General features: G+C 61.1%; 48 protein-coding genes (2 of these 48 only partly in view). 36 read left to right on the top strand and 12 right to left on the bottom strand.

The window, feature by feature from the left end; all coding sequences use genetic code 11:
- Nucleotides 1–635: the 3' end of a 2-isopropylmalate synthase gene (locus tag P5689_RS11930; protein ID WP_285533315.1), read on the top strand. The gene continues 937 nt to the left of window position 1, outside the view; 635 of the gene's 1,572 nt are visible here — the last part of the coding sequence; its start codon lies off the left edge, out of view; its stop codon occupies nt 633–635.
- Between the two features lie 193 nt (nt 636–828).
- Here the strand turns inward: P5689_RS11930 and P5689_RS11935 are convergent, their stop codons facing one another.
- The gene (locus P5689_RS11935; RefSeq protein WP_083510696.1) at nt 829–1,290 is read right to left on the bottom strand and encodes a hypothetical protein; all 462 of its coding nucleotides are present in this window, start codon (nt 1,288–1,290) and stop codon (nt 829–831) included.
- Between the two features lie 24 nt (nt 1,291–1,314).
- Nucleotides 1,315–1,584 carry a hypothetical protein gene (locus tag P5689_RS11940; RefSeq protein ID WP_031240782.1) on the bottom strand — a complete coding sequence of 90 codons (270 nt, stop codon included), beginning with the start codon at nt 1,582–1,584 and terminating at the stop codon, nt 1,315–1,317.
- Nucleotides 1,585–1,981: 397 nt separating this feature from the next.
- Between P5689_RS11940 and P5689_RS11945 the strand changes: the two genes are divergently transcribed.
- From P5689_RS11945 to P5689_RS11970, 6 genes are all read left to right on the top strand, one after another.
- Nucleotides 1,982–3,028 (top strand): rod shape-determining protein, encoded by a 1,047-nt coding sequence (locus P5689_RS11945; protein ID WP_023978674.1) that lies wholly within the window; start codon nt 1,982–1,984, stop codon nt 3,026–3,028.
- A 21-nt stretch (nt 3,029–3,049) separates the two neighbouring features.
- Nucleotides 3,050–3,994 carry a rod shape-determining protein MreC gene (gene mreC / locus P5689_RS11950; RefSeq protein ID WP_285533316.1) on the top strand — a complete coding sequence of 315 codons (945 nt, stop codon included), beginning with the start codon at nt 3,050–3,052 and terminating at the stop codon, nt 3,992–3,994.
- A gap of 4 nt (nt 3,995–3,998) precedes the next feature.
- On the top strand, nt 3,999–4,565 hold the full coding sequence (locus P5689_RS11955; protein WP_285533317.1) for a hypothetical protein: 567 nt from the start codon (nt 3,999–4,001) through the stop codon (nt 4,563–4,565).
- A gap of 108 nt (nt 4,566–4,673) precedes the next feature.
- Complete coding sequence (gene mrdA / locus P5689_RS11960) at nt 4,674–6,584, top strand: penicillin-binding protein 2 (protein WP_408868546.1); 1,911 nt, start codon at nt 4,674–4,676, stop codon at nt 6,582–6,584.
- The gene (gene rodA, locus P5689_RS11965) at nt 6,584–7,738 is read left to right on the top strand and encodes a rod shape-determining protein RodA (protein WP_023978670.1); all 1,155 of its coding nucleotides are present in this window, start codon (nt 6,584–6,586) and stop codon (nt 7,736–7,738) included. The genes mrdA and rodA overlap by 1 nt, the downstream gene beginning before the upstream one ends.
- Before the next feature lie 26 nt (nt 7,739–7,764).
- Nucleotides 7,765–8,190, top strand: coding sequence for a DUF3293 domain-containing protein (locus P5689_RS11970; protein ID WP_285533319.1), 426 nt, complete (start codon nt 7,765–7,767; stop codon nt 8,188–8,190).
- On the opposite strand, the gene P5689_RS11975 is transcribed toward P5689_RS11970, so the two are convergent.
- From P5689_RS11975 to P5689_RS11985, 3 genes are read right to left on the bottom strand one after another with little or no spacing between them, the layout of a single operon-like run.
- Nucleotides 8,174–9,040 (bottom strand): LysR family transcriptional regulator, encoded by an 867-nt coding sequence (locus tag P5689_RS11975; RefSeq protein ID WP_285533320.1) that lies wholly within the window; start codon nt 9,038–9,040, stop codon nt 8,174–8,176. The two genes, P5689_RS11970 and P5689_RS11975, sit on opposite strands and share 17 nt — an antisense overlap.
- The gene (locus tag P5689_RS11980; RefSeq protein WP_023978667.1) at nt 9,037–9,411 is read right to left on the bottom strand and encodes a YidH family protein; all 375 of its coding nucleotides are present in this window, start codon (nt 9,409–9,411) and stop codon (nt 9,037–9,039) included. The genes P5689_RS11975 and P5689_RS11980 overlap by 4 nt, the downstream gene beginning before the upstream one ends.
- Nucleotides 9,377–10,849: an FAD/NAD(P)-binding protein gene (locus P5689_RS11985; protein ID WP_285533321.1), complete on the bottom strand. Its 1,473-nt coding sequence runs from the start codon at nt 10,847–10,849 to the stop codon at nt 9,377–9,379. Before P5689_RS11985 ends, P5689_RS11980 begins: the two co-directional genes overlap by 35 nt.
- A 281-nt stretch (nt 10,850–11,130) precedes the next feature.
- On the opposite strand from P5689_RS11985, the gene P5689_RS11990 reads away from it, so the two are divergent.
- On the top strand, nt 11,131–11,523 hold the full coding sequence (locus P5689_RS11990; protein ID WP_285533322.1) for a hypothetical protein: 393 nt from the start codon (nt 11,131–11,133) through the stop codon (nt 11,521–11,523).
- Between the two features lie 410 nt (nt 11,524–11,933).
- On the opposite strand, the gene glyS is transcribed toward P5689_RS11990, so the two are convergent.
- Complete coding sequence (glyS, locus tag P5689_RS11995) at nt 11,934–14,003, bottom strand: glycine--tRNA ligase subunit beta (RefSeq protein ID WP_285533323.1); 2,070 nt, start codon at nt 14,001–14,003, stop codon at nt 11,934–11,936.
- The gene (locus P5689_RS12000) at nt 14,003–14,890 is read right to left on the bottom strand and encodes a glycine--tRNA ligase subunit alpha (RefSeq protein ID WP_285533324.1); all 888 of its coding nucleotides are present in this window, start codon (nt 14,888–14,890) and stop codon (nt 14,003–14,005) included. The genes glyS and P5689_RS12000 overlap by 1 nt, the downstream gene beginning before the upstream one ends.
- Before the next feature lie 174 nt (nt 14,891–15,064).
- On the opposite strand from P5689_RS12000, the gene P5689_RS12005 reads away from it, so the two are divergent.
- The 5 genes from P5689_RS12005 (at nt 15,065) to P5689_RS12025 (ending at nt 21,400) form a co-directional block, all read left to right on the top strand.
- On the top strand, nt 15,065–15,853 hold the full coding sequence (locus tag P5689_RS12005; RefSeq protein ID WP_285533325.1) for a DUF2076 domain-containing protein: 789 nt from the start codon (nt 15,065–15,067) through the stop codon (nt 15,851–15,853).
- A gap of 218 nt (nt 15,854–16,071) precedes the next feature.
- Nucleotides 16,072–16,845 carry a 5'/3'-nucleotidase SurE gene (gene surE, locus P5689_RS12010; RefSeq protein WP_285533326.1) on the top strand — a complete coding sequence of 258 codons (774 nt, stop codon included), beginning with the start codon at nt 16,072–16,074 and terminating at the stop codon, nt 16,843–16,845.
- Nucleotides 16,846–17,061: 216 nt separating this feature from the next.
- A complete protein-coding gene (locus P5689_RS12015) occupies nt 17,062–18,579 on the top strand; it encodes an FAD-dependent oxidoreductase (RefSeq protein ID WP_285533327.1) in 1,518 nt (505 codons plus the stop codon).
- A gap of 86 nt (nt 18,580–18,665) precedes the next feature.
- Entirely contained in the window at nt 18,666–20,501 is a 1,836-nt protein-coding gene (gene aspS / locus P5689_RS12020; RefSeq protein ID WP_122049274.1) for an aspartate--tRNA ligase, read from the top strand.
- A 56-nt stretch (nt 20,502–20,557) separates the two neighbouring features.
- On the top strand, nt 20,558–21,400 hold the full coding sequence (locus tag P5689_RS12025; RefSeq protein ID WP_285533328.1) for an EipB family protein: 843 nt from the start codon (nt 20,558–20,560) through the stop codon (nt 21,398–21,400).
- Between the two features lie 161 nt (nt 21,401–21,561).
- Here P5689_RS12025 and xth read toward each other — a convergent pair whose 3' ends face one another.
- Nucleotides 21,562–22,329, bottom strand: a complete 768-nt coding sequence (xth, locus tag P5689_RS12030; RefSeq protein ID WP_285533329.1) for an exodeoxyribonuclease III — start codon at nt 22,327–22,329, stop codon at nt 21,562–21,564.
- Nucleotides 22,326–22,697, bottom strand: coding sequence for an iron-sulfur cluster insertion protein ErpA (erpA, locus tag P5689_RS12035; protein WP_062165699.1), 372 nt, complete (start codon nt 22,695–22,697; stop codon nt 22,326–22,328). Before erpA ends, xth begins: the two co-directional genes overlap by 4 nt.
- Nucleotides 22,698–22,755: 58 nt before the next feature.
- Between erpA and P5689_RS12040 the strand changes: the two genes are divergently transcribed.
- The 9 genes from P5689_RS12040 (at nt 22,756) to dld (ending at nt 33,284) form a co-directional block, all read left to right on the top strand.
- The gene (locus tag P5689_RS12040) at nt 22,756–23,925 is read left to right on the top strand and encodes a deoxyguanosinetriphosphate triphosphohydrolase (protein WP_031240767.1); all 1,170 of its coding nucleotides are present in this window, start codon (nt 22,756–22,758) and stop codon (nt 23,923–23,925) included.
- A gap of 40 nt (nt 23,926–23,965) precedes the next feature.
- The gene (gene argS, locus P5689_RS12045; protein ID WP_285533330.1) at nt 23,966–25,771 is read left to right on the top strand and encodes an arginine--tRNA ligase; all 1,806 of its coding nucleotides are present in this window, start codon (nt 23,966–23,968) and stop codon (nt 25,769–25,771) included.
- Nucleotides 25,768–27,006 (top strand): SPOR domain-containing protein, encoded by a 1,239-nt coding sequence (locus tag P5689_RS12050; RefSeq protein ID WP_285533331.1) that lies wholly within the window; start codon nt 25,768–25,770, stop codon nt 27,004–27,006. Before argS ends, P5689_RS12050 begins: the two co-directional genes overlap by 4 nt.
- A gap of 38 nt (nt 27,007–27,044) precedes the next feature.
- The gene (locus tag P5689_RS12055) at nt 27,045–27,830 is read left to right on the top strand and encodes a ScpA family protein (RefSeq protein ID WP_285533885.1); all 786 of its coding nucleotides are present in this window, start codon (nt 27,045–27,047) and stop codon (nt 27,828–27,830) included.
- Entirely contained in the window at nt 27,830–28,561 is a 732-nt protein-coding gene (scpB, locus tag P5689_RS12060) for an SMC-Scp complex subunit ScpB (RefSeq protein ID WP_285533332.1), read from the top strand. The genes P5689_RS12055 and scpB overlap by 1 nt, the downstream gene beginning before the upstream one ends.
- A 50-nt stretch (nt 28,562–28,611) precedes the next feature.
- Complete coding sequence (gene tatB / locus P5689_RS12065; RefSeq protein WP_285533333.1) at nt 28,612–29,355, top strand: Sec-independent protein translocase protein TatB; 744 nt, start codon at nt 28,612–28,614, stop codon at nt 29,353–29,355.
- Nucleotides 29,337–30,131, top strand: coding sequence for a twin-arginine translocase subunit TatC (gene tatC, locus P5689_RS12070; RefSeq protein ID WP_023978650.1), 795 nt, complete (start codon nt 29,337–29,339; stop codon nt 30,129–30,131). Before tatB ends, tatC begins: the two co-directional genes overlap by 19 nt.
- Before the next feature lie 22 nt (nt 30,132–30,153).
- Complete coding sequence (gene serS, locus P5689_RS12075) at nt 30,154–31,416, top strand: serine--tRNA ligase (RefSeq protein ID WP_285533334.1); 1,263 nt, start codon at nt 30,154–30,156, stop codon at nt 31,414–31,416.
- Nucleotides 31,417–31,562: 146 nt separating this feature from the next.
- Nucleotides 31,563–33,284, top strand: coding sequence for a D-lactate dehydrogenase (dld, locus tag P5689_RS12080; protein ID WP_285533335.1), 1,722 nt, complete (start codon nt 31,563–31,565; stop codon nt 33,282–33,284).
- A gap of 648 nt (nt 33,285–33,932) precedes the next feature.
- Here dld and P5689_RS12085 read toward each other — a convergent pair.
- On the bottom strand, nt 33,933–36,482 hold the full coding sequence (locus P5689_RS12085) for a helicase-related protein (RefSeq protein ID WP_285533336.1): 2,550 nt from the start codon (nt 36,480–36,482) through the stop codon (nt 33,933–33,935).
- Nucleotides 36,483–36,699: 217 nt separating this feature from the next.
- On the opposite strand from P5689_RS12085, the gene P5689_RS12090 reads away from it, so the two are divergent.
- The 3 genes from P5689_RS12090 to gorA all read left to right on the top strand — a co-directional run bounded on the left by P5689_RS12090 (nt 36,700) and on the right by gorA (nt 40,770).
- Nucleotides 36,700–38,277: a S10 family peptidase gene (locus tag P5689_RS12090; protein ID WP_408868575.1), complete on the top strand. Its 1,578-nt coding sequence runs from the start codon at nt 36,700–36,702 to the stop codon at nt 38,275–38,277.
- Nucleotides 38,278–38,395: 118 nt separating this feature from the next.
- A complete protein-coding gene (locus tag P5689_RS12095; protein WP_023978154.1) occupies nt 38,396–39,280 on the top strand; it encodes a ferredoxin--NADP reductase in 885 nt (294 codons plus the stop codon).
- Between the two features lie 101 nt (nt 39,281–39,381).
- On the top strand, nt 39,382–40,770 hold the full coding sequence (gorA, locus tag P5689_RS12100; RefSeq protein WP_285533337.1) for a glutathione-disulfide reductase: 1,389 nt from the start codon (nt 39,382–39,384) through the stop codon (nt 40,768–40,770).
- 42 nt (nt 40,771–40,812) lie between these two features.
- Here the strand turns inward: gorA and P5689_RS12105 are convergent, their stop codons facing one another.
- Complete coding sequence (locus P5689_RS12105; RefSeq protein ID WP_285533338.1) at nt 40,813–41,643, bottom strand: alpha/beta hydrolase; 831 nt, start codon at nt 41,641–41,643, stop codon at nt 40,813–40,815.
- A gap of 654 nt (nt 41,644–42,297) precedes the next feature.
- Here P5689_RS12105 and P5689_RS12110 point away from each other — a divergent pair.
- The 3 genes from P5689_RS12110 to P5689_RS12120 all read left to right on the top strand — a co-directional run bounded on the left by P5689_RS12110 (nt 42,298) and on the right by P5689_RS12120 (nt 47,399).
- Complete coding sequence (locus P5689_RS12110) at nt 42,298–43,701, top strand: sugar porter family MFS transporter (protein ID WP_336718366.1); 1,404 nt, start codon at nt 42,298–42,300, stop codon at nt 43,699–43,701.
- A gap of 57 nt (nt 43,702–43,758) precedes the next feature.
- Nucleotides 43,759–45,993: a glycoside hydrolase family 3 C-terminal domain-containing protein gene (locus tag P5689_RS12115; protein WP_285533340.1), complete on the top strand. Its 2,235-nt coding sequence runs from the start codon at nt 43,759–43,761 to the stop codon at nt 45,991–45,993.
- Between the two features lie 65 nt (nt 45,994–46,058).
- Nucleotides 46,059–47,399: a carbohydrate porin gene (locus P5689_RS12120; protein WP_285533341.1), complete on the top strand. Its 1,341-nt coding sequence runs from the start codon at nt 46,059–46,061 to the stop codon at nt 47,397–47,399.
- A 90-nt stretch (nt 47,400–47,489) separates the two neighbouring features.
- Here the strand turns inward: P5689_RS12120 and P5689_RS12125 are convergent, their stop codons facing one another.
- A complete protein-coding gene (locus P5689_RS12125) occupies nt 47,490–47,876 on the bottom strand; it encodes a hypothetical protein (protein WP_285533342.1) in 387 nt (128 codons plus the stop codon).
- Nucleotides 47,877–48,014: 138 nt separating this feature from the next.
- On the opposite strand from P5689_RS12125, the gene alkB reads away from it, so the two are divergent.
- The 8 genes from alkB to P5689_RS12165 all read left to right on the top strand — a co-directional run.
- Complete coding sequence (alkB, locus tag P5689_RS12130) at nt 48,015–48,662, top strand: DNA oxidative demethylase AlkB (protein ID WP_336718368.1); 648 nt, start codon at nt 48,015–48,017, stop codon at nt 48,660–48,662.
- A 69-nt stretch (nt 48,663–48,731) separates the two neighbouring features.
- Nucleotides 48,732–50,126, top strand: a complete 1,395-nt coding sequence (locus P5689_RS12135; protein WP_023978144.1) for a class II 3-deoxy-7-phosphoheptulonate synthase — start codon at nt 48,732–48,734, stop codon at nt 50,124–50,126.
- Nucleotides 50,123–51,328 carry a nicotinate phosphoribosyltransferase gene (locus P5689_RS12140; RefSeq protein WP_285533343.1) on the top strand — a complete coding sequence of 402 codons (1,206 nt, stop codon included), beginning with the start codon at nt 50,123–50,125 and terminating at the stop codon, nt 51,326–51,328. Before P5689_RS12135 ends, P5689_RS12140 begins: the two co-directional genes overlap by 4 nt.
- Nucleotides 51,325–51,699, top strand: coding sequence for a hypothetical protein (locus P5689_RS12145; RefSeq protein WP_023978142.1), 375 nt, complete (start codon nt 51,325–51,327; stop codon nt 51,697–51,699). The genes P5689_RS12140 and P5689_RS12145 overlap by 4 nt, the downstream gene beginning before the upstream one ends.
- Nucleotides 51,699–52,484 (top strand): hypothetical protein, encoded by a 786-nt coding sequence (locus tag P5689_RS12150; RefSeq protein WP_285533344.1) that lies wholly within the window; start codon nt 51,699–51,701, stop codon nt 52,482–52,484. The genes P5689_RS12145 and P5689_RS12150 overlap by 1 nt, the downstream gene beginning before the upstream one ends.
- Before the next feature lie 91 nt (nt 52,485–52,575).
- Nucleotides 52,576–53,910 (top strand): glutamate--tRNA ligase, encoded by a 1,335-nt coding sequence (gltX, locus tag P5689_RS12155; RefSeq protein WP_285533345.1) that lies wholly within the window; start codon nt 52,576–52,578, stop codon nt 53,908–53,910.
- Between the two features lie 30 nt (nt 53,911–53,940).
- Nucleotides 53,941–54,903, top strand: coding sequence for an ion channel (locus tag P5689_RS12160; RefSeq protein ID WP_285533346.1), 963 nt, complete (start codon nt 53,941–53,943; stop codon nt 54,901–54,903).
- 805 nt (nt 54,904–55,708) lie between these two features.
- Nucleotides 55,709–57,671, top strand: the 5' portion of a protein-coding gene (locus tag P5689_RS12165) for a TonB-dependent receptor (protein ID WP_285533347.1). The gene runs 272 nt beyond the window's last position; the window shows 1,963 of its 2,235 coding nt (coding positions 1–1,963); the start codon lies at nt 55,709–55,711; its stop codon lies beyond the right edge, outside the window.

Raw genomic sequence — 57,671 nt, forward strand, 5'->3', positions numbered from 1 at the left:
AGGATGGCATCCTGAAGAACGCAGCGACTTACGAGATCATGACGCCGGAGAGTGTGGGCTGGAGCAAGACATCGCTCGTTCTGGGCAAGCATTCGGGGCGCGCTGCCTTCCGCGACAAGCTCAAGGCGCTGGGCTATGACCTGCCGGATGAGAAGATCCAGGATGCGTTCGAGCGCTTCAAGGTTCTGGCGGATCAGAAAAAGACCGTATTCGACGACGATATCCGCGCCCTGGTCGATGACGAAACCCGTGATCACGACCGTATCCGCTTTGTCGCGCTGGAGTTGACGGCTGGCTCGAAGCGTCCGGCCGAAGCAGCGCTTGAATTGCTCGTGGATGGTGTTGTGCGCACGGCAAAGGTCAGCGGCAACGGTCCTGTCGATGCTGCCTTCAAAGCAATTGGCGAGATCTTCCCGCATGAGGCCGAGCTGGCGCTGTTCTCTGTCGGCGCCGTGACCGAGGGCACGGATGCCCAGGCCAAGACGACTGTCCGCCTGCAAGAGGGTGGCAAGATGGTGGATGGTCAGGGCGCTGATGCCGACACGATCGTTTCCGCAGTACGTGCCTATGTTCATGCGCTGAACAAGCTGCTGGTCAAGCGTGCCCGCAGCGAGCCCGAGGCGCTTAACGCCTGATCAGAAGGCGGATCGATGTTTTCAAGCCCCGGCGGCCTCAGGCTGCCGGGGTTTTTCATGGCACCATGAGGCTGCCATGAACTTGCGCCCGCTTATGGAAGCAGTAACGGCCCGGGATAAAAGAAGACGCCCCGAAGCGGCATCGCTGCGGGGCGTCTTCCGTGTGGTGTTCAATACGGCGAAGCCGTTGTGACTAGTATCCGTAACCCTGGTTATAGGCTGGATAACCTTGCTGGGCCGGATACGCAGCCTGGGGCTGCGCGGGATAGGCCGGAGCGGCGTAGCCGTTCTGGCCATTATTGTAATAGGGCTGCTGATAGCCCTGTTGGGGCGGGGCCTGGTTGTAGTAACCACCCTGGTTGTAATACCCGCTTTGAGCGTAACCCCCTCCAGGCCGGTTCGGCGTGGTGGCCGCACCACCAGCCGCGCCGACCAGTCCGCCTGCCAGCGCGCCGATCGCTGCTCCACGTCCGCCACCCGCAAGGGCGCCGATCGCCGCACCTGCACCGCCACCGATCAGGGCACCCGAACCGGCGCGCGAGCCTGGGTCATAGGGGCTGCCGCAGGCGCTGAGCAGGGTACACAGACCCACCGTACCCAGAATAGCCAGTGGCCATTTGCGGCGTGAGGGGCGGGGCGAGGAAGCAAGTATCATGACACGCTTTCAGCGGGTAAGAGATCAGTAACCGGAACGCGGGCGATTGGGCGTGGTTGCGGCACCACCAGCAGCGCCCAGAGCGCCGCCAGCAAGAGCGCCAATGGCGGCGCCACGGCCACCACCGGCCAGCGCACCAATGGCAGCGCCACCACCAGCACCGATCAGGGCACCGGAACCAGCGCGTGCGCCGGGGTCATAAGGATTGCCGCAAGCGCTCAGGCCCAGCATGCCGAGACAGGCCGAAGCGGCCAACAGCTTGCGCGAGCTACGGAAGGAAACACGCTTGGTCATAGTTCTTGTATCCTAGGTCATTTGTCCAACACTGTCAGAACGGAGTGGTTTTTGGTGAGTTTCCTCAAGCCACTGAGTCGTGAACAGGTTATGAACAAATAAGCCGATGACTCGGGTTGGGAGCATGTTCGCATCATGGCCAAGCTGGGACGATTTGTAACGCAAGGTAACTGATGCGATAAAGCATGGCTACGGCGGTGTTTGTGGTCATTAAACTGCAATTTTCCCCAATCACCCCTTGCCCCCCACACGGGGCCCCGGTAAGCCACCCGCCAGAATATCTCGCGCCATGACTTCAGCCCGCCAGGGGCTTGCGTAGCCCCCAAGGGGATCGTGCAGGCAAGATGGAGGCAGGGCGCGACCCGCGCGCGCAAAACCTTTCAGCCAGGAGGCTTGAATGTTCTCACGTCTGCTGGGTCTCATGTCGGCAGACATGGCTATCGACCTCGGCACCGCCAACACGCTCGTTTATGTCAAGGGACGGGGTATCGTCCTGGATGAACCTTCTGTCGTCGCCATCGCCGAGGTGCGCGGCAAGAAGCAGGTTCTTGCAGTTGGTGAAGAAGCCAAGCTGATGGTCGGTCGCACGCCGGGCAATATCACGGCCATTCGCCCGCTGCGTGATGGCGTGATTGCCGATTTCGAAGTCGCGGAAGAAATGATCAAGCATTTCATCCGCAAGGTGCACAACCGTCGCGCCTTTGCCAGTCCGCAGATCATCGTCTGCGTGCCCTCGGGTTCGACTGCGGTCGAGCGTCGCGCCATTCAGGAAAGCGCCGAAAGCGCCGGTGCACGCAAGGTCATGCTGATCGAGGAGCCCATGGCTGCTGCCATCGGTGCAGGCCTGCCGGTGACGGAGCCTTCAGGCAGCATGATCGTCGATATCGGCGGTGGTACGACGGAAGTGGCTGTGATCTCTCTTGGTGGCATCGTCTATGCGCGTTCGGTGCGCGTCGGCGGCGACAAGATGGATGACGCGATCATTTCCTACATCCGCAAGACCTTCAATCTGCTCATTGGCGAGAGCTCGGCTGAGCGTCTGAAGATTGATATCGGTTCGGCCTGCCTTCCCGATGACCCGCGCGACCCGGGGCCGGTAAAGGAAGTCAAGGGGCGCGACCTCATCAACGGCGTGCCGCGTGAGGTTCTGGTGAGTCAGGCACAAGTGGCCGAGAGTCTCTCTGAACCCGTCATGCAGATTGTTGATGCCGTCACAACGGCGCTCGAGAACACGCCCCCTGAACTGGCTGCGGACATCGTGGACAAGGGTATTGTGCTGACAGGCGGCGGCGCACTGCTCTATCGTCTGGATGATGTCCTGCGCAATGCGACAGGTCTGCCGGTGACAGTGGGTGAATCGCCGCTCTCCTGTGTTGCGCTCGGTACCGGGCGCGCGCTTGAGGAGATGCGTCGCCTGCGGAATGTCCTGATCTCGATGTACTGATAGCCAGGGAGCATCCCGTCGATGCTGTCGATACAGGGACGACATGCACTCGCGAAGCTGATGCTGCCGTTTTTCTTTATTCTGGCGGTCGGGTTGATCATGCTTGGTCTGACCCGACGTCCGGCGGTTGATTCCCTGCGCATGAAGCTCGCCGACGGGCTCTCTCCGGCTTATCGCCTGATGGCGGCCCCAGGTACAGGTTTAGGGCACCTCCGCCAGTCTCTTGTCGGGCTGACCGATATCGCCGGCGAAAATGCTCGGCTACGGGCCGAAAACCAGAAACTGCGCCGTTGGTATGATGTTGCTGTAGCCCTCGCGGATGAGAATGCGCAGCTCAAGGCCAGCCTGCACTGGATTCCTGACAACGCGCCCAACTTCGTCAGCGGTCATGCCCTTCGCGATGCGGGCGGGTTGTATGGCCGTTCCATTCTGCTGGCAGTGGGTGACGATCATGGAATCGTGCCGGGTGACGTCGCGCTCGATGCCTCAGGCCTTCTGGGTCGCGTAACCGAAACCGGGTCGCATACAGTGCGTATCCTGATGATCAATGACGAGGCGAGCCGTATCCCGGTCATGCTCACGGCGTCACGCGGCAACGCCATCATGGCCGGCGATGGCTCGCTTTATCCGCGTTTGATCTATTATGCGCAGGATAACCGCCCGGTAGAGGGTGAGCGCGTGGTTACAGGCGAACAGCCCGCACCAGAAGGACGTGATCACGGGGCTTTTGCGGGCATGCCGGGTGGGCTGGTGGTCGGCACTGTGCATTACCTGCGTCCCGGTTCACCGGTCGTCGTGCCGGAGGCAGCGCTGGATCACCCTGATATCGTTCGTGTGTTCAATTACATGATCGCTGACCATAACGGTCCCGATGCCCCGGGGCGCGTCCATCTCACCCCGCCCATGCCGGTTTCGCCGGAACTGCCCTTCGTCCCGTTCCAGAAGCCCGTGCGCGGGCAGGGCTGAGACCATGGTTTCCCATCGTCTGCCCCCTGAGATCCATCCCGGCATTGCTCCCCGACAAACCCTGCGTCGGCGTATCGACGGTCTTGTACGCGCTCTCATGCCGTCGCTTTTCGTGGTCGTCTGCGCACTCATTCTCTCGGCAGGGCTTGGTCTGCCGGGCCAGAGTGAACTCTGTTTCGGCATCGCGGCGAGTACCGTGTTTTTCTGGTCCTCGCATCGCCCCCAATCCATGACGCCTTTCATGACGTTCTGTGTGGGGGTGATCTGCGAGGCGCTGAGCTTCGGGCCGCCGGGTGTGTTTCTTTTCTCGATGCTTGTGTTTCATGGCGTTGCGCATCTGTGGCGCTATGGTCTGAGCCGGATCAGCTTTCTGTTCGGCTGGGCGCTGTTAGGGGCTCTTGCCCTTGTTTTGTCGTTGTTTGGATGGATCATCGCGTGTATCGGGTCGTTGACATTGCTGTCTCCGGGGCCGAGTCTCTTTCAGGCAGCGGTGACGATTGGTATCTATCCGACACTGAGCGCGCTGTTTGCCTGGGCGCGTCGTACAGTGGCCAACCCCGAGCAAGCCTGAAGGCCGCGACTTGACCCTTACGTCCCGTTACAGCGCAGTGCCTTGTGTTGAACGTCCGACCGGCGAAGGCGATGTTGTGACCTGTCTCAGGCCCGGGATCCTTGCCGCGTGATGAGAAAGAACAGGCGGACTCCACCTTCCCGGGCACGTGCCAAACGCGAGGAGATCACCCCCTCGCGTGGTGTCTTTACGCGCAGGGCGCTTCTTGTTCTCGCAACGCAGGCCGGCGTGCTCAGCGTGCTTGGCAAGAAGCTTTACGATCTTCAGGTGCATGAAGGGGACCACCTGCGCGATCTGGCGGCGCGCAATCGCACAAGCAAACGATTGCTGGCCCCCGCGCGTGGCCAGATTGTCGATCGCTTCGGCATCCAGCTTGCTGGCAACAAGGTCAACTGGCGGGCGCTTCTCATGCCCGAGGAGACGACCGATCTGCACGCAACGATCGCCCGTTTCGGTCAGATCATCGCGCTGGACGAGCGCGACCAGGCCCGTATCGAGCGCGACCTTCGTCATATCCGCAAATATGTGCCTGTTGCGCTCAAGGACTTCCTGAGCTGGGACGATATGGCGCGTATCGAACTGAACGCGCCTAGCCTGCCTGGCGTGCTGATCGATGTGGGAACGACGCGCCTTTATCCCTATGGACCGCAGCTCGCCCATATCGTCGGTTACGTTGCCCCGCCTAACGAGCGCGATGTGGCCTCAAGTCCCATGATGGCGCTGCCCGGTATGCGCGCAGGTCGCGCAGGCATCGAGCAGACACAGGATCTGCTGCTGCGTGGCGAGCCGGGCTCGGTTGAGATGGAGGTCAACTCCAAGGGTCGTGTCATGGGCGAGATGGACCGCCTGGACGGTCAGCAGGGCGATGAAATTGTCCTGACCATCGACGCCGGCTTGCAGCAGATGGTGCTCAACCGCATTGGTGATCAGGCAGCGAGCGTTGTGGTGATGGATTGCCGCAACGGCGAAGTTCTGGCCATGGTCAGCACCCCGTCATTCGACCCGTCGCTTTTCGATTCCGGCGTGAGCCATGCGCAATGGATCGAGTGGACGAACAACGTCCGGACACCGCTCATCAACAAGACCGTGGCGGGTGTCTACCCACCGGGCTCGACATTCAAACCCGCCGTGGCGCTCGCCGCGTTGCAGTCAGGGCAGATCAGCCCTCAGGACCGGTTCACCTGCCCTGGTTATTACGATATGGGCGGCGTTCGCTTCCATTGCTGGTCGCGCTGGGGGCATGGCAGCATCACCATGCAGCAGGCGCTCATGTATAGCTGCGACGTCTATTTCTATCTCGCAGCGCGCAAGATTGGCATGGAGCCGATCAAGGCGATGGCCAACGGGTTTGGTCTTGGCACCAAGCTCGATATCGAATTGCCCCATACACGTGCGGGTGTGATCCCCACGCCGGAATGGCGGCAGAAGCACGGCTTCCACTGGAATGGTGGCGACACGGTCAATGCCGGTATCGGGCAGGGCTTCGTGCAGGTGACGCCGCTCGAGCTTGCAACCTATGTCTCGCGCATCGCCTCTGGCCAGAATGTCACGCCGCATCTGGTGCGCAAGGTGAATGACAAGGATTCCGAGCACACGCCGCTTGATGCTGCGCCTGTGCTCGATATTCCCGATACGCATCTTGCAGTTATCCGGCAGGGGATGTTCGATGTGGTCAATGCACCACGAGGCACTGCGCCCAAGGCCCGGCTGAACATTCCCGATGTGGCCATGGCAGGCAAGACCGGCTCCGCGCAGGTACGACGCGTTTCACGCGCCCTGCGTGAGAGTGGTCACTTCAATTCGATGAACCTGCCCTGGGAAGAGCGCCCCCACGCGCTGTTCATCTGTTTCGCTCCTTATGACGCGCCACGCTACGCGATTGCCGTTGTGATCGAGCATGGCAATGGCGGTGCCGATGCCGCGGCGCCTCTGGCGCGTGATATCATGACCGACACGCTCACGCGCGACCCGGTCAATCATGACCATGCCCCCGGTCAGGCCGTCGCGGACGCCGAGTAATGAACTGGCAGAAACGCCTGTGGCGTCCCGAGCCCAGTTTTAGGCTTCTGGGCAAGCTTCTCCAGATCAACTGGCTCTACGTGCTTCTCATCTGCGCTCTGGCCGGGGTTGGCTATCTCGCGCTCTATTCAGCCGGAGGCGGCACGGCCAAGCCTTTCGCACGCCCGCAGATGGTTCGGTTCGGCTTCGGTCTGGTGATGATGATCGTGGTTGCGCTTACCAGCCCCAGAGTGCTGCGTCTGCTCTCCATTCCGATTTACCTCATGGCCATCACCCTGCTGACCCTCGTGCTGCGCATGGGCCATGTGGGCAAGGGCGCAGAGCGCTGGATCAACCTGGCCGGTATCCAGTTTCAGCCCTCGGAATTCGCCAAGATTGCTCTGGTCCTGGCTCTGGCAAGCTGGTTTCATCGCATCGACATCAAGCGCATGGGCAATCCGCTCCGATTGATCCCGCCCGCCTTGCTGACGCTCCTGCCAGTGGTTCTGGTGCTCAAGGAGCCCAATCTGGGTACGGCTGTCATCATCGGTCTCATCGGCGCGACCATGTTTTTTGCTGCGGGCATGCGCCTTTGGCAGATCGTGTTGCTGGTGGCGCCGGTGCCGTTTCTCGGCAAGTTCGTCTATGCGCATCTGCATGACTACCAGAAGGCCCGCATCGACACCTTTCTGCACCCTGAGCATGACCCGCTTGGCGCTGGCTATAACATCATCCAGTCCAAGATCGCCCTTGGCTCGGGCGGGATGTGGGGCGAGGGTTATCTGCGCGGGACGCAGGGGCAGCTGAACTTCCTGCCGGAAAAACAGACCGATTTCATTTTCACCATGATTGGTGAGGAATGGGGCTATGTCGGTGCGGTGTCGGTCATTGGTCTTCTGGCCACGCTTGTGGTGGGGGGGATGCTCATGTCCATGCGCAGCCGCAACCAGTTCGGGCGGCTTCTGGCTCTGGGCATCTCGGTCGATTTCTTCCTCTACTGCGCGGTCAATCTGTCGATGGTCATGGGGGTCATTCCGGTGGGTGGCGTGCCGCTGCCCCTCATCTCCTATGGCGGTTCGGCCATGCTCACCATGATGTTCGGCTTTGGCCTGCTGCTTTCTTCCTGGGTTCATCGCAACGAGCGCGATGTTGTCGAGCGCAATCCGGATCTGTGAGAAGGATCAGACCGCCGAGCCCGGCGATGCTGCGTGCCTATCATGACACGGCGTATCGGATCGCGCCCTTTACCCTGCGTATCGGGCAGACACTCAGGCCGTGGCCTTTTTCTGTTCCGGCGCTTGTGCTGATCGGGGCCTGTAATCCTGGCGGCAGGCGTATGCCTGATCGGTACAATCAGCGCGCCATGACGGCTTTGCATGCGATACTCGACCGAGCATTGCGTTTGTCTGGCTCAGAGCTCACGCCAGCGGTGCTCGGCGGTGAGGGTGTGCTGGGGCAGTGGCAGGAGCCGTTTTTCGCAGTACCGCTCGCGCCTGACAGAGCCCGTGTACTGGGCCGGCAATTCGGTCAGAATGCCCTCGTCATCGCACGAAGGGGACAAAAGGCCCGGTTGGTGTGGCTATGCGACCGCCTTGGGCCAACCGAAACGTTCAAAGCAAGGCGATAAACGCGTTCTCTGCGGGGGAAAGCGCTCTGGCGTTGCGCACAAGCGAGAAATGACGTTCGGGAAAGCGGATGCCGACATGATGCAGCAGCCCGTTCTCGATCAAGCCAGCGACCACACTGGCCGAAAGCACCGTGGCTGCATTGCCGGTCGCGACAGCATTGGCGATTGCCTCGTTGGATGTCAGCTCCATCACGATGGGCAGGGCAGCGCGGTCAACGCCCCAGTCTGCCACCGCTTTCTCGAAGCTGGCACGGGTGCCTGAGCCTTTTTCGCGCAGGATCCAGTCTGAACCGGCAAGGTCCTGGGGGCAGGGCGGATGGCGGGCCCATTCGTGTTCGGGAGTGACCACGAGCAAAAGCTGATCGGTTGCGATCGATGTGGCTGTCAGGGTGGGGTCCGTCACAACGCCCTCAATCAGCCCCATGGCCAGCGTATCGTCCAGCAGATGCTGACAGATATCCTCCGTGTTGCTGATGGTGACTTCCAGCGTGATAGCCGGATGCTGTTCATGAAAGCGGTTGATACGGGCGGGCAGCCAGTAGCTGGCGATAGTCTGGCTGGCCCAGAGATGCAGCGACCCCTCATCAAGCGTCGTCAGGGCGCGCATGCGCCGCTGGGCCGCACCAGCGCGTTTGAGAACTGCACGGGCTTCCTCCAGAAAGAGCCCGCCTGCTTGTGTCAGGCGTATGCGCCGACCGATACGGTCGAAAAAGACGAGGTCGAATGTCTGTTCCAGCGTCATGATGGCATGGCTGACGGCTGACTGGGTCAGGCAGAGCGCCTCGGCTGCACGGGTCATATGCTCGCGTTCCGCGACCGCCACAAAGATGCGCAGCTGGTCAAGGGTCATGAAGGCAGAACGCCGAGCAGCGAGAGCAGAATGGCGCCGATCAGGGCGCAGAGGAGCAGACAGAAAATACCCTCCAGTCCACTGAGCGTTATCTCACGGGGTTCCTCTGCCGAGAGGGCTTCCTTTACCTTGCGAAACCGCCACCAGCTGGCAGGCAGAAGCGCAAGCCCGGCACAGATGGTGGCGACCCCGATCCAGGCTGAGGACCCCGGCAGAACCGGCATGGCAGCATGATGCTCGCTGCTGATAAGGCGCAGAAAGATGTTGAATTTTGCCAGCATGCACCCGATGGCGACCATCGCCAGCGCCGTACGCACCCAGGCCAGAAAAGTGCGTTCATTGGCGGCGTGGTCGGTATAGCGGGCAATCATCAGGAACGGCTTTCATGACGGGGGAAGCAGACGCGCCCTTTGGTGTCTGAATGGCTGAAGGGCTGGCGATGCGTGTGGCGAGATCATAGGCCTGCTGGCGGATTTCCGGAATGGCGATGGATTCGAATAGTGTTCCCAGTCGGGCGGGTCCCAGCGTGTAAAGGGCATGAGGGCTTCCGCCACTGACGTCGATCAGCCTGCCATCATTGCCCGTCTCCAGCCCGGCGCCCCGGTGGCCTTGCGAGGCGAGCCCCGAAGCAAATAACTGCTCAAGCAGGGCCGATCCGACACGCGTGTAGTCGAGATCGGGACCTGTGCAATTCAGCACATGATCAGCGCGAAAGCGCGTCTGGCCCCCGGCATGGCTAGCTGTCACGATCAGGCCTTCAGGCTGCGCCTCGATATGCGTGACGCGGCCGGCATGAAGTTCGAGCGTGCCCTCCTGCAGGGCATCGTGCAGGAAAGCGGCGATCTGTGGTGCGATGCGGTGACGCGCTACATCCCATCGACGCCGGAGATGACGATTGAACCGCGCCTGTTCAGTCTGCGAAAGCGCCACCCATAAGGTATTGGTGATGGGACGCAGGCTGTCGATCGCACTGCGCCAGTCCAGTCCCTGCCTCAGCGCTGCATGAAACTCGCGGACATACCGGCTGAGACGGGCGCCTTTCTGATCGGCGCCTTTTTCGACGCTGATAACAGGCGCGACGGATTTCTGGCCGGGTTTATGAGACTTCGGCAGGCTTGCATGGCCTGACAGGAGATGGATCGGTCCCGCATGTCCGGCGAGGCGCGCCTTCATGACCATGTCGATGGCGGTGAGGCCACTACCGATCATCAGTAATGTTGCCTCAGGGGCAAACGGGGTGAGGCGGCCCTTCGTGGCCATATCTTCGGCAGCGGCATTGCGGTAACCGGCTCCGCTATCCCAGACATTATGACGATAACGCGGGTCGTGCATGATTTCAGGGGGTGCGCCACGCAGCATGGCAGGCGGGAAATTGCCGAGAGCCAGAACAACCTGCTGCGCCATGACGATTTCTCCGGAGGCCAGAACAAGCCGGAAACCCCTAGCGACAACATCGCATGCCACCACCTTGCCCTGCATGGAGATGACGCCGCTTTCGTCAAACAGGTGCTGGAGGTAGAGGCCGTAAATCGCGCGGGGGATGAAGGCATCGGGTGCGATGCCCGGATCGATGTGCCGATGCAGCCAGTGCACGAAATGATCCGGCTCGCCCGCCAGCCCGCTCATGCCGCAGGCTGGAACGTTGAGCAGGTGGCCGATGCACCGCGTGCCATAGGCCACCCCGAGAGCCGGGTTGGCGTTGGGATCGATGATCAGACAATTCCGTGCGTGCCGTCTTTTCAGCACATGGGCGAGCAGGGTTGCGCTGGCTCCCCCGCCGATGATGACAATCTCATATAGCCTGTCCATGGTTTCCTACTCCCTCGCGTCTCAGGGAGTATCAGGGGCGCGGGTCAATCGATCCAATTGATATTATGGATCGAACCAATCGATTTTCATGAACAGTATCCGTCGTGCGGCGGCAGTTTGTCGCAGGCATCATATCCTTGGGGTTCCTGCTTAGGTATTGAACAATCGCCTAGGAAATATGGGGGCTAGGGACAGGAACCAGCGCCCGACCCGTAAAACTGTTGCGCGACTCCGGATCGAGACTTGAAGATCGCCTCACTGACTCTTCGGGAAGGTTCGAGATGATCCAAGACCGTGTGCGGATGATGATCGTTGTGGCCTGGGTGGCTGCCTCATGGCCTTATCCGGCCCGCGCGAAAGGGTTCTCGACCGTCCTGCCGCTCCGGTTCGATATGCCTGCCAGCAATATGGTTCCGCCCTCAAATGACCCTTTGGCGGGATCGGGACGCTGGGAGCCTGCGCCAATGCCTCGCCCAATGGCGGCACCGCCTTTACGGCGTACCACGATTGGCAGAATCGTGGATTTCGGGCGGCAGTTTCTCCCTGTAGGGAATGGAGCGCCGGGGCACGATCCGACAACAGGCACATCGATCGGTGCGTTTGGACCGGCCTATCAGGATGCCAGTCTGGTCGGCCACGGACGCGCCCCGCCGGGCGAGACAATAGGGCACTAACTGGAAGCCTGACGCGGGCCGCTTCTTCGTGCGGTCAGTACGCATCATGGACGGAGCGCAGGCGCGAGGAACCCTGCGTGACTCTATCTGGGGTCTGGGAAGCTTGAGGCGTCACCGTTCATGAGCCGGAACCGGGAACGTGTGGGAGCACTTCCGCGGGATCACGCCGCAAGTCGTTTGCAGGGCTTTGATATCAAGCAACACCCGCGACGATGCATTTCCCAAGCACAGATGGGCGCTTTTGTCTGATAGGAAGATAGACTGTGGCTGACAAAACCGCCGGGTACAGCTTGCGGCCGCATTATCCGCAGGCTGGCTATGCAAGCGTTGTCGGCGGTGCTGCCTCGGCGGAGGCTGGAGCCTCCTGTCTCCAGCGCCTCAGGCGCTAAAGACAGGGGCAGGTATCAATATCAGCCTTCGATCTGGCCGAACTCGGCAATCTCGGTCAGTGTCTCACCAATCTGGGCCAGAAGGCGCAGGCGGTTGAGGCGTCGAGCGGGCTCGGGATCATTGACCGTCACCTCGGCAAAGAACTGATCGAGGCTCGGGCGCAGCCCTGCTGCCACACGCATGGCATCGGCAAAGCGCTCCGCTATCAGGGCGTCATGGATATCCTTGCGGGCGTCCGCAAGAGCGTGGCCCAGAGCGCGCTCCTCATCCTGCACATAGAGTGCCGCATCGGGTTCACCCTGATGCGGGCCGTCCTTGCGGTTCTCGATACGCAGGATATTGGCGGCGCGCTTGCTGGCAGCCAGCAGGTTGCGTCCGTCATCCGTGTCCACCATCTCGGCCAATGCCGAGGTACGGGCCAGAAGGCGTACGAGGTCGCCATCCAGTCCACCTGCCAGTGTGGCGGCGAGCACATCATGGCGCTCGCCCTCGGTGCGAAGCTGTACGCGCAGGCGCTCGGCCAGGAAGCCGGGCAGGGCGGCAAGCTCGCCGCCTTCGCGCAGGCCTTCGGGCAGGTTCTGCGCAGCCTGTGCGATCAGGGCTGTCAGATCGAGGCGCAACTGGTTGTCACGGATGATGCGGATGATCCCTAGCGCCGCGCGACGCAGCGCATAGGGGTCGCCGGAGCCGCTCGGTGTCTCGCCCATGGCGAAAAAGGCCGTCAGCAGATCCAGACGGTCTGCCAGAGCCACGGCGACCGAGACAGGCGCGCGCGGTGTGTCGTCATTCAGGCCGCGCGGCATGTAATGCTCTGCCACCGCATCCGCAACCGCATCGCCTTCGTGGTCATGACGGGCGTAGTAGCCACCCATGATCCCCTGAAGTTCGGGGAACTCGCCAACCACGCCGGTGGTGAGATCAGCCTTGGCCAGCAGGGCGGCCCGTTTTGCGTGGTTCTGTGCGGTGTCATCCAGCCCCATTGCCCGCGCCACGGTACCGGCCAGCGTCACGATGCGCTGGACGCGCGCGCCCTGACTGCCAAGGCGGGCATGGAAGGTCACGGCATCGAGCGCCGCAACACGATCGGCCAGCGTCGTCTTGCGGTCGAGATCCCAGAAATGGCGGGCGTCGGCAAAGCGTGCCCGCAGCACGCGCTCATTGCCTGCAATGGTCAGGGCGCCACCATCGGCAAAGTCCATATTCGCGATGAATGCGAAATGCGGTGCTGCCTTGCCGTCTGCCGTGCGCAGCGCAAAATAGCGCTGGTTGATGCGCATCGAGACCTGCATCACCTCAGGCGGCAGGTCCATATAGGCGTCGTCGATACGCCCGAGCAGGGCAACGGGCCATTCGGCCAGACCAGAAACTTCCTCGACCAGCTTGTCATCCTGCACTAGGGTCAGGCTGGCCTTCTCTGCCTGAGCCTGCAACCCGTCGCGAATGATCGACAGGCGTTGCGCCGGGTCGAGCACGACCTTGCGGGCAAACAGCTCGCTCCTGAGCTGCTCGAAGGACGTCACCTCGAACGCTTCCGGTGCCATGAAACGATGGCCTTCGGTCTGCGTGCCGGCCACGAGCCCGTGGGCATCATCGTTGTCGGTAGCGAGGCTGAAAGGCACAAGCTTGCCGTCAAGCAGGCAGATCACGCGGCGCAGGGGGCGTACCCAGGTGAAAGCGCTGCCCTGTCCCCAGCGCATCGATTTGGGCCAGGGAAAGCGCCAGAGCAGGCCGGGAATGGTCGCAGCAATCTGCTGGGAAGCGGTGATGGCTGGCAGTGTGCGATTGAGCACCCAGAAACCGTTTTCGAGCACGAGCGCATCGCGCTCGGCACCGTGCTTGCGAAGAAAGCCGGCGAGCGCCTGTTCGGGCGCGCTCTCGCGTGGGCCGCGCTCGGACTGCGTCGTTTCGGCAATCTGATCGTTGATCTCAAGCGAGACGCCGATACGACGCGCGCCCCAGAAAGCCGTGACGTTTACCGGTGACAGGGGCGACAGGGCTTCACTGACCAGACGGGCCAGATCCTGCCCCGCCGTTTCCTGCATCCGGGCAGGAATTTCCTCGCAATCGAGAACGAGAAGGAATTCGGCCATTATTTCGACTCCTCGTCGCAAGCAAGCCAGGTTTCGCAGCAGAGCTTCGCAAGATTGCGCACGCGACCAATGTAAGAGGCACGCTCCGAGACCGAGATCACACCGCGTGAGTCGAGCAGGTTGAACAGATGGCTGGCCTTGACGCACTGGTCATAGGCAGGCTGGGCGACACCGGCTTCTGCCAGACGGACAGACTCCGCCTCGGCATCACGGAAGTGACGCATGAGCATTTCGGTATCGGCCAGCTCGAAATTGTGACGCGAGTAATCCTGCTCGGCGCGCAGGAAGACATCGCCGTATTTCAGGCCCTGACCGTTGAAGTCGAGGTCATAGACGTTTTCGACGCCCTGCACATACATGGCCAGACGCTCGAGCCCGTAGGTCAACTCGGTTGAGGGTACGACGGTCGGGATGCCGCCAACCTGCTGGAAATAGGTGAACTGCGTGACTTCCATGCCATCGCACCAGACTTCCCAGCCCAGACCCCAGGCGCCGATGGTCGGGTTTTCCCAGTCATCTTCCACAAAGCGGATATCGTGCTTTTCCGGATCAATCCCGATGGCACGGTAGCTGTCGAGCAGCAGGCGCTGGCTGTCCTCGGGTGTTGGCTTGAGCAGCACCTGATACTGGTAATAATGCTGAAGACGGTTCGGGTTTTCGCCATAGCGGCCATCTGAGGGACGGCGGCAGGGCTGCACATAGGCGGCCTTCCACGGCTTGCGCCCCAATGCCCGCAAGGTGGTGTGCGGCGAGAGCGTGCCCGCGCCAAGCTCTGTGTCATAGGGCTGGAGCAGGGCGCAGCCCTGTGCCGACCAGAACTGGTGCAGGCGCAGGATCAGATCCTGAAAGGAAAGGGGGCGTCCGCCGTTTTCGGGCAAGGGGGTCAAGGATCGAGGCTCCGGTCTTGTTCACTTGCCCTGTTCTACCCCGACAGCCCAAACAAGCCAATCGCAGGCGCGGCATTCAATAGGCCGGGCCGTTGAGCCGGGCACTTGCAACTCTTTCCGACCCAAACCACATTATATGCCGTTATCATTTTGACCGGATGGAGAGTCATCCCCATGAACCAGCAAGAGCGTGATCTTATTTCGCAGTTCGTTGCCCGCGTCGGCGGAGCGCCGAATAGCGGGTTTGGCGGCTCTCAGGCCCCGGCCAATCTGCCTCCGGTCGATCCCGAGGCGGATCGCTGGATTGCGGATAACTTCCAGAAATACCCTGAAGCCCGCTACCGCGTGACCCAGATGGCTGTGGTGCAGGAAGTGGCGCTGGCCGAAGCGCAGAACCGCATCCGCCAGCTCGAGTTCCAGTTGCAGCAGGCGCAGTCCCAGTTGCAACAGGCACAGCAGCAGCGCCCGCAGGGCGGTGGCGGCCTGTTTGGTGGTCTGTTTGGCGGCGGTAACCGCCAGCAGTCATCGGCACCGCCTCCGGGCTGGGGTGGTCAGCCCCAGCAAGGCTACGGTCAGCAGGGTTATGGCCAACAGGGCTACGCTCCGCCGCCGCAGGCCAATCTACCCCCGGGCTACTCGACCGGCATGTTCCAGCAGCGCGGGTCGGGCTTTCTCGGCTCGGCACTGACCACGGCCACGGGTGTTGCAGGCGGTATGCTGGCGGCCAACGCCATTGAAAGCCTGTTTTCGGGCCATCATGGCGCCGATGCTGCCGGGGGTTTCGGTGGTGGTGAAACCATCATCAACAACAATTACGGCGGTGCGGGCAACGATCCCTTTGCCGGAAGCGGTCAGGATGCCGGGCAGAATTACGATGCCAATGACTGGGGCAATAATGGCGGCGATAGCGGTGGAGACTGGGGTGGTGACAGCGGTGGCGGCTGGGGCGACGATTCCTTCTGAGCCCTTCATTATGGTCTGATCCGAGCGGATCTCCGGGCTGTGCGGCCTCAATATCGTTGACGCAAAAGCCTCAGACCCGCGACTGATTTCTGGAAAACCCGGCCCTCACGCCGGGTTTTCTTTTGCCCGCCGACAGATCGTGACAGGGTCGCTTGTCCATGTCCGGCATCGAGGCATGAGTTTTGTCCGTCCCGCCATCCGTGAGGAAAAACTCCCTAATGAGCCATCCTGTTTTCCGCCGTATCCTTCTGACCAACGATGACGGCATTGACGCACCCGGTCTCGCTGTCCTTCAGGACGTGGCGGCGCAGCTGTCGGATGATGTATGGGTGGTTGCCCCGTCGCGGGATCAGAGCGGAATCTCACATGCACTGAGCCTGCATGACCCGTTGCGAGTGCATCAGCATGGGCCAAGGCGCTTTTCCGTGACCGGCACGCCGGGTGATTGCGTGGCCATCGCGGCACGGCATATCCTGGGCGATGCGGCCCCGAGCCTTGTCCTGTCCGGGGTCAATCGTGGGGCAAATCTGGGCGTCGAGACGGTGTTTTCAGGTACGGTGGGGGCGGCCATGACAGCCATGCTTCTCGGCCTGCCTGCATTTGCGCTCAGTCAGGCTTTCAGCGACGGCAATAATGTGCCGTGGGAAACAGCCCGAAAACTGGCACCCGATGTCATTGCCGCCTTCGCGCCCCTCGCGCTGCCGGAGCCCGCCTGCCTGAACATCAATTTTCCTGCCTGTCCCGCCAGCGAGGCAAAGGAGGCCGTGGTAACGACGCAGGGCCGCGGGCTGCTGCGCGATGTCGAGGTTGTGGCGCGCGAGGATATGCGCCGTGCGGCCTATCACTGGCTGCATCTCAAGCGCGATCATGAAAGCGACGCACCCGGTACGGAAACCCGTGCCATCGCCGAGAAACATTTGAGCGTGACGCCGCTTTCCTTCGGGCGGACAAACCGCGCGGTCCATGACTGGCTGATGACAAGGCCCCGCTAGGCGTCGAGCGGCCTCCTCTGCTCGGTCAGATCGGGGGAGGGGAGGCGAAGGTCTCGCACTGGTCGCTACCGTATCGCGTCATGACCCGATCCGGGCTTGCTGACGTCACGCGCTGCTTTCGGGGGGATGACGCAAGCCAGAGGCCCCAACCGGATCCGTTTCCCGGCGTTGCAATCGGTATCCAACACTGATTCATCCGATTGCACTGGAAACGACATGAGCCAAGATCTGCTGGACTGGACCGATGTTATGGCCCTGAATGACCTTCCGGAGGAGGTCATCACGCCCTTTACCATCGGCGACAAGGCGCTGGTTCTCTATCGCTCAGGCGATCAGATACGGGCATTCGACGGAAAATGCCCGCATAAGGGGGCCCCGATGGAGCAGGGCGTAGCCTGCCGCTCACTGCAGGGCGATGTGCAGCTTGTCTGCCCCTGGCACAAGGCGAGTTTCTCGGCTGAGAGTGGTCGCCTGATCGAGCCGCCCGCTCTCGATCCGCTCAATCGCTACCCGGTTGAGGTTCATGATGACCGCGTGCTCGTGGGCAAACAGCCCATGAGCAAGACAGCGCCAGCGCCCATGCGCGAGCACGAATTCGTTGCAATCATCGGGGCCGGGGCGGCGGCGATTGCTGCAGCGGTGACCCTGCGCGAGGAAGGCTTTGCCGGACGCGTGGTACTGGTCAGCCCAGAGCCCGACCTGCCCTACGACCGCACAGCGCTCAGCAAGATGGTGCTTGGCTCGGGTGAGGAGGGGGCACCTCCTCCGGCTTTGCGCCCGGCGGAATGGTATGACGCGCACAAGATCGAGCGGCTGATTGATCGGGCGGTCAAGGTCGATCTTGAAACCCGCCTGATCACGCTGGAGAAGGGCAATCCGTTCACTCCGGATCATATCCTGCTTGCCTCCGGCTCTCGCGCCCGCAAGCTGGATGTGCCCGGCGCCAAGCTGGAAGGGGTGCATGGGCTTCGCTCCGCGCAGGACGCCCAGCAGATCATCGCGGCGGTGGACAAGAATACGAGTGTTGTCGTGATCGGTTCCGGCTTTATTGGCATGGAGGCGGCGGCGGCCTTGCGCAAGCGTGGGGCTGGCGTGACGGTGGTCTCGCAAAGCGAATTGCCATTCCAGAAGCAGCTTGGCGACAGCGTGGCAAGTGCCATGCGCAGCCTGCATGAGGAGAAAGGTGTTGCCTTTATCGCCTCGCGCAAGGTGAAGTCCATTGAGGGAGATAAGGCAGTCAGCGCTGTGACGCTGGATGACGGAAGCACCATCAGCGCCAATCTGGTTCTGGCCGGTATCGGTGCCAGCCCGGTGCTGGATTACCTGCCTGATTACGCCATTAACAACCAAGGCGGGCTCGATGTGGATGAGTCCATGCGGGTTGCCCCTCATGTCTATGCGGTGGGCGATATCGCCAGCATGGCGCATGACGGTCAGCGTTACCGCATCGAGCACTGGCGCACGGCACAGTGTCAGGCGCGTATCGCGGCACGCACGATGCTGGGCCTGCCCGGCGGGACATTGCCGGTGCCGTGGTTCTGGACGCAGCAATATGACCGCAAGATCGAATATCTCGGCTGGCCCCAGAGCTTCGACAGGGTCGAGATCGACGGCGAGACGGATCGTTTCGATTTCACCGCACGTTATCTGAAGGGTGATAAAATTGTGGGTCTCGCCATGGCGGGACGTCCAAAAGAGACGGCGAAGGAAGCCGTCACCTTCGACGATGCTTGACAGACAAGGGGTGGAGCGGCTTCCTGCGCTTCATTCGCGGGGGGAACACCCCCGCAACCCCGTGGTTACGAATCAGGAAGACGCCCATGCACCTTTATCGCACGCATAGCTGTAGCGCCCTGCGCGAAAGCGACGCCGGCCAGACCGTCCGTCTGTCGGGCTGGGTTCACAGCAAGCGCGATCATGGTGGTCTTCTCTTCATCGACCTGCGCGACCAGACCGGCGTCACCCAGATTGTCATTCCTTCGGGGACGGATCTGCTGGAGACAGTAGAGCGTCTGCGCGTCGAAAGCGTGATTACCGTTACGGGCGAAGTCGTGGCGCGTGAAGACGGCCAGCGCAACCCGCATCTCCCCACAGGCGCCATTGAACTGCGCGCCCGCGAGATCGAGGTTCGCTCCCATGCCGCCGTGCTGCCTTTCCAGGTGGCGGGCAACGAGAACTACCCCGAGGATCTGCGTCTCAAATATCGATACCTCGACCTGCGTCGTGAAAAGATGGCGGCCAATATCCGCCTGCGTTCGGCAGTCATAGCTTCCATGCGCTCGCGCATGATCGGCCACGGATTCACTGAGTTCCAGACGCCCATCCTGACCGCATCCTCGCCTGAGGGTGCACGCGACTTCCTCGTGCCTGCGCGCCTGCATCCGGGCAAGTTCTATGCGCTGCCGCAGGCACCGCAGCAGTTCAAGCAGCTGGCCATGGTCGCGGGTTTCGACCGCTATTTCCAGATCGCCCCCTGCTTCCGCGATGAAGCCTCACGCGCTGATCGCAGCCCCGGCGAGTTCTACCAGCTCGATTTCGAGATGGCGTTCGCCACGCAGGAAGACGTGTTTGCCGTTCTGGAAGACGTGCTGAGCGGCCTGTTTGCCGAGTTCGGCAAGGGCCGCAAGGTCGATACAGCGCCTTTCCGCCGTATCCCCTATGACGAGGCAATGCGTCTTTATGGCTCCGACAAGCCGGACCTGCGAAACCCGCTTCTGATCAGCACGGTGACAGAAGCCTTCGCCAATTCCGGTTTTGGCCTGTTTGCCCGTATTGCGGCCAATGGCGGCGAGGTACGCGCCATTCCGGCCCCCGGTGCTGGTACGCGTCCGCGTGGCTTCTTCGACAAGCTCAATAGCTGGGCGCGTGACGCCGGTGCGGGCGGTCTCGGCTACATCATTTTCGAGGAAGATGGCGGCAAGGGCCCGATTGCCAAGAATCTGGAAGCCGATCGCGTTGAGGCCATTCGTGAAGCCTGTGGCCTAAAGGCGGGCGATGCCGTGTTCTTTGCCGCAGGCGAAGGCGATGCCGTGGCCAAGTTCTCGGGTCAGGTGCGCACGCGCATCGCGCAGGAGCTCGATCTGATCGAGCAGGACGCGTTCCGTTTCTGCTGGATTGTCGACTTCCCGATGTTCGAGCGCAATGAGGAGACGGGTCAGATCGACTTCTCGCACAACCCGTTCTCCATGCCGCAGGGCGGGCTTGAGGCGCTGAACTCGCAGGACCCGCTGACCATCAAGGCTTATCAGTACGATATCGTCTGCAACGGCATCGAGCTCTCCTCGGGTGCCATCCGTAACCATCTGCCGGAAGTCATGATCCGTGCCTTTGCCATTGCCGGCTATGGTGAAGACGTGGTCGAGGCGCGCTTTGGCGGCATGCTCAACGCTTTCCGTTATGGCGCCCCGCCGCATGGTGGCTCGGCACCGGGTGTGGACCGCATCGTGATGCTACTGGCCGATGAGCCGAACATTCGTGAGGTCATCCTGTTCCCGCTCAACCAAAGCGGTGAAGACCTCATGATGGAAGCCCCGGCACCGGTTGAGCCCGCGCGCCTGAAGGAGCTTTCGCTCGCCATCCTGCCGCCCAAGCCCAAGGCTGCGGTCGTCAAGGACGGGGGACAGAAAGAAGCTGGCCAGAAGGATGGGGCTGCCTGAGAACCCCTCGGAGCAGAACAATGCGGTTGAGCCGGGTAAAAGGAGCATCGCCTGCGATGCTCCGCTTTCGGGCTGTGGCCTCAGCAGGTGCCGGTACGCTGTCGGGTCTCTTGCTGGCCCTGTGTGGTGGTCTGGCTTCCCCGGCGCATGCGGCGTCAGCCCCGAAGGCTGCACCTGCCTTGCTTGCCCATAAGGTGACCTACACGCTCGATCTCGCCCGTCTCAAGGCGGGGTCGCTGGCAACGGCGGGCGGTCAGGCCACTTACCAGATTCATGATCTGTGCGACGCCTGGTCGGTCAGCCAGAAACTTGATGTGCAGGTGACCGGTGCCGATGGCACGGTCTCGGCACTGAGCTATCAATCGGCAACGCTCGAGGACAAGAAGGGCCGGTCCTTCATTTTCCGCACGGTCCAGAGCCAGGATAACGAAACCACCAGCGAGACTGCCGGAGAGGCCAGACGCCAGCGCAATGGCAATGTGGTGGTGCGCTTTACCAAGCCAGAGGCCAAGGTCATGACCTTGCCGGCACGGGTCGTCTTTCCGACGCAGTTCACCCTACAATTGCTCGATGGCGCGCATAAGGGTGTTCTGCATCTGGAGCGCGATCTGTTCGACGGGGCTTCCACCGATGGCGCGACACCAAGCTATGCTACGCTGGGGCGACTGGCGCAGGTGAAGCCTGATAATCCCAGGGCGCTCTTTGACGGGCTCAGCGCCGTGCCGGTCTCGGTAGCGAGCTTTGGCGTCGGCAACGCGGCGTTTTTACCTGATTCGACCTATAGCGACCGCCTCTGGACGAACGGCGTCGAGGACAGGTTGCTGATCGATTTTGGTGATTATGTTCTGTCAGGCCAGATCGAGAGCCTGACAACCTTGCCAAACCCGCACTGCCCCTGACACGAACCCTCCGCTTTCGATTGACGGCCATGCCGACACCCGACAAGAGCGTGTCGGCTCTTAGTCGCGCGCGGGTGTGGCCAGTGCCGCGACAGCCGGATGAGGGGGACCTGTAAAGGCCGTAGCGCCCTTCGCAAGCGACGGCCAACAAAAACCAATGCCTAGGCCAGTGTCACAATCAGCGGGATGTGATCCGATGGCTGATCTTTCGCCCGCTCATCACGGTCGGGCGTGACCGATACAAGACGTTCGGCCAGTCCTGGCGATAGAAGGGCATGGTCGATGCGCAGACCGGCGTTTCGCTGGAAGGCAGCGTTCTGATAATCGAAGAATGTGTAGTGTCGTCCCGAGGGTTTGAGCGCGCGCAATGCATCAGTCAGCCCGAGCCAGAGCAGACGATGCCAGCCTGCGCGGCTCTCGGGGCGAAGCAGAGCATCGCCCGGGCTCAGGGCGCCGGGGGCGAAATCCTCATCTGTGGGGCAGACATTGAAATCACCCGTGAACAGGAAATCGGCTTCCTTATCGCGCAGGGTTCTGGCCCGCTCGGCGAGTGCGGCGAAAAAGTCGAGCTTGGTCGCAAAGCCTTCTGCCCCGCCCGAATTTCCGTTGGGTAGATAAAGATTGCCGATCGTCATGCCCGCCATGCGGATCTCGACATAGCGGGCGGCTTCATTGGCGAAGCCGGGCAGGCGCTCATGAACCACCTCGACAGGCGTGCGCGCCAGCATGGCAACGCCATTATAGGCTTTCTGCCCTACCACAACCGGATGATATCCGGCCTCTGCAAAGCTTGCCGGAAATAGATGCGTCTCGCATTTCAGTTCCTGCAGGCAGAGCAGATCCGGTTTGACGCGGTCGAGCCAGTTGAGCACGTGTTTCTCACGCTGGCGGATGGAATTGACGTTCCAGCTTGCGAAGGTAAAGCTCATGCGAGGGAGAAGCTCGTGCCGCACCCGCAGGACGAGGCTGCATTGGGATTGGCGACCGTGAAATGCGCCCCCATCAACTTGTCCACGAATTGCAGCTGGGCCCCACCCAGCAGGTCCAGGCTAACCGGATCGACCAGAACCGTTGCGCCGTCCTGCTCGATCACCACATCATCATCTGCCCGGTCAGTGTCGAGCTTGAACTGATACTGGAAGCCGTTACAGCCCCCTGCCAGCACGGCCACACGCAGGGCCAGCCCCGCGGGCTCGTCCTGCTGGGAGATGATCTCGACAATCCGGGCAGCGGCACCGGGCGAGACCGAAAAGCTGCCCGCAAGGGCCGCGTCGGAAGGGGGCGTGGTCTGGCTCATGTTTTCCCATATAATGCGCCCGGCCATGCTCTTAAAGCGGGCAAAGTGGAGAGTGTGGATGATCAGTCAGGATGTCGCCCCCTATGCCGTGCGTCGCGAGACAGCGCGAGGCCGCCTGCACCCCGAGGAGGATGCGCCCACGCGCTCGCCCTGGCAGCGTGACCGCGATCGCGTCATTCATTCTGCAGGGTTTCGCACGCTGCAATACAAGACGCAGGTTTTCATCAATCACGAGGGTGATTTTTTTCGCACACGCCTGACCCATTCGCTTGAGGTGGCGCAGATTGCCCGCTCGATTGCCCGCCAGCTTCGCCTGGACGAGGATCTGACCGAGGCACTCGCTCTGGCGCATGATCTCGGCCATACGCCTTTTGGCCATGCGGGGGAGGATGCGCTGAAAGCCTGCATGCAGGATCATGGCGGCTTCGACCACAATACCCAGTCCCTGCGTCTCGTGACCCTGCTTGAGGGGCGCTATCACGCCTTTGACGGCCTCAACCTCACCTGGGAGACGCTCGAGGGGCTGGCCAAGCATAATGGCCCGGTCAAACGCCCCACGCCCTATCTGCTGGAATACGATGCCCAGCATCACCTCGATTTCGCCAGCTATGCCTCTGCCGAGGCTCAGGTGGCGGCGCTGGCCGATGATATCGCCTATCATGGCCATGACCTCGATGACGGGTTGCGCGCAGGGCTGCTTCGCTTTGAGGATATCGCAGGTCTGCCAATTGTGGGGCCAGCGCTTGAGCGGGCGATGAGCGGTGCAAGGGCGACCGAGCGCTATGATCGCGAACGCCGGATACGCCATGAGACCATAAGGCAGGTCATCAATGTGCTGGTGACCGATCTCACAATGCAGACAAGGGCCAATATCGAGGCGCTTCGGCCGGAATCGTCAGACGACATCCGCCAGGCCCCAGGGCCCGTGGTTGCCTTCAGCGAGCAGGTGGCGCTGGAGAACAAGGAAATCCGCAAGTTTCTTTATGCGCGCATGTATCGTCACTGGAAGGTGAAGCGCATGACCCGCAAGGCCCGCTTGGCGCTGGGCGAGATTTTCGGGATATTGGCAGAAGACCCAAGCCTGCTGCCCGATGGCTGGCGCGAAAAGGCACAGCAGGGCGATGAGAACGGGCGCAGACGTGTCGTGGCCGATTACATCGCAGGAATGACCGATCGATTTGCGATGGATGAACATCGACGGTTGACGGAACTCTCGATGCTGGGTTGATACAGGCAGCAGAATACACGTCAGGAACGCAAGGCTCTTCATGTCCGATACACCAACGCTCACCACAGACTGCCTTTTCGCCCGTTACCAGAACCAGGTGCGTGAGGCATTGCGTTCGGTGGTGGCCGATCTGCCTGACGAGATTGCGGCCCGTGTCGAGGTAACGCCGACGCGCGACCCGTCTCATGGTGACATGGCAACCAATGCCGCCCTGCTGGCCTCGAAATTCGCCCGTCGTCGTCCTGCCGATATCGCAGCCGATCTGGTGCCGTTGCTTGTGGCGCTGCCGGGTGTCGCCAAGGCAGAAGCTGCCGGGCCGGGCTTTGTGAATATCACGCTCAGCCCTGACGTGCTGCAATCGGTGGCGCGCAGCGTGATCGAGGCCGGGCCGCGTTTCGGTGAGTCGCGTCTGGGGGCGGGCAAGCGCGTGAATGTGGAATATGTCTCGGCCAACCCGACGGGCCCGATGCATGTGGGCCATTGCCGTGGCGCCGTGGTGGGCGATGCCCTTGCCAATCTTCTGGCCAAGACCGGGCATGATGTCACCAAGGAATATTACATCAACGATGCCGGGGCGCAGGTCATTGCGCTGACCTGGGCGGCATATTGGCGCTACCTTCAGGCCATTGGCACGCAGGTCGATACCGAGGCTTTTGCCGCGCTGACACCAACTGGTCTGCAATATCAGGGCGACTACCTCATCCCCATCGGTGAGGCTCTTGCGGCTGCGCATGGCAAGGCGCTGGCGAACGAGGCCGGGCAGGCCGCCGAGCCTTCCGTATGGTTCGAGATCGTGCGTTCTGTCACGCTTAAGGCGATGATGGAAGAGATCCGCACCGATCTTGCGGCTCTGGGTATTCATCACGAGGTTTTCGCCTCGGAAGCCGCGACGCTCGCCAGCGGTCAGGTGGATGAGGCGATCAACGCGCTGGACGCCAAAGGGCTGCTTTATGAGGGTGTGCTTGAACCCCCCAAGGGCAAGACGCCGGAAGACTGGGAGCCACGCCCCCAGACGCTGTTCCGCTCCACCCAGTTTGGTGACGATGTGGATCGTGCCCTGCGCAAATCCGATGGCAGCAACACCTATTTCGCCAATGATATCGGCTATCACGCCAAGAAGGCCGAAGCAGCCGATGTGCTGATCGATGTGCTGGGCGCCGATCATGGCGGCTATGTCTCGCGTATGAGGGCTGCTGTCAGCGCACTAACCGATGGCAAGACCGAGTTCGAGGTCGTGATGTGCCAGATCGTGCGCATCATGAAGAGTGGCGAACCCGTGCGCATGTCCAAGCGTGCCGGTACCTTCGTGACCCTGCGCGACCTGCTGGACGAGGTGGGACGCGACGCCGTACGCTTTACCATGCTGACCCGCAAGGCCGATGCGCAGATGGATTTTGACCTCGATGCGGTCGTGGCCCAGACGCGCGACAACCCGGTTTTCTATGTTCAATACGCCCATGCGCGCTGCCGCTCTGTCATGCGCAGTGCCGAAACCATGTTCGGTGCTGACAGCACGAGCGATGCCTCCTTGCTCGGTGCCGATCTGTCGCGCCTCGATGCCGATGTGGAACTCGCGGTGCTGCGTCGTCTCTCGACCTTCCCGCGTGTGGTCGAGGGGGCTGCCCAGACGCGTGAGCCGCATCGCATTGCCTATTATTGCGGTGAGCTCGCCGCTGATTTCCATGCCTTGTGGAACAAGGGCCGTGAGGATACGACGCTGCGCTTCCTACATGAGCAGGACCGCCCGGCGAGTCTGGCCAAGCTCGCTCTCGTGGCGTCGGTTGCCAGCGTGTTGCGCTGTGGCCTGGCCATTCTCGGTGTCGAGCCGGTTGAGGAGATGCGATGAACGACGATACGCCAGACTGGCGCGACGATCAGCCGGGTGGCGACGGGGGCTATGATCGCTCCCGCCAGGAAACAGGCCGCGGCCCGGACCGGCGCGCCAATGACCCGCGCTTTACCGATACGCGTCCACCTTCGTATCCCTCGGACGCCACGGGCGGCGGGAGCTATGACGATGGACCACGTGCCTCCCGAGGCGCATCGTCACAAACATCTTCGCCACGTGAGCGCCTGAGCGCCGATTACGATGACGAACCTGTCTTCAGGCGCCGCAGCGCCGGGGCAGGGGGGGGGCTGGCGTCGCTGCTGGGCTCTGACATCATGACACGTCGCCTCGTTTACGGGGCTGCGGGTCTGGGTGCGCTGCTTGTGGTTGGCGTGGGTGGCTGGTCACTGCTGGGCGGCCATTCAGGGGGTATTCCCGTCATTGGCCCACCTCCCGGTCCTGTACGCGACCGCCCGGCCGATCCGGGCGGGATGCAGATCATGGGCGATGGCACGGATCTTGACGTGACAGGCAAGGGTGAGGCCCATCTGGCCCCTGAACCGGAGCAGCCACGCCCCGAGGCGCTGGCGGCGCGCACAGCCCCCGAGACGCCCCCTGCCGGAGCAACGGCGCCTGCTGGAGCACCAAGCGCGGGTGCGGGGCAGGATGCAGGAGCCGACAGTGCCGGTGCTTCGGGGCAGAGCGCCTCTGGCGGCCTGCCCGATACGTCCGTTCAGAAGCTGCCGGAAGGTGCCGGAGCGCCCGGTGAAGCCGATCAGGGCGGGTCTGCCGCATCGGCGGCACCGGAAAATCCAGCTCCCGAAAAGGCGATGCCCGAAAAAGCTGTGCCTGAGAAAGCTGTGCCTGAGAAAGCTGTGCCTGAGAAAGCTGTGCCTGAGCGTGCACCGTCGGAGAAACCGGCCAAGGCAGCATCGGCCCCTCCTGCGGCATCGTCTTCCGCAACCACTGACTCTGCCAGCAAGACCGCAGCCGCCAATACGGCAACGGGCGGGCATATGGTCCAGCTTGCAGCCCTTGGCAGCGAAGCCGACGCCAAGGCGACGTGGAGCAAGCTTTCGAAGCAGGCCAGTGATCTGTTGAGCGACCGTACGCCGATGATCGAGCAAAAGACCATCAATGGTCATGTGTTCTATCGTCTGCGCGTCGGCGGGTTTGACACTACCCAGGCCGCCAAGTCGTTCTGCGTGCGCCTGCATGCACGCTCGATTGCCTGCACACCGGCTGTTTTCTGATCGGTATGGGGGAGGGGAGCACCGCCTTTTCGTCGGCCATGGTACCGGGTGGCGCGGATCCTGAATCGGCACCGCATCTCTCCCTGACCGGATTTGAGGGGCCGCTCGACCTGTTGCTCGATCTCGCTCGTGCCCAGAAGGTCGATCTGGCACAGATCTCGATATTGCAACTGGTTGAGCAGTATCTGGCTTTCGTTGAGGGCGCGCGGCAGATCAGACTCGAACTGGCCGCAGACTGGCTGGTCATGGCAGCCTGGCTGACATGGCTCAAATCGCGCCTTCTGCTCCCTGCCGAGAACGAGCCGGATGCAGAGGCTGAAGATGCCGCCGGTCTGCTTCAGGGCCTATTGCAGGAGCTGGAATCCATCAGGGCGCTGGCCGTATGGCTCGATGACCGGCCCAGACTGGGTGAACATGTCTTCGCCCGTGGCTATGGCGAGGACATGACCCGTATCGATCGCTCGGGGCTGCGGGTGGATCTGATGGGGCTGATCGGCGCCTATCTGGCCATGACCCGCCGTCGTGGACGCAAACGTATCTACGCGCCACCACGCCCGCGCTACTGGACCGTGACCGAAGCCGTATCAGCCCTGCATCGCCTGTTGAATACGAGTGAGGTGGCGGGCTGGCAGAAACTGACTTCGCTTTTGCCAGCGCAATCCGCTGCATCGCCACGGGCACGGGCCGCCGCCATGGCCAGCGCCCTCGTGGCAGGGCTGGAAATGGCCAAGAGCGGCACGGTGGAATTGCGGCAGGAGAGCGTGTTTGCCGAGATCATGCTTCGGGCCCCTCAGGGTGACTTTCAGGAAGTGACAGAAAGCTGATGTCAGAACTCCCCATGCCTGGCTTGTCAACTTCCTCTGCGGATGCAGTGGAACAGGCCGAAGATATGTCGGTCGCCTCACCAACGGTCGGTCTCACCGCTCATTCGGATGCGGTCACTGACGCGCATCAGGCAGCTACGCATCGCGACCACGCAATCGAGGCCGTGAACGCGCTCTCCCGTCTGGTTGAGGGACTGATTTTTGCCAGTGCCGAGCCTGTTACCGAAACGGCGCTGAAGCAGTTCATGGTCTCGCAGGGGGCCGATGAGTCGCTGCTGGGGCCGGTTCTGGCCTGCGTCGTGGCAAGATATGAGGATCACGCAGTGGAGTTGGTGTCGGTTGCAAGAGGCTGGCAGTTCCGGACACGTCCGGAAATTGCCCCGGCACTGACACGGGTGGTGGAGAAACCGCGCCGGCTGAGCCGTTCCGCGATGGAAACATTGGCGATCATCGCCTATCATCAGCCCTGCACCCGTGCCGATATTGAAGGCATACGCGGCGTCTCGCTGAGCCAGACCGTGCTTGATACCCTGATCGAGGATGGACTGATCATGCCCAAAGGGCGCAAGGAAGTACCGGGTCGCCCCATTTTATGGGGGACCTCGACGCATTTTCTGAGCAGTTTCGGGCTGAGTGATCTCGGGGCTCTGCCGCGGCGTGAGGAATTGCTGCTCGATCCCGATGCTTCGGGGCGTAATGATCGTATCGTGACCCAGAAGGGCACGGGCTAGGCCGGGCGTCGTGCAAGACCGGAGCCGGGTTTCTGAGATGAGTGGGGAAGATGTTCGATTTTAGCTGGTCGGAAATTGCGCTGATCGTTGTCGTGGCGCTGGTTTTCATCGGCCCCAAGGACATGCCGACCGCCATTCGCGCCGTCAGTCGGGGTATCAAGGCCGTGCGTCGCATGGCGTCCGAGTTTCAGGGCCATGTGGATGAGATGATCCGCGAGGCCGATCTGGGGGAAGCACGTGACCATCTGCGCGACCTGAAGCGCTTCGACTTCCGGGACCGTATTGCGCGCACGATCGACTCCGACAAGACGATCAGCAAGAGCCTGGATTTCACGCCTCCTCCGTCGCTTTCCTCTCCGGCCCATGGAACGGACAACGCGATCCCGGTTACGGGGCCTGGTGTGACAGAAACGGCCAATACCCATGCCTACGGGGCCGGTGAGGTTGAGGCCCACAGCCCGGCCAGGCCGGCCGAGACCTTTGGTCCGGCGATCCTGCCCCCGGCAACGGCGCGTCGCCTCCGGCATGAAGAGACGCTGTGGCATGCCCCGGCCGTCATTCCGCCCTTGCGGGTCATTCATAACGGGCGTCGTGTCGCGCTCGATCCGCCACCTGCTGCGCCTGCGTCGGTGCCTCCTGCATCGTTAAAGCCTGACGCCGCAATGAGCGATCATCCCGCTGCTGCGACCCCCGATCTTGCCCAAGCGCCCTATCCTGCCATGACCCCAGAGGTCTCAACGGCCCCGGCTCCTGCGCCGGGGGTGATCCTGCCTGAATGTCCGACAGCGCCATGACGAATAACGACTCCCTCGATGACAAGGCCATGCCGCTGCTCGATCACCTGATCGAGCTGCGCAGGCGGCTTATCTGGTCTCTGGTCGCGTTTATCGTCGCCTTCCTGCTCTGCTATCATTTCTCGGAGCAGATCTATCTGTTTCTTGCCGAGCCTCTGGCGAGGATCATGCGGCAGCAGGGCGAGCAGCCGCATCTGATCTATACGGCGCTGTCAGAAGCCTTTTTTACCTATGTGCGCGTGGCGGTGTTCGGGGCCGTGTTCCTGTCATTTCCGATTATCGCCATGCAGGCCTGGATCTTTATCGCACCGGGCCTGTATCGCAACGAGAAGCGGGCCTTTGCGCCATTCCTGATTGCCACGCCGCTGATGTTCCTGCTTGGCGCGACCATGGCGTATTACTTCATCTTTCCCATAGCATGGCGCTTCTTCCTGTCGTTCCAGACGGCCCCTGCAGGCTCGCAGGGGCTGCATATCGAATTGCAGGCAAGGGTCTCGGATTATCTTTCTCTGGTCATGAAGCTGATCCTGGCTTTCGGTGCTGCTTTCGAACTGCCCGTCGTGCTGACGCTGCTGGCACGTGTGGGCATAGTAACCTCCAAGGGCCTGAAGAAATTCCGTCGCTATGCCATTGTCGGTGCAACGGTCATTGCCGCCATACTGGCCCCGCCCGATGTGATTACCCAGGTGGGCCTCGCCGTGCCGCTGATCTTTCTGTATGAAATCTCGATCTTTACGGCACGTCTCGTTGAGCCGCGCCCTGCGACGATCGACTGAAACCTGACAGGACTTTACTGACATGCATGACTTGCGCGCCCTTCGCGCCGACCCGGCTGGTTTTGATGCGGCTCTGGCCCGTCGCGGCCTGTCGCCCGTCGCCGGTGATCTGGTGCGGCGCGATGAGGAGCGTCGTGCGGCCCTTCAGGTCCTCCAGGAGCAGCAGGCACAGCGCAAGGTGCTGGCCAGGGAAATCGGTCAGGGCAAGAAAGCCGGACAGGATACCAGCGCCCTTGAGCAGAAGGCTGTCGAACTGCGCGATCATATCGCGGCGCTCGAAGCCAGCGCCTCGACAATCGAGAGCGAGATCAGCGCCACGCTGGCCGGTCTGCCCAACCGTCTCGATGAAACCGTGCCGGAAGGGCGCGATGAAGAGGCCAATCAGGTTGTTCACCAATGGGGTGAGGTGCCTGTCTTTGATTTCGAGCCCAAGCAGCATTTCGAACTTGGCGAACAGCTGGGGCTGATGGATTTCCCGACGGCCGCCAAGCTTTCAGGGGCCCGTTTCACGGTGCTACGCGGGGCGCTGGCGCGGCTGGAGCGCGCGCTCGGGCAGTACATGCTCGATACCCACACGCAGGAATTTGGCTATGGCGAGACCATCGTGCCGCTTCTGGTCAATGATGCGGCCATGTACGGCACTGACAAGCTGCCCAAATTCGCCGAGGATTCCTTTCAGACCACGGATGGCCGCTGGCTGATCCCGACCGCAGAGGTGCCCCTCACGGCCAGTGTCGCAGGCGAGATTCTTGAGGCGAAGGCGTTGCCATTGCGTATGGCGGCGCTTTCAAGCTGTTTCCGTTCCGAGGCCGGGTCGGCCGGGCGTGACGTGCGTGGCATGTTGCGGCAGCACCAGTTCAGCAAGGTCGAGCTGGTGTCCGTTACGACGCCTGAGGCCAGCGCGGATGAACATGAGCGCATGACGCGCTGTGCAGAAACCATTCTGGAGCGGCTGAATATCCCCTATCGCCGTATGCTGCTCTGCGCCGGAGATACCGGGTTCGGTGCTGCCAAGACGTTCGATCTCGAAGGCTGGCTGCCCGGCCAGAAGGCTTGGCGCGAAATCTCTTCCTGCTCCAATACGCGCGATTTTCAGGCACGCCGCATGAATGCGCGCTACCGCACCGAGAACGGTCCGGCTTTCGTGAACACCCTCAACGGGTCTGGTCTGGCAGTGGGGCGCACGTTGATTGCCGTCATGGAAAACGGCCAGACGGCCGATGGGGCGATTGAGATCCCCGAGGTGCTGCACCCCTATATGGGCGGCCTGACCCGCATCGGCTGATGATTACCCTCAATGGGACGCGTATCCGATGGCTCGGCAAAGCCAGTCTGTCGGATAAGGTCGCATCGAGGCCGTGCGGGTGAGCGCCTGCCTGACACGCCCCTAAAAAGGGCGTCGTGACTGACATTGCGAGAAGGAAGACCCTCATGCGTCTGACCGAACCGACCCTTCATGCCGACAGGCTTCTTGTGCTGTTGCGTCAGATCGTCGGCACGCCGCATGTGCTTGTCGCGCCTCATGCGACAGCGCCCTATACCAAGGGGTTCCGGTTCGGATCGGGCAAGGTGAGGGCGGTCATCCGGCCACGAACGCTGGTGGAATTCTGGCGTGTGGCCGAGCTTTGCGTAGCGGCTGACCAGATCATGATCGTGCAGGCGGCCAATACCGGGCTGACCGGGGGCTCGACGCCAGACGGCGACGCGTATGATCGCCCCGTCATCCTGATCAACACCCGTCGTCTGCGCGGCATGCATCTGCTTGATGGTGGCCGACAGGTGATCTGCTTGCCCGGCACAACCCTGCACAAGCTCGAAACCAGCCTCGCGCGTCATGGGCGTGAGCCCCATTCGGTTATTGGCTCATCCTGCATCGGGGCCTCGGTACTGGGGGGGATCAGCAATAACTCAGGGGGCGCGCTGGTGCAGCGCGGCCCGGCTTACACCGAGATGGCCCTGTATGGTCGCGTCACGGCAGAGGGGCGACTCGAACTCGTCAACCATCTGGGCGTGAAACTGGATGCTGATCCCCTCAAGGCGTTGGCCCGTCTGGAGAGTGGCGCGTTCACACGTGACGAGATCGAACGGACCGGCCGGAAAGGGCATGACCACGGTTATGTCGCGCATGTGCGCGATGTTGAGGCCGAGACACCTGCGCGATTCAATCAGGATGAGCGCCGTCTGTTCGAGGCATCCGGCTGCGCAGGCAAGCTGATCGTCTTTGCCGTGCGCGTTGACAGCTTTCCGGCCGAGCTCGATTCCCGCGTGTTCTATATAGGCACGAACTGCACCGACAAGCTTGAGGATCTGCGTCGCCATCTGCTGACGGCCTATGACACGCTGCCGATCGCCGGTGAATACATGCACCGCAACGCCTTTCGTATCGCCGAGTCCTATGGGCGCGATACGGTGGCCCTCATACGCTACGCGGGCACCAGAAATATCCCGCGTCTCTTTGCGGCCAAGGCCTGGCTCGATGACTGGCTTGGTCAGTGGAAATGGCTGCCTGCGCACCTGACCGACAAGGTCATGCAGAAGCTGGGGCGTCTGTTACCCCAGCAGATTCCAGAGCGTATGCTCGCCTTCGAGGCGCGGTTCGAGCACCATCTCATGCTGCGCGTTTCGGCAGATCTGGCCCCCAGGGTCGAGGCGCATTTGCGCGATACGTTCGCGACAGAAGGAACAGACTGGTTTGCCTGCACGCCCGATGAGGGCAAGCGTGCCTTTCTGCATCGGTTTGCGGCAGCCGGTGCGGCACTGCGTTATCGCGCGGTGCATGATCATGAGGTGGGGGAAATTGTTGCCCTTGATGTTGCGCTGCGACGCAACGACAGGGAATGGTCCGAAACCTTGCCCGCAGCCCTCGACGCCCGTATTTTGGAGAAGCTCTATTACGGGCATTTTCTCTGCCACGTGATGCATCAGGATTACGTTCTAAAGCCGGGGGAATCAGCGGAAGCGACCGAGCATGAAATGCTCAGGCTGCTGGACCAGAGAGGGGCCCGCTATCCAGCGGAGCATAATCTCGGTCATCTCTATGAGGGCGATGATGCCCTGTTTGCCCATTACCGGGATCTGGACCCTTGTAACTGTCTCAATCCCGGTATTGGAAGGTCGACAAAGAAGCGAAACTGGAAAGCAGAAAGTATCTGAGGAGAGTAGAACGGGTGGCCCTGCGCAAGACCTGTCAAAGCAAGGTGGCGTAGGGCCGAGGCGCACCTTTACGGTGGGCCAACCCCTTTATATTTGGCATCTGCAGAGAAAACCCTGACTGAGATCATAGTTTTCGACGAAAATGTGCTTACGGAAAAACCAGACGACATATCTGTATTCCTTCTTCACATGGCGCACGATGCGCACTATTTCGCGTTGGCCGAGCTTTACTTCAATCAACCGGAGTAATTTCCGGAGAATTACTTGAAGCAACCTCGGTTGCCGCAAAGAAACGCTAGCGCGGTTTTTGTGAAGAATGGAAGAACTTTTTGCGTCGACCACGCGAAAAAATTCATGTGTCGCACCGCGAACCGAGTTATCTATCTGGATAAGTCTTTGTTTTATCTGTATTTTTTTTCTCATAACAAAGCTAGGCGACTCGTCAAATTCGGCTCATTACAGCGCCCGCCCAGCCGTTTCGCATGGTGCTGACGCCAGCTCGGCAGCGATGTAGGCACCAGCGACAGGGAGGGGACGCGCACGCGCGATCTTGCGCAGCCACTCTCCCATGCCCCTTATTCCAGGTATGTTCTGCCACCCTGCCGAAGCGCAGCGAGACGACGCGGGATAAAAAGCGATTGCGGCGTGTCAGCCGCGGCCGCGGCCACCCTTGCCGCCCTTGCGCGGGCCGCCCGCTCCCTTGAAACGCTTGCCGGAGGGCGACCCACCGGGGGAGCGCTCACCCGATTCGCTTCTGCCGCCATCGCGCCCGGCGCCGTCACGACGCGCATCACCTCGGGATGACGGGGGGCGGCCGGGGCCGGAATAGCCTCCGCCGGACCGGTCACCCAATCCTTTCCCGCCGCCGCGCCTGCCGGGCATGGCGCGTTTCTGGTGTTCGCGCTCGCGGCTTTGCTGGCGAAGCACCGCCTCGATCCAGTCATTCAGCGCCGTCGTGTTGTCCTCGGCGGCCTGCTTGTCGGTGTAGGCATCGGCAAAGCGCAGCGAGAGCCAGCGCCACGCCACAAGGCGCTTATGCCGTTTCTCGGCGCGCTCGAGTTCTTCGCGCCCGGCCTGTGAAGGCTGGACCAGACGCCCGGTGCCGGGCGGTGGTACCCGCCGACCCGCTGCATGATCGCTGGCCCAGCCGACCAGTCGCGAAATGCCATTATCGCGCTCGTCGATGGGGCACATGGCATAGACCCAGCGCTGGGTGAGGGAGAGCCCCTCCACACCTTCCAGGGCTGAGGCAATCTCGAAGGCCTGATCCATATCGGCCAGACGGTAATTCGGGTCGTCGGCGCGCAACACGGCGCGCTTGATGCGCACCAGCACACCGTAAAGGCTGTCGGTCTCGATTTCCTCAGCCACCGCGCGCACGATATCGGCATCCGGCTGCACCAGAGGGCGCAGTTCCGTGATGGGCTCGGGCGGTGCGGCCAGCATCTTGCGGATATGGGCTGGTGTGCCGGCCTCGCCCAGCACGGCGACGACGCCGTTTTCATGATGGCCGTAGCGCCCGGCGCGCCCGCCAATCTGCTTGATTTCCTGCGTGGTCAGGTCTCGCGTCTGCTTGCCGTCATATTTGCGCAGCGCACTGAACACCACGCGCTTGATGGATAGGTTGAGCCCCATGCCAATGGCATCGGTCGCGACAAGGATTTCGGCCTCGCCATTATTGAAGCGCGCGGCTTCGGCACGGCGCACCTCAGGGCTGAGCGCGCCATAGACTACGGCCACACGCTTGCCGAGCGTCAGAAGCTCGGCGCGCAGATCCAGCACCTCGCGTCGTGAGAAGGCAATAAGCGCATCGCCCGCCTCCAGATCGCGCAGGCGCAAGGGTGCGCTGGCGGCGCGGAGTGGCGATTTGCGCTCAAGGCTGATTTCATCCAGCGGATCATCGCAAAGCTCGGCAATACGCCTGATGAGCGGGATGCAATCGGGGGCGCCCAGAATATACAGATGACGCGCCGGTACACCCATGATGGCAGCCGTCCAGGCCGCGCCGCGATCGGGGTCCATCAGCATTTGCGCTTCATCGATCAGCGCGACATCGACCGGGTTGTGAAAGGGGCACATCTCGACCGTCGCTGCCAGATGGCGGGCGCCGGGGAAATCGATGCGCTCTTCACCCGTGGCGAGCGAAGCCGGAACTCCGCGGGACAACAGGGACTCGCGAAACTCATGGGCCAGAAGGCGCAGGGGGGCGAGCGCGAGGCCGCTCTCGGCATTGGCCAGCGCATTGAGCGCGGTGTAGGATTTGCCTGAATTGGTCGGGCCGGTCACCAGCGTGATACGGCGCTTGAGCGAGCGTGCCGTGCGAAAATGCGCGACATAGCGATCGAGCGCGGCCACACGGGCGATGACAGCATTGCCGACCTTGCGCCCGGCAAGCGCTGGCGTGCCTTTTTCGCCACCGCGCCATTCCGCCAGCTGCGAACGCAGGCGCTTGAGGATTTCGGGATCGAACTCGAATTTTTCAGTGCCGTCGGGCTGCGGGGTACGGCGTGTGACGGGCAGGCGGTTTTCGGCAATCCAGCGCAGCGCCTCGCGCGGGGTGCAATGCAGGATGGCGGGCACCTGATCGAACCCGACGAGGCTTTCTTCCCATGCCTTGAGGCGCTCGTTTTCCCGCTTGCGCCGTGCCTCGGCGCGCGCCTCGATCCGCTCTTCCTCTTCGCGTCGCGCCTTTTCGCTCGCGATCAGCTCGGCCTCGAAGCCGGTATCCTCCACCCCGAAAGCCGAGGCGATGATCTGGGCCAGCCGATCGATCTGTCCGCCCGAAAGGAAAGTGCCCGCATCGGTCAGATCGGCCTGCACCGCTTCAAGCACGTCGCGCGGCGTATGCCCCATATCGCGAAAACGTGCGGCCAGCGTGTCTGCCAGCGTGGCACGGAGCAGCTCTGGCGTGGCCCGCGGGTCGTGCACGCGACTAACCGCATCGAGCATGTCAGCCTTGCTGATCCAGAGTTCACCCGCGCGGCGGGTGAGGTTCATCAGCTGTGCTGCCCAGTCCTTGCGGCGCACATCGCATATCAGGCGCTCATATTCGGAGGCGAGGATGGTGTTCGTCCCCGGCACGAGGCTTCGTGCGATCAGTTTGAGCAGGCGCGGCTCTTCCTTGGGGGAGGGCGAGAGGCCGGTTTCCTCGATCGCAACAGAGAGCGCGTGATCGGCGGGGGAGAGTGCTGAGTCCATGAATCCGTTTGTGCGTTATGACACGGTTTGCTGCAACGGGAGACTTGCGGCCATGGGCGTTTCGCTTTCCTATACGCAACCGGAACGATACGCCGCGGCGTATTTTTTTGAGACGTGACACAAGGAGAACCCGGTGCGGTTCAAGCAAGCTCCGAAGATTTCTGCCCTTTTCGCTCTGACGGCTTTGATGGGCGGCACGGCCCTCGCAGCGTCGGACATGCCGCCGCCGCATATGGGCCCGCCACCCCCGCCGCCCGGCCCCGATGGTGGCCCTGGCGAGGTGCATGGTCCTGCCTTTCTGATGAAGCCACAGCATGTTCTGAGCGATGGCAGCGTGACCATTCGCGGGCAGGCTGTTCCCTATCAGGCAGAGTCCGGCACGCTCATCGTTCATCCCGAGGGCTGGGACGATGCCAATCCCGATCCGAAGGCCCCGCAGGCTGTCGCCTCCATTTTCTACGTCGCCTATTTCAAGAAAGGCGCGCATGCGGAAAACCGTCCCATCACATTTGTCTATAATGGTGGGCCGGGTTCTGCGACGGTCTGGCTGCATATGGGGGCGCTCGGCCCCAAGCGTGTTGTGACATCGGACGATGTCCACACCCCTGCTGCGCCTTACAAGCTCGTGGATAACGACGACTCACTTCTGGATTCGACAGATCTCGTCTTTATCGATGCACCGGGCACGGGTTTTGGCCGCGTGATCGGCAAGGATCGTGACAAGGCCTTTTACGGCACTGACCCCGATGCTGCTGCGTTCACCGATTTCATCGCGCAGTTTCTGGCGCGTCACGGGCGTTACAACTCACCCAAATACCTGTTTGGCGAAAGCTATGGCACGACGCGTTCCGCCATCATCGCCAATGCCCTGGCCAATGAGAAAGGGATCGACCTCAATGGTGTGATCCTGCTTTCCCAGATCCTGAATTACGGCAATTCTATCGATCGTGCGCAGGGTAATCCGAGCAATGACCAGCCTTATGTGCTGGGCCTGCCGAGCTTTGCCGCGACAGCCTGGTATCATCACAAGCTGCCCGACCAGCCTGCCGATCTGAAGGCGTTTCTGGCCGAGGTCGAGCATTTTGCGCTGACTGACTACACCTCCGCCCTGCAGGATGGCACCGGCATCAGCGATGAAAAACTCAAGGCCACGGCCGAAAAGCTGCATCGCTATACGGGCCTGCCGGTCGATTATCTGATCAAGGCCGATCTGCGCGTGAATGGCGGCGAGTTTGCCAAGACGCTACTGGGTGATGAGGGGCAGGATACGGGTCGCCTCGATAGCCGCTTTTCGGGCCCGAGCCTCGACCCGCTGGCCCAGCGCCCGGCCTATGATCCGCAATCGGCGGCCATGGAATCGGCCTATGTGGCGGCGTTCAACGATTATGCGCGCAAGACGCTGCATTACGGGGCCGATCCGTCCTTTGGCGATGGGTATATGGAATATCGCGTAAGCGCCCATAGTATCGGCAAGTGGAGCTTCACCCACAAGCAGCCCGACCAGCGCGGTCCGGCCCGTGGCGAGCCCAATGTGCTGCCGGATCTGGCGATGGCGATGAAAACCAACCCCTCGCTACAGGTCATGCTCAACCAGGGTTATTACGATCTCGGCACGCCCTATTTCGAGGGTGTGTATGAAATGCGCCATCTGCCGATCCCGCGCGCGCTCGCGAAAAATATTGAGATCAAGCAATATGCGTCGGGTCATATGGTCTATGCCCATCTGCCCGCGTTGAAGGAAATGCACGATAACGTTTCGCAGTTTATTGCAAGGACGCATCCGAAATCGTCGTAATAATTTAGAACAGGCGCGGCTGTGGGGTTTCCAAACGGCGGAAGGATGATCTAGAAATTTCGCCACTTTGGGCGGTGTCAGACCGCCCGCCCCCTGCAAGCATGCGAAAGAGTGCCTGATGAACGCGCCTGTCTCCCTGCCTATGCCTACCATTGCCGAGCCCCTGTCCGGGCTACTGCCCGTTGAGGGGCATCCGGGCCAGTATCGTCTGGCGCCCCCCAGCAAGGAATACGGGCATCTCCAGGCATGCGAAGTGCTGAGCGTCCATCACTGGACCGACCGTCTTTTCACCTTCACCTGCACGCGCGATCCGGGTCTGCGCTTCGAGAATGGCCAGTTCACGATGATCGGCATCGAGGTCGAGGGCAAGCCGCTGCTACGCGCCTACTCCATCGCTTCGGCCAATTACGAGGAAGAGCTGGAATTCCTGTCCATTGCGGTGGAAGATGGCCCGCTGACCTCGCGTTTGCGCCATGTGAAGGTGGGTGACACCGTGCTCGTCGGTCGCAAGCCGGTGGGCACCTTGCTGCTCGATAATCTGCGTCCGGGCCGTAACCTTTATTTCCTCTCGACGGGTACGGGTCTTGCCCCGTTCATGAGCCTGATCGAAGACCCGGAATGCTATGAGCGTTACGAGAATGTCGTGCTGAGCCATACCGTTCGTGTTTCGGGCGAACTGGCCTACATGAACCACATCCGCCATGACCTGCCGAACCACGAATTCCTTGGCGAGTATGTGTCCAAGCAGCTGAAATACTATCCGGCCGTTACCCGTGAAGACTTCGCTGTGACCGATCGCATCACCACGCTGATCGAAAACGGCAAGATCTTCGAGGATCTGGGCCTGCCCAGGCTCGATCCCGAGCATGACCGCGTGATGATCTGCGGCTCGCCGGAAATGCTGGCCGATACGGAAAAGCTGCTGCTGTCCATGGGCTTTGACGAAGGCAACATGAGCAATCAGGGCTCCTATGTCGTCGAGAAGGCTTTTGCGGAACGCTAAGCCCTCCGGCCCCGTTCTGAAGGGGCGCAGAACAGAATACTGAACATACCATGCGCGGCCGGGAGATTTTCCGGCCGCGTTTGATTTTGGGGAGAGGCTTGATGCCGGATTTCGATGTTTTCGTGATTGGTGCAGGCTCGGGTGGGGTACGCTTTGCCCGTATCGCGGCCCAGAACGGCGCGAAGGTGGCGATTGCCGAAAGCCGCCACTGGGGCGGGACCTGTGTGAATCTGGGCTGCGTGCCCAAGAAGCTCATGGTCTATGCGTCGGAAGGGGCCGAAGCCGCTGAGGATGCGCGGGCTTATGGCTGGGACGTGCAGCTGGGTGCCCATGACTGGTCACGGTTCATCGCGGCCAAGGACAAGGAAATCGAAAGGCTCGATGGCATCTATAAGTCGATGCTGGGCAAGGCCGGGGTCGAGCTGTTTGTCGGGCGCGCCAGACTGATCGACGCCAACACGATCGAGATCGGGCCCGGTCCTCTGGACGAGCAGGCCGAGCCGCGACGGGTGACGGCAAAGCGCATCGTGATCGCTACAGGTGGCCGCCCCACACGCCCGCCGATCGATGGTGCCGAGCACGCCATCATTTCTGATGAGGCCTTTCACCTCAAGGCCCGCCCGGAGCGCATCTGCATCATCGGGGGCGGGTATATCGGTATCGAATTCGCCGGCATCTTCGCGGGGCTCGGCTCGAAAGTCGATCTCGTGTTCAGGCAGGATCTGCCCCTGCGCGGCTTCGACCGCGAATTGCGCGAGAAGCTGCATGAGGCGTTGCCTCATCATGGTATCGCTGTTCATGCAGGCCAGAGCCCCGAACGGATCGAGAAGCTGGGCGAGGGGCATTATCGCGTCAGCCTCGGCAATGGCGAGACGATCGAGACCGATTGCGTGTTTTTCGCCACCGGACGCACACCCAATATCGACGGGCTGGGTCTGGACGGTGTTGGGGTGGCGGTCAAGGATGGCGCCATTGCCGTGGACGATCAATCCGCCACGAATGTGGAAAACATCTACGCCATTGGCGATGTCACGGACCGGATCAATCTGACCCCAGTCGCTATCGCCGAGGGGCATATTCTGGCGGAGACGCTCTATACCGGTCACGCCAGAAGCTGGTCGTTCGAGACCACCCCCAAGGCGGTTTTCTTTTCGGAGCCACTCGCAAGTGTCGGCCTGACCGAGGAGGAGGCAGCGGAAAAGGCGGATATCGAGGTATTTACAGCGTCTTTCCGTCCGCTGCGCCAGACACTGATCGGCCGCGAGCGCAAGGCCTTCATGAAGCTGGTTGTCGAGCGTGAAAGCCAGAAGGTGGTCGGCGCGCATATGATGGGCGATGCCTCTGCGGAAATGATGCAGGGCATTGCGATTGCCATCACAGCCGGGCTGAAGAAGATCGATTTCGACCGCACGATCGGTATCCACCCCACCACGGCGGAAGAGTTCGTGACCATGCGCAGCCCGACGCGTCAGGTTGCCCGCAAGGGATGACGCGTCGGGCCCTCTCCGGGGAAACCGGAGAGGGGAGTGATGTCAGATGCCGGTGCTGGTCAGAAAGGCCAGAAGGTCGCGGTTGAGCGCATCGGCATCAGTGGCAAACAGGCCATGAGGGGCGCTGTCATATTCGACATAGCGCGCATGGGGGAGTGCTTCGCTCACGCGTTTGCCCGTCAGTTCGTAGGGCACTGTCTTGTCGCCAGTGCCGTGAACCACCAGCGTCGGCACCGTAAAGGCCGCGAGATCAGGGCGGAAATCGGTTCGGCTGAATGAGTCGATGCAGTCGAGAGTGGCATTGGGGCTCGCCATGATGCCGAGCGTGAAGCTCCAGTCGATAAGCGCCTGACTGACCGGCTTGCGGATCATGCTGACCCCGTAGAAGCCCTTGAGGAACTCTGCCAGAAAATGGAAACGGTCCCGTCGGATCTGGACCTTGAAATCGGCAAAGACATCGACCGGCACCCCATCCGGGTTGCTCTGGTCCTGCAGCAGGTAGGGCACGACCGAAGAAATGAGCGCAACGCCAGCCAGGCGCGAGGGGCCATAGCTGCTCAGGTAACGCGCCACTTCGCCACCACCCATTGAGAACCCGACGAGCGTGAGATCGCGCAGATCGAGATGATCGATCAGTTCGGCAAGATCACCGGTGAGAGTGTCGTAGTCATAGCCGCCAAAAGGATGGCTGGACTGGCCAAAGCCCCGGCGGTCATAGGTGATAACCCTGTATCCGGCTTCCAGCAGGGCAAGGGTCTGATACTCCCACATATCGCCTGTCAGAGGCCAGCCATGCACCAGCAATACGGGCCGGCCCTTGCCCATATCCTTGTAATGAAGGCTATTGCCGTCGCACAATTTGAGGGATGGCATGGTCGCGTCCTTTTCGAGAGGGCAGAATATAACGAACGAAAACAGACCACAATCGCGGGAGTTCCCGACCCGACGAGAGCGTGATCATTAATGATATCGCTCCGCTTTCCGCCGCCCTCTGATCACCTCGATTTCGGCCTCTTGACGCGGTATCGGGTCCGATAGTCTGGCGCGACCAGTCCCTGCATGGGAGTGAGTGATGAACCAACATTCCGGCTTGATGTCGGCACGCTTCCGAATCTCGGAGGCTGTGCCGGGAAGAGGGTGCGCGGCCCGTCAGGGGACGATTCGGAAAACAAATCGAGATTGCAAAAAATAACGATGAAATTCCGAGCGAACGATATCGATTGGTCGTTATATCTCTCATTATCCGCATAATCGGCAGAGATATCCAAAAAAGAAATGTCTCGGTACCGTAATCCCAAGGACTCGTTATTTGTTCTCCAGTCGCGAATTGATCAAAAAATATATTTCACAAATCTTCTATTATATATCACTGAAAAATATCAGGATTTTTCATTGGCCTCGATGAGTGTCGTTCCAGTCGCGATCATGTGACTCTCATCACCCACATAGTGGACTATCTCATTACAAAAGATACATATCACAACACTTCGGTTACGGGTGTTTAGTGATGAGGGTTCGGGGAGTTCTATGAAATATACGTCGTGTGAAAGCCCGCGAAAGCAGAAGGTGCCACTGGTCGGTAGAATGTTGCTGGCAGCTATACTTGCTGCTGTTGCCGGGCTGATGTTCGGTCTTGATATCGGTGTTATTTCCGGCGCGCTTGGCTTTATTGCCAAGGAGTTCCATGCCGGGGATGTTGCCCAGGAGTGGATTGTTTCCTCCATGATGGTCGGCGCCGCGATTGGCGCCGTTTGTGCGGGACAGCTTTCCTACCGGTTCGGTCGCAAAAAGGCGCTCATCCTGAGCGCCTTTCTTTTTATGCTCGGTGCTCTGCTCTGTGTCGTGGCACAGGGTATTGTCCTGCTTATTGTGGCGCGAGCCCTGCTTGGGCTGGCCATTGGCATCGCGAGCTTCGTTGCGCCGCTCTATATTTCCGAGGTGGCAGATGAGGGGCATCGCGGCAGTCTGATCTCTGTCTATCAACTCATGATCACGATCGGGATCCTGCTCGCTTTCGTGTCGGATGCGGTTTTTGCCTATTACGGCGCCTGGCGCTGGATGCTCGGAATCGTGGCGGTGCCGGGGGCGATCTTCATGATCGGCTCCTTCTTTCTTCCCGATAGCCCGCGCTGGCTCATGCTGCGCGGTCGCCATGACGAGGCGCTCGAGACACTCGCCAGCCTGCGGCCTTCACGTGCAGCGGCTGAAGTCGAAATTCAGGAAATTCAGGGCAGGCTGAAGCAGAAGCAGCGCGGTTTTGCGATGTTTCTGGAAAATCCGAATTTCCGTCGCTCCGTCTGTCTCGGGATCGGGCTGCAGATTGTGCAGCAACTCACAGGCATCAACGTGGTCATGTATTACGCGCCGCGTATTTTTGAGGTGGCTGGCTTCGGTCAGGACGGCCAGATGTGGGGCACGGCGATTGTCGGGCTCGTGAACATGCTGGCGACCTTCATCGCGATCAGCTTCGTCGATCGCTGGGGGCGCAGGCCCATGCTTGTCTCGGGATTTGCGATCATGGCGCTGGGCATGGGGGCTCTGGCCATCCTGCTCTCCCTCGGCAGCGAGACCGGTGTTCTGACGCATTACCTGTCCGTTGCGGTCCTGTTGCTGTTCATCACCGGCTTTGCGTTTTCGGCTGGCCCGCTGATCTGGATCCTGTGTGCCGAGGTGCAGCCGCTTGAAGGGCGTGACTTCGGTGTCGCCTGCTCCACCTTCACGAACTGGATTGCAAACATGGCGGTCGGGGCAACCTTCCTGACCCTGCTGGGTAGCCTCGGTGCCTCGCATACTTTCTGGCTCTATGCCGGACTCAACGTCGTGTTCATCGCCTTCACCCTGTGTTTCGTCCCCGAGACGCGCGGGATCTCGCTCGAGGCCATAGAGCAAAAGCTCAATAGCGGCGTCAGGCTGCGTGAAATCGGGCGATAGGTTTCCCGCTCAGGACTGATCGGGACAATTTCGATTATTTGAATAGAGGATAAGACAATGACATCATCAAGTATTGCGCGCAAAAAATATCTTGCTCTTGCCGTGGGTATGGCCGCGCTTCTGGCCGGTTCCCGCGCCATAGCCGCCCCGGCTCCGTGGCAGGACCAGTCCGCCTCGACTCAGGACAGGGTGGCGGCGCTCATGCACAGCATGACCAAAGCCGAGAAGCTCTCGCTGGTCGAAAGCCAGCTTGCCATGGAGTTCGGCAATTTCAAGAAGCCTGCGGGCGCCATCGGGTCGGCGGCCTATGTGGCCGCAATAGACCGTCTGGGCCTGCCTGCCTTGCAGATCAGTGATGCCGGGCTTGGTGTCACCAACCCGATGGCCGTGCGCCCGGGCGATGGCGCGACAGCCCTTCCCGCGGGGCAGGCTATATCGGGCACGTTCGATCTCGCGCTTGCTCGTGAAGGGGGCGCGATGATTGGCGCTGAAGCGAAGCATCGTGGTTTCAATGTGCTGCTCGCGGGCGGTATGGATCTGGTGCGTGATCCGCGCGGCGGTCGGAATTTTGAGTATATGGGAGAGGATCCCATCCTGGCCGGGCAGGTCGCCGCTGCCGAGGTGCAGGGCGTGCAGAGCCAGCATGTGATCTCAACGGTCAAGCATTACGCGGTGAACTCCTACGAGACGGGACGGATGATGAGCAGTCTCGATCTGGGCATTCCTGCCTTGCAGGAATCCGATCTGCTGGCCTTTCGTATTGCTGTGGAAGAGGGCAAGCCCGGCAGCATCATGTGCTCCTACAACAAGGTGAACGGGGTCTATGCCTGTCAGAATCCGTATCTGCTGACTGACGTGCTTCGGGGTGAGTGGGGCTATGACGGGTTCGTCATGAGCGACTGGGGTGCGCTTTCCGATGGTGGAGCCGCCGTGACAGCGGGGCTGGACCAGGATTCCGCCCCGACGCTCGATCGTGGGCCGCGCTTTATCGACGCGATGCGCAAAATGGCGAAAGGCGCCGAGGGCCAGAAAATTCTCGACACCAAGGTGCGCCATATCCTGACGGCCATGGTTGCCAACGGGGTGCTCGATGACCAGGCGCGCCCTGCGGAAGGTGAAGCCGAAATTGCCGCCCATATGGCCGTCAGCCGCCGTATCGAGGAGGAAGGCGCCGTTCTCATGCGCAACGAGCGCGCAACACTGCCCCTGGCCCCGAAGGGAATGATCCTTGTCGTGGGCGGTCATGCGGATAAGGGTGTAATCGCCGGAGGGGGCAGCTCGGCTGTGCTGCCGCGTGGCGGGAGTGCCGTGGTCGACCCCGTGCAGGCCAGTCTCGAGACAATGCCTCACCCGATTATCTATGAACCCAATGCCCCGGTCGACGCGCTGCGTGCGGCAATGCCGGGTGCCAGGATCGTGTTCAATGACGGGGCCGATATGGGGCAGGTTGCTGAACTGGCGGGCAAGGCCGATGCGGTGGTCGTCTTCGTGAGCAAATGGCAGGGCGAGACGCTTGATGCCCCTGATCTCGATCTTCAGCCTTCGGATAATGCGCTGATCGAGGCCGTTGCTCGCGCCAACAGGAAAAGTGTTGTGGTGCTTGAGACCGGCAACCCTGTCGCCATGCCCTGGTTCGACAAGGTCGGGGCCGTACTTGCCGCCTGGTATCCCGGATCGGCAGGGGGTGAGGCAATCGCCAATCTGCTCAGCGGCAAGGTCGCGCCTTCGGGTCGCCTGACAACAACCTGGCCGCAATCATTGGCCGATCTTCCCCGGCCTGAATTACCGGGTGCCGGGCATCATGCCGGTGCGTTCCCCTTCGAGAAATCCGATGTCGCCTATCTCAAGAATTACGACCTGAATGTTGAGGGCGCCAATGTCGGCTATCGCTGGTTTGCCGCGCATCATCGCGCACCGGCTTTTCCTTTCGGGTTCGGTCTGAGCTATACGCGGTTTTCGCATGACGGGCTGAGCCTCTCGATGGCGGGTGGCACAGCGGTCGCACATGCCAAAGTAACCAATAGCGGCCAGCGCGCGGGCGATGACATTATCCAGATCTACGCCCATGCGCCCGACGGCACGCCATTGCGCCTTGCTGGTTATGCCCGTGTGACGCTGTCGCCCGGTGAGACACGCGTCGTTGATGTGCCGCTCTCGCGCTATGCGACGGCGCGCTACGACGCAGCCCAGAAGGCGTGGAAACAGGCTCCGGGCACGTATCGTCTGGTCTTTGCACGGAACGCCGCCGATGAGACAGGCCCTTCGGCCAGTCTCCAGATCAACGCGCAGTAAGGGGGTGAGGCACCATGCCCCTATCACCCTCTCTCAGGAGCAGGGGGTCAACCGTCGCATGGCGGTTGACCCTGCATTCCGGCGTGCTGGCTGTTATCGCCTGTGCCAGCATCAGCCCTCTGAAGGCGCAGGAGACGAATTACACCAATCTTCCATCGCTTGAGGCGCAAAGAGCGGCGGTCAGGAAAGACGACACCTGCCACGCTTATGATCGCATGATCACGAAAGGCTCCGAGTCTCCCATCATCACGACCTGCGACACGCTTTTTCCGGACCAGTTCGGTCTGCGTGACAAGCTGGCAAGCAAGGGTTTTCTGGTCGAGGGCTATTACTCGTTCGGCGAGATCTATGATGTTCTCGGCCATCAGGGAAAACCTCAGGCCTATAACGGGCAGAGCCCCAATTTCTCGGGTAATCTCTGGCTCAACATGACGTATGACATGGAGCGCGTGGGGCTGAACAAGGGGTCTCAGCTCACCCTGTCGATGAATAACTGGCAGACAGCCTATCCCGGCGCCGGGATCAGGGGCACGGCGCTCAGCCAGGCCACCATCTTCCAGACATTCTTCAATGGACGCATTACCGCGCAATACGGCTATTACGGGCTTCTGGGGCAGTTTTACGGGCTGTTTCTGGGGACAAGCACAGCCTCGACCGCGCTTGGGCCGACCAGTATCATCCCGAACCAGGTGGGTATGTCCATGTATATGCCGACGCCGGGTCTCGATATCCGCATGTATGCGCATGACCGGCGGTTTTATAACCATTTCGGCTTTGCTCGCAGCCAGAGCCCTGACGGGTTTGGCGCGGATTCACGTGCCAACCCGTCAGGCGTGAATTTTCGCGTCAACGGCGCAAGGCCGATCTATGTGGACGAGATCGGTTTCAGGCAACGCCCCAGCAAGGGCAAACTCATGACGTGGCTTCGTGCCGGAGGGATCTATAACAGCTCGTCCTATTACGATTACCGCAAACGCGCCTTTGGTCATTCCAATTCGGCATTTTATGTCGTTTTCGACCAGCAGCTTGTGCAGACCAATCCGGCAATTCCTTATCTGGGCTGGTATATCGATCTGAAGACCGATCATGCAGACCGGACGAGCAACGTGTTTACCGATGACTATGCAGCGACGATCTATGCACTGGGGCCTTTCCGGGGCCGTGAGAAAGACATGCTGTCCATTGGGTTCACGTACAACAAGATCGGGTCGGCAGCGCAACAGAACCTGCAGCAATTTGCGCCGCGCAGATTCGATCACAGCACGACGTCGTCCGTTGCCTATGCGGCACATCTTCATCGTGGGATCTATTTTGTGGGAACGACAAGTTACACGACGCATCCTGTCGTGTCCCGGCTCTATGCCGATGCCCTAACATTGCAGGGGCAGTTTACCCTGTCATTCTGAGCGCTCTCGCATCTCAGAACGAGAGGGCAGAGCCGTGTGTCATGACGGGACGTGCGAAAGCGTCCCGTCATGAGGCAGGTCTGGCAAAGCCTAGCGCGGGGCTACCCAGCCATTGCCGCTGGCATCGCCAAGCTGGCCGCTCTGGACCGGGCTGGAATTGGAATAGGCCGAGCCGAACTTGCTCAGATCGGCACCGGTGACGGCGTCACGCTGCACGTTATCGGCGTGGTCAGGGTCCGGGCCGTGCTTGAATTCGGTGCTCGGTGTTTCCTGATAGCCGGGGGGCAGGGAGTGGCGCCCCTTGGCGGTCAGATGTTCGCCCTTGCCGTGATATTCTACACCGGTGTCGTTGCTGTTGTTCTGCGGCGCATGAGCCTCGTTGGGGGCATTTTGTCCGGTAAACTGCGCAAAGGCGGTTCCGGCAGGCAGAACAAACAGAGTGGCGGCCAGAAAGGCGCCGCGACGGAGCTTTGCCATGAAAGCTTTCCCTTGCAGTTTCGTCCCGCTGCGGTGGCCGCACAGGAGTGGTGGTTGCCATTTCGGAATTTGGCCCGATCTCTGGCGCAGATACTGTTTTCAAGTAGTTCGTGAGACCAGAGGCGGCAAGAGCCTATTATGATGGACGATCTCTTCTCGGCAGCCAGACAGCCTGCGCTTCTGGCACCCGGCGCCCTGTTCCTGCCGGGCGCCGCGCGGGCCATGCAGGCCAGGCTGATGCAACAGCTGCACGAAATCATGGCGCAAGCACCCCTGCGCCGCCTTGAGACGCCGGGTGGTCGGCGTTTCTCGGTCGAGATGACAAATTGTGGCGCGCTGGGCTGGCATTCCGACAAGGCTGGATATCGTTACGAGTCCCGAGACCCCCTGAGTGGTGCGGCCTGGCCGGAGATGCCGGATAACTGGCTCGAACTGGCCCGGATCATGGCGGAGCAGGCCGGTTATCCGGGCTTTGTGCCCCAGACTTGTCTGATTAACTGTTATGCGCCCGGTGCACGCATGGGGCTTCATCAGGACCGCGACGAGACGGCGCTGGAAAGCCCGATCGTATCGGTCTCGCTCGGTGTGGCCGCACAATTTCTCTTTGGAGGGCTGGAGCGCACGGCCCCGACACGCAAGCTCTCGCTCCTGAGCGGAGATGTCGTGGTATGGGGTGGCCCGTCGCGTCTGTTCTATCACGGGATCGCCCCGCTGAAGCCGGGCCACCATGAATTGACGGGAGACCGGCGCTGGAATCTGACGTTTCGCCGGGTGCGGGCGTGCTAGCCCCTAGCCGGATCGGCCATTCCGTTTCATAGTGAGAACCCTTTTTTTCGGCTCAAGGAAAATACTCTCATGCACCCGAACCGCGAATCCGCTGTGCACGCCGGCTGGACGCCGTCGAGCTGGCGGTCGCACCCCATTCGTCAGGCTCCGCATTATCTGGATGCAGCCGCGCTCGACTCTGTCGAAGCCCGTCTGCGGCGATATCCGCCCCTGGTGTTTGCGGGCGAGACGCGGCGCCTGAAGAGCCAGCTTGCCAAGGCAGCGCGTGGCGAGGCCTTTGTGCTTCAGGGCGGGGCATGTGCCGAGAGCTTCAATGAGTTCACCGCTGATATCGTGCGCGATACGTTTCGTGTGCTGCTGCAAATGGCCGTCGTGCTGACCTTCGGTGCCAAGGTGCCGGTGATCAAGATCGGGCGTATGGCCGGGCAGTATGCCAAGCCGCGTTCCTCCGACACCGAGACGCAGAACGGCGTTACCTTGCCCTGTTACCGCGGTGACATCATCAACGGCCCGGAATTCACCGAGGCGGCGCGTATCCCCGATCCGGCGCGTATGGAAACGGGATATTTCCAGTCTGTTGGCGTGATGAACCTGCTGCGTGCCTTTGCATCGGGTGGTTACGCCAACCTGCATCAGGTGCATCGCTGGAATCTTGGCTTCGTCAAGCGCTCGCCACTGGCCGAACGCTATCAGGACCTTGCCCAGCGCATTGATGAGACCCTGTCCTTCATGGGGGCATGTGGCTTCAACCAGAGCGCGCCGCAGATCAACGAGACCGAGTTCTACACCTCGCATGAGGCGCTTTTGCTGCCTTACGAGCAGGCTCTGACGCGCATCGATAGCCTGAGCGAGAACTGGTACGATTGCTCGGCCCATTTCCTGTGGATTGGTGATCGGACACGCCAGCCCGATGGGGCGCATGTGGAGTTCCTGCGCGGCGTGGGCAATCCGATTGGCATCAAGGTCGGCCCCACTACCACGCTGGAAGATCTCGAGAAGCTGCTCGATATCCTCAACCCGAAGGACGAGGCCGGTCGCATTACGCTCATTTCCCGCATGGGCGCCAGCAAGGTGGGTGATTTCCTGCCGCCGCTGCTCGACAAGGTGCGTGGCTCCGGTCGCACTGTGACATGGCTGTGCGACCCGATGCATGGCAATACCATCGCCACGGCAGACAAGATCAAGACCCGCTCCTTCGACTCGATTCTGGGCGAGGTGAAGGGTTTCTTCTCGGTATTCCAGCAGGCTGGGCTGCGCCCCGGCGGCATCCATATCGAGATGACCGGGCAGGATGTCACCGAGTGTGTAGGCGGTGCCCATCGTCTGACGGAAGCTGACCTTGCTGGGCGTTACGAGACGTTCTGTGATCCGCGCCTCAATGCCGAGCAGTCGCTTGAGATGGCGTTCCTGCTGGCCGAGGAACTCACGGGTCACTTCCGCGATCACGGGGCGTTGCGGGAATGACGCCCCCCAAGGCCGATGAGGGACGCGCTGCACTTGATGCAGCGCTAAGCCCGAAACTCGCTCTGACACCCGGCGAGATTGCCGGGCGGACAGACGCCTATTTCAACCGGACGCAGAAGATCGTCTCGCATTTTGGCGAGTGTCAGGTCACCTACGCGCTGTTCATTCGCCGACCCGTCATTGCGGCGCATGGGTTGATGGTTGCATGGCTCGAGAATGTCGCATGTGAGCAGGGTTTTTCGGTCGAGATCGAGACGATCTACCCTGAGGGAAGCTGGGTTGGCGCGGGCGAGCCGCTACTTTATCTGACCGGGCCCTTTACCCGCATGGCCCCCCTCGAAACTCTTTTGCTGCAAAAGCTCGGCTCAGCCTGCGTCGCGGCCCATAATGCCTATCAGATGGCGCTGGCCCTGCCGGATGCAGCGTTCATGGCCATGGAAGCCCGTCACTGCGCCGGATTCGAGATGCAGGAAATGATGGGCTATGCCGCCTCGATCGGCTCACGTGCTGCCCGACGCGAGGGCGCGAAGGGGTTTGTCGGCTGCGCCAATGATGTTACGGCGGCTTTCTTCGGCCAGGATCATGGACTGGGCACCATGCCTCATGCCCTGATCGGTTATGCGGGCTCGACGCTGCGTGCCGCAGAAATGTATCGCGAGGTCTACCCTGACGACCCTCTCGTGGTGCTGGTCGATTATTTCGGGCAGGAAATCACCGATGCGCTCGCAGTGTGCCGTCGCTTCCCCGAGCTGGCGGCGCAGGGGCGAATCAGCGTGCGTCTCGATACGCATGGCGGGCGCTTCATCGAAGGGCTCGACCCCCAATCGTCCTACGCCGTGCTGGAGCGTCATACGCCCGGTACGATACGGCGCTACCGTTCCGATAACGAGTTGAAGGATCTGGTCGGCACGGGTGTGTCGGCCGCCGCCATCTGGTGGATGCGCGAGCAGCTCAATGCCGCAGGTTTCCCCGAGGTGCGGATTATCGTCTCGTCGGGCTTTGGCCTGCAGAAATGCATGACCATGCGTGATTCCCATGCACCGCTCGATGTGGTCGGAACAGGCTCGTTCATTCCGGTCAAATGGAACGAAACCTACGCCACGGCCGATATCGTGGCTTATGACGGTGAAAAGCGGGTGAAAGTCGGACGCGAGTTCCTCCTGCAGAAAATCCGGTCCAGAGAGAAGGAGAGCGAAGCATGAGCAGCTCTGAAGCAGAACCCGATCGCGGCTGGTTTGTCCGTATTCTCGATAATTCGGGCGGTGCGGAAGAAGGCATCGTGGAGGAGGTGAAAGACTTTCAGGACCTCGCCCACGCCAATGCCTATGCTCGCGCCTATGTGCGCGACAGCGTCGAGCGCTGCCGCGTTGGCGGGGCCGCGGGGCGCGAAGTGCTCGAAGCCTGGTTCTCGTTCGGTGAGGACGCCATTGTCGTCGAGGCCGGAGATGATGGTTGGAAGTCTGCATCGGAACTTGAGGATTTCGCTGCCAACCCTGCCACGCCGATGGAGCGCGACTGGCGCACCCTCGATCCGCGCCGTCTCGTGGAGGATGACGAGGAGATCGAGATCTGATGCCGATAAACCGGCGTCAGATTCTGGCCGGCCTGTCAGCTGGCGCGGCTGGTTCTATGCTTGTGGCTCTTTCACGCGCCGCAGTGGCACGGGGGACGAGTTCAGCGGTCGTTCCTCAGCCGCCATCGCCCCAGACCAGCCTGCCTGCGCTGAGCCGTCAGCTTCAGGCCGTACCGCGCCGGCGTCAGTTCACGACGCTGCCGCGCCTGCTGGATCATCCCGATCTGTGGGACGATGTCGCTTTCGAAGCCCTTCGGGCCTATCGCAGCGAAGAGCGCATGATCGGCACCGGGACGTCGCTTTCGGGCAACTGGCCTGTTGAGGCGCAGAACCTGCTGAACAGCGAGATTTTCTCCTTCGGTCATCCCGAGGCCCTGCTTGTCATGGCATTATGGAGTGAGGCGCAGCTGGCCCTTTACGATGACGAGGCCTGGTCGCGTTATGGCCTGTCACGTCTGACGTCGTCGGGCCAGTCGGTACCGCCGCTCAGGCAGGTCGCCACAGGGTATTCGCGCCATCATCAGGATGAGCAGGGCGTTTACGGGGCGGCTGGACGCAGTATCCCGGCCTTGCAGGCCCGGGGCGTTGTGTTCCTCGCCTGCCATAATGCTGTATGGGCCCATGCCGGGCGTCTGCTCGCTTTGGGTGCCGTAGCCGGTAATCCAGGACAGGGACAGCTTGCGGCGACGCTGACGAACCATCTCGATCCGCGTGCTATCGTGACCCCGAGCGCACTTGGCGCACTCGCCGAATTGCAGCGGGCGGGGTTCTCCCGGGTTTTCTGAACGCGCCGGTTTTTGGACTCACGCATATTTCTGATGGCGATACCGTGCGCGGGCTATGGAAAATTGCCCGCGCCCTTGGCATAGAAGCAGCATGAAACTGCGCTTCGCCCCCAGCCCGACCGGCTATCTCCATGTTGGCAATGCTCGCCTTGCCATCGCCAACGCCCTGTATGCCCGCAAGCATGGCGCACAATTCCTGCTGCGCATCGACGATACGGATCTGGAGCGCTCCAAGGCGGAATACGAGCAGGGGATCAAGACGGATCTCGAATGGCTCGGTCTCGACTGGGACGAGATGGCCCATCAGTCCGAGCGGCTTGACCGCTATGCCAAGGCGATCGAGGCCCTCAAGGCTTCGGGGCGGCTCTATCCCTGTTTCGAGAGCGAGCAGGAACTGGCCGCCAAGCGCGAATTGCGCCTCAAGGCGCGCAAGCCCCCCATCTATGACCGTGCCATGCTGCGCATGACGCCTGAGCAGCGTGAGCGTGCCGAAGCCAATGGCAAGACGCCTTACTGGCGCTTTCGCCTCTCAGACGGTCACAAGAGCTGGCGCGATCTCGTGATGGGTGATCTGTCGGTCAAGCTGACAGCCATTTCCGACCCTGTCCTCGTGCGGGCCGATGGAACGGTGCTTTACACGCTGGCCTCGGTTGTGGACGACATGGAGCTGGATGTTACCCATATCATCCGTGGTGAGGATCATATTACCAACACCGGTGTTCAGCTCGATATCATCGAGGCGCTGGGTGGCAAGGCTGCTCGTTTCACCTTCGCCCATCTGCCCCTGTTGCTGGATGAGGGTGGCGGCAAGTTGTCCAAGCGCTTCGATGCGTTGTCGCTGCGTGCGCTGCGTCATGACGGCATGGAGCCGCAATCGGTTGTGTCCTACCTGTCCAGAATCGGCAGTTCGGACGACCCGGTGCCCATGACACTGGAAGAATCTATCGCGAGTTTCGATCTGTCACACATTTCGCGTTCGGCAGCGCGTTTCGACATGCAGCATCTGCTGGGGCTCAACCGCCGCCTGCTGCATACCCTGTCCTTCGAGGATGTCCGCACCCGCCTGCCTGAGAGGGCAAGCGAGGCTTTCTGGAATGCCATACGTGGCAATGTCGATCTGACCGGCGAAATCGGTTTCTGGTGGGAAGTGGTGCAGGGCGACATCGCGCCGCCCTCCCTACGTGACGAGGCCGGATTCCTGGAGCAGGCGCAGCAGACCCTGCCTGACGCCCCGTGGGATGGCGAAACGTGGAAGCAGTGGATCGCAACGCTGAAAGACGTCTCTGGCCGCAAGGGCAAGGCTCTTTTCCATCCGCTGCGTCTTGCCCTGACGGGCGAGGAGGCCGGGCCCGAGTTGCATGCCCTTCTGCCGCTGATGGGGCGTGATCTGGTTCTGCGTCGCCTGCAGGAAGCGGCTATAGGGTAGGGTGCGAGGGCTCACCCACGCGCAAGGGCCATGAAGCGCGACAGGTCCCGATGGCGGCAGTTTTTCAGGGTGCAGTCCGGGCTGCCCCTGCAGGGTGCTGACGATGGAACCGGGCAGGAAAGCGATGAGATTGGCACGGGGCGTCAACGCACGTCGGTCATACGGGTCGGCATTGGCAGCAATTTCTGGACGGATCTCTATCATCACGCCCTGACCACCTCATGGCCACGGTTTCTGGGGTGGTCCACGATTGCCTATGTCGCAATCAACCTGGGTTTTGCGCTGCTGTATCGGCTATGCAACGCCCATATCAACAATGCTGCCGATCTCGACCTGCTCTCCCTGTTCTTCTTCAGCGTGCAGACCTTCTCAACAGTTGGCTATGGAGTCATGGCCCCAACCGGGCACATGGCCAATGCGCTTGTATCCGTTGAGGCGCTTCTGGGCATGATGATCAATGCCCTTTCCACTGGCGTGGTCTTTGCCCGCTTCTCGCGCCCACGGGCGCAAATTCTTTTCAGTCATATCGGGGTAATCAGCCAGCGCGCTTCACCTGCCGCCCTGTGCATCAGGCTCGCCAATTCGCGCAAGAGCGCGGTGCTGGCGATGGAGGCGGAACTTTCACTCTCCCAATTCGTGATTGGTGAGGGGGGATACCCCACCCGTATCTTCACACGGCTTGCCCTTCTGCAATCGCAGGTGCCAGAATTGCGGTTCACCGAAACCCTGGTGCACCCCATCGATAGCGCTAGCCCTCTTGCTATTTTGAGCGTCGAGCAGCTTGACGCGACCTATGCGGAAATTCTGGTCACCGTACGTGGCACGGATGAAGCAACCGGTCAGGCCGTGTTGCTCCAGCACGGTTACGATCATGCAAAGATGATCAAGGGGATGCGTTTCGTGGATATGGTCGTGCAGGACGCGTCGGGCAATTACCGCGTGGATTACAGACGGCTTCACGACATCGAACAGGAAGCCGAAGCCGCCGCGTGAAGAGGCCATGGGCCTTCCCACACAGTCCTCTTTCTTTACCCCATGCGCGGCTGAACGCCTGTTTTCGAGGCTGTTACTTTCCGTACCTCTTCCCTCGGACCTCTGACGCTTCAGGGGGCAGAGGAGGCCTCCGAAAGCGCGCATCAAGCGCTGGTCGTATCCTGACCGCGCGCCGATTTCATATCCACTAGTGAGGTTGAGTGAGACCAGTGGGCGTTCGGTGGGCACGTATGGGGCCACCGTGTCGCGCGATGATGGGACCGCGCTTTGGCGCTGCGGTTGTTTGGAATTTCCTGTGTTTAAGCAAAGCATATGACTTTATTATTGATTAAATGTTTCAATAATAAGTCAATGCAATAATTACTTCACGATCTATACTTGATTCGACACAAAACTATTTCTGTTTCGATCTAATTGAAGCCAGTCCGAAGTGCCAGATGGGCGCACTTGCCGGAAACAGGGTCGATTGCAGAAGAGCCGGACGACCAGATGCGGCGCATCCGGCGCAGGAGAGAGTTTTGTGTTGAGAGGTCAGAGACTGTGCCTGGTGTTCACTTTCCTTTGCTGCTCGGGGGCCGCTTACGCAACGCCTCTATCGGATGATGCCCATCAGAATACCCCGACTACAGCCAGGGCAGCGCCTGCAGGTAAACCGGGAACAACGCGGCACAAAATAGGCGGCGCAGGAAAGCCTGCCCGGCATGCAGGCGAGGCTGGAGCCAGCGAAGTCGCCGCAGCGCCGGCGTCGGCTCGGGCATCGTCCGCCCGTCATGTTGCCCATCACGTTACGCCGGAGAGCATCAGCGTGACAGGGCAGGCCCACAGCAAAAACTACCAGAAGGACCCGGCATCCGTGTCGGTCCTCAGCGCCCGACAGCTTGCCAACCGTCACGTCGTCTCACTGGTTGATCTCGGTGACGGCTCCGTGCCCTCCTTGCGTATCGCCCAGTTTTCAGGCCGCAATTCGGCCCTGGTGGTCAATATCCGCGGTGTCGGCGTGCTGGGTGACAGTAACCAGCCCGCACGTGACCAGGGTGTGGGTGTCTATATCGACGGTGTGTATGTCTCCAGACCGCAGGCACTTGGCACGGCACTTTTCGATGTCGAGAGCATGGAGGTGCTCAAGGGGCCGCAAGGAACGCTGTTTGGCCGGAATACCGAGGCTGGCGCCCTGAGCATCGTGACGCGTCGCCCCACAGGAAAATTCGGCATGCGTCTGGTTGGCGGGTTTGGCAATTACAACAGCAACAAGGGCGAGTTGCACCTCGATCTGCCAGCTTACCACGATCTGGCGATCAAGATTGACGCTGTGACAGCGCATCGCGGACCACTTGTCGATAACCCGATGCCGGATACTGATGGGTTCAATCAGTATGACAAGCACGGCGTGCATGTAGAGGCAATGTATCATCCGGGTGATAACTTCACCGCTGACTATGCCTATGATAATTCCTATGACAGCACGACCACGCTGTGGATGCAGTTGCTCAAGGGAGGAACGAACAAGCTCGCGCAGCTTGCGACGTTGCAGACGACCCGCGCCAAAAGAGCGTTTGTCGGCGTTCCCGAAGAGCCCAGTATCGGCAAGAACAGCGGGCATCGCATGACGCTCGATTACAAGGCGATACCGCAATATCTCTCTTTCAGATCCATCACGGCGTATCGCGAACTGAGCCAGAGCCAGTTTGACAACGGGATGGCCTCCGGGAGCCTTTCCAACACCACAGGCAATTTCACCGGAATGAGCTTTGCACGTAACTCGCTGGCAGGATTCTGGCAGAACCAGATCAGTCAGGAGATACAGGCCTTCGGCCATACGAAGCGCCTGAAATATCAGGGTGGCTTCATCTATTACCGCGAGCATGCCGCCGATAACGCGCAGGCCTTCTATACAAACCAGTTCACCAATGCTGCTGGCAGTGAATACCGGCTGCTGACCGGCCCGGCCTATGATGACTGGAGCCTTCAGCCCATTGATCGCGCCAGCCATGTCACGTCAAAAAGCTGGGGCGTTTACGGCAATGCTGTCTATACCCCACCCGTGCTTCATGACGCGCTGCATCTGACGGCGGGGCTGCGCTGGTCTCACGATGGCAAGCAGGGCACGCTGACAACGGTGAACAACCAGGCGCCGATCAATACGGCGGGTGTCTCTGGCCCGATTGATTTTGATGCGGGATGGTCACGCGTGGATCCGCTTCTGGAAATCAGCGGTGATCTTGCCCGTCATGTGCTGCTCTACGGGAAGTGGAGCACGGGTTACAAACCGGGCGGAGCCAATTCACGAGCGCAGAATTATGAGGCTTTCGGGCCTGAATCGGTCTCGATGTTCGAGGTCGGCACCAAGACCGAGTTTCTCGATCAGCGTGTACGTTTCAACGTTGCGGGATATTGGGGCGACTACAAGGATATCCAGGTCGATTTCAGCAAGCCCTACCAGATTGGCAATCAGCTGACGACGCGTACCACCACCTCGACGATCAATGCGCCTGGTCGCGGTGATCTGAGTGGCGTCGAAGCCGAGCTGAGCGTGTCGCCCATACGCTACCTGACGCTTGGCCTGTCCTATGCCTATAACTATGTTCACATCCCGCCCACGGCCAATCCCTATCCCAACTCGGTGGGTGTGGTCAGCTCCATGCTCGTGCCAATCTACCAGAGCTATACCCCGGCTCATTCGGGCAGCTTCCAGGCGGATTATGTGCGGCCGTTCCAGGGTTTCACGCTGCTTGGCCATCTCGATGGCAATATCGACAGCGGTTATTATG

Source organism: Asaia sp. HumB, assembly GCF_030263835.1.
Lineage (GTDB): Bacteria > Pseudomonadota > Alphaproteobacteria > Acetobacterales > Acetobacteraceae > Asaia > Asaia bogorensis.

What these genes read in the sequence shown, in the direction of transcription:
- P5689_RS11935 (WP_083510696.1), bottom strand. Translation starts at nt 1,290, where the DNA reads ATGATACTTGCTTCCTCGCCCCGCCCCTCACGCCGCAAATGGCCACTG.
- P5689_RS11940 (WP_031240782.1), bottom strand. Translation starts at nt 1,584, where the DNA reads ATGACCAAGCGTGTTTCCTTCCGTAGCTCGCGCAAGCTGTTGGCCGCT.
- P5689_RS11945 (WP_023978674.1), top strand. Translation starts at nt 1,982, where the DNA reads ATGTTCTCACGTCTGCTGGGTCTCATGTCGGCAGACATGGCTATCGAC.
- mreC (WP_285533316.1), top strand. Translation starts at nt 3,050, where the DNA reads ATGCTGTCGATACAGGGACGACATGCACTCGCGAAGCTGATGCTGCCG.
- P5689_RS11955 (WP_285533317.1), top strand. Translation starts at nt 3,999, where the DNA reads ATGGTTTCCCATCGTCTGCCCCCTGAGATCCATCCCGGCATTGCTCCC.
- rodA (WP_023978670.1), top strand. Translation starts at nt 6,584, where the DNA reads ATGAACTGGCAGAAACGCCTGTGGCGTCCCGAGCCCAGTTTTAGGCTT.
- P5689_RS11970 (WP_285533319.1), top strand. Translation starts at nt 7,765, where the DNA reads ATGCTGCGTGCCTATCATGACACGGCGTATCGGATCGCGCCCTTTACC.
- P5689_RS11975 (WP_285533320.1), bottom strand. Translation starts at nt 9,040, where the DNA reads ATGACCCTTGACCAGCTGCGCATCTTTGTGGCGGTCGCGGAACGCGAG.
- P5689_RS11980 (WP_023978667.1), bottom strand. Translation starts at nt 9,411, where the DNA reads ATGATTGCCCGCTATACCGACCACGCCGCCAATGAACGCACTTTTCTG.
- P5689_RS11985 (WP_285533321.1), bottom strand. Translation starts at nt 10,849, where the DNA reads ATGGACAGGCTATATGAGATTGTCATCATCGGCGGGGGAGCCAGCGCA.
- P5689_RS11990 (WP_285533322.1), top strand. Translation starts at nt 11,131, where the DNA reads ATGATCCAAGACCGTGTGCGGATGATGATCGTTGTGGCCTGGGTGGCT.
- glyS (WP_285533323.1), bottom strand. Translation starts at nt 14,003, where the DNA reads ATGGCCGAATTCCTTCTCGTTCTCGATTGCGAGGAAATTCCTGCCCGG.
- P5689_RS12005 (WP_285533325.1), top strand. Translation starts at nt 15,065, where the DNA reads ATGAACCAGCAAGAGCGTGATCTTATTTCGCAGTTCGTTGCCCGCGTC.
- surE (WP_285533326.1), top strand. Translation starts at nt 16,072, where the DNA reads ATGAGCCATCCTGTTTTCCGCCGTATCCTTCTGACCAACGATGACGGC.
- P5689_RS12015 (WP_285533327.1), top strand. Translation starts at nt 17,062, where the DNA reads ATGAGCCAAGATCTGCTGGACTGGACCGATGTTATGGCCCTGAATGAC.
- aspS (WP_122049274.1), top strand. Translation starts at nt 18,666, where the DNA reads ATGCACCTTTATCGCACGCATAGCTGTAGCGCCCTGCGCGAAAGCGAC.
- P5689_RS12025 (WP_285533328.1), top strand. Translation starts at nt 20,558, where the DNA reads ATGCTCCGCTTTCGGGCTGTGGCCTCAGCAGGTGCCGGTACGCTGTCG.
- xth (WP_285533329.1), bottom strand. Translation starts at nt 22,329, where the DNA reads ATGAGCTTTACCTTCGCAAGCTGGAACGTCAATTCCATCCGCCAGCGT.
- erpA (WP_062165699.1), bottom strand. Translation starts at nt 22,697, where the DNA reads ATGAGCCAGACCACGCCCCCTTCCGACGCGGCCCTTGCGGGCAGCTTT.
- P5689_RS12040 (WP_031240767.1), top strand. Translation starts at nt 22,756, where the DNA reads ATGATCAGTCAGGATGTCGCCCCCTATGCCGTGCGTCGCGAGACAGCG.
- argS (WP_285533330.1), top strand. Translation starts at nt 23,966, where the DNA reads ATGTCCGATACACCAACGCTCACCACAGACTGCCTTTTCGCCCGTTAC.
- P5689_RS12050 (WP_285533331.1), top strand. Translation starts at nt 25,768, where the DNA reads ATGAACGACGATACGCCAGACTGGCGCGACGATCAGCCGGGTGGCGAC.
- P5689_RS12055 (WP_285533885.1), top strand. Translation starts at nt 27,045, where the DNA reads ATGGTACCGGGTGGCGCGGATCCTGAATCGGCACCGCATCTCTCCCTG.
- scpB (WP_285533332.1), top strand. Translation starts at nt 27,830, where the DNA reads ATGTCAGAACTCCCCATGCCTGGCTTGTCAACTTCCTCTGCGGATGCA.
- tatB (WP_285533333.1), top strand. Translation starts at nt 28,612, where the DNA reads ATGTTCGATTTTAGCTGGTCGGAAATTGCGCTGATCGTTGTCGTGGCG.
- tatC (WP_023978650.1), top strand. Translation starts at nt 29,337, where the DNA reads ATGTCCGACAGCGCCATGACGAATAACGACTCCCTCGATGACAAGGCC.
- serS (WP_285533334.1), top strand. Translation starts at nt 30,154, where the DNA reads ATGCATGACTTGCGCGCCCTTCGCGCCGACCCGGCTGGTTTTGATGCG.
- dld (WP_285533335.1), top strand. Translation starts at nt 31,563, where the DNA reads ATGCGTCTGACCGAACCGACCCTTCATGCCGACAGGCTTCTTGTGCTG.
- P5689_RS12085 (WP_285533336.1), bottom strand. Translation starts at nt 36,482, where the DNA reads ATGGACTCAGCACTCTCCCCCGCCGATCACGCGCTCTCTGTTGCGATC.
- P5689_RS12090 (WP_408868575.1), top strand. Translation starts at nt 36,700, where the DNA reads ATGCCGCCGCCGCATATGGGCCCGCCACCCCCGCCGCCCGGCCCCGAT.
- P5689_RS12095 (WP_023978154.1), top strand. Translation starts at nt 38,396, where the DNA reads ATGAACGCGCCTGTCTCCCTGCCTATGCCTACCATTGCCGAGCCCCTG.
- gorA (WP_285533337.1), top strand. Translation starts at nt 39,382, where the DNA reads ATGCCGGATTTCGATGTTTTCGTGATTGGTGCAGGCTCGGGTGGGGTA.
- P5689_RS12105 (WP_285533338.1), bottom strand. Translation starts at nt 41,643, where the DNA reads ATGCCATCCCTCAAATTGTGCGACGGCAATAGCCTTCATTACAAGGAT.
- P5689_RS12110 (WP_336718366.1), top strand. Translation starts at nt 42,298, where the DNA reads ATGAAATATACGTCGTGTGAAAGCCCGCGAAAGCAGAAGGTGCCACTG.
- P5689_RS12115 (WP_285533340.1), top strand. Translation starts at nt 43,759, where the DNA reads ATGACATCATCAAGTATTGCGCGCAAAAAATATCTTGCTCTTGCCGTG.
- P5689_RS12125 (WP_285533342.1), bottom strand. Translation starts at nt 47,876, where the DNA reads ATGGCAAAGCTCCGTCGCGGCGCCTTTCTGGCCGCCACTCTGTTTGTT.
- alkB (WP_336718368.1), top strand. Translation starts at nt 48,015, where the DNA reads ATGATGGACGATCTCTTCTCGGCAGCCAGACAGCCTGCGCTTCTGGCA.
- P5689_RS12135 (WP_023978144.1), top strand. Translation starts at nt 48,732, where the DNA reads ATGCACCCGAACCGCGAATCCGCTGTGCACGCCGGCTGGACGCCGTCG.
- P5689_RS12140 (WP_285533343.1), top strand. Translation starts at nt 50,123, where the DNA reads ATGACGCCCCCCAAGGCCGATGAGGGACGCGCTGCACTTGATGCAGCG.
- P5689_RS12145 (WP_023978142.1), top strand. Translation starts at nt 51,325, where the DNA reads ATGAGCAGCTCTGAAGCAGAACCCGATCGCGGCTGGTTTGTCCGTATT.
- P5689_RS12150 (WP_285533344.1), top strand. Translation starts at nt 51,699, where the DNA reads ATGCCGATAAACCGGCGTCAGATTCTGGCCGGCCTGTCAGCTGGCGCG.
- gltX (WP_285533345.1), top strand. Translation starts at nt 52,576, where the DNA reads ATGAAACTGCGCTTCGCCCCCAGCCCGACCGGCTATCTCCATGTTGGC.
- P5689_RS12160 (WP_285533346.1), top strand. Translation starts at nt 53,941, where the DNA reads ATGAAGCGCGACAGGTCCCGATGGCGGCAGTTTTTCAGGGTGCAGTCC.